Raw genomic sequence first — 52,893 nt, 5'->3', positions numbered from 1 at the left:
TGACCACTACGCGCCTCGCCGCCAGCCCGGGAACTCAAACCAGAGGGGTCAATTTTGGACGCCGATAGGGGGTCAACTTTCAACGCCGTTTGACAGCTCACTTCCCCGGGCCGCATCCCGGTGTGCATCAGCAAGACGAACAACCACCATTTTCCATCCCGCACTTTAAGGCTACCCGGTAGGTTCGGTCGGTTGATGGACTTCCGTCCTTGAAAAAGTGGCGTCTGGAGGTAGGCCTGAAACTCGGCGTCGGAGAAGGGCTCGGGGGTCCGTGCTTTTTCCCCCTTTGCCCGCTCGATGAGGAGTCCCGCGCAGGGGTTCGGGGTAAGGTCGAGTTCCGCCGTGCACCAGCTGAAAAAGCCCAACACGGAGTTCCAGTACTTGATGGCCGTCGCCGATTTGATGCGCCCTGCTGGGTCGTCCGTGAGCCTCTGTTGAAACGTCTGCGCCTGCCCCTGAAGTCCAGCGCGAAGGCGTTGGATGTCATCCCGGAACTGCCGCATCCTAGGCTTGCCCACGGCAGTAAGTGCGGTTTCTGCGCCGACGTCTTCCGATAGCCACGCAAGAACCCGACCCGCCTCTGCGATCGTATTGGGACTGACGCCCTTCGTCCTCTTAGCTGCAAGGTGCTCGGCCACCGCAGCGCCAAGTGTCTTTGAACGAGAGTCTGTGGCTGAGTTGCTGGGGATGCCCTTGATCGAGGCAGAGAAGCCAGGCGCCTCGAAGAAGGTATCTGGGTCAGACGCGGGGGCCCCCAACTGCCGCAGCAGGACTCGCGTCTCCTCCGCCAGGGCTCTTGCGGCGAGCTTGATCGCGGCGCGCTTATCGTCGTCGTCCAGTTGGTCGAGTTCGATCCCTTGGTGGAGCAACATGTCTCGTGCCGCACCGTTAATGGTGGGCGAGAACGCCGTCTCCGCTATGAATTTCCGCAGTACAGCCAGGTCCGCGCGGAGTTCGGCTCGCCGCTCCTCCCGCTCAACCGGATTGCTCAGGGGGATGACTGGTAGGCTAGGGTGCCCGCGTAGGAGTTGCTCGAAGTACCATTTGGCCGCTTGTTCGAGGTCCGATCGCGTCGCCGTTTCCATTCGTCCGATGCTTTCCATCTGCCGCCAGAACCAAGCCGCAGCTTGGAGACCCAGTCGTTCCGCCTCTTGCGGATCGCGAGTATGGAGCGAGCGATGGAACTCTGTCATCCCGAGGCGGCTGCGGAGCTCAGCGGGGATTCGGAACCGCACGACGAAGGTTCCGCCGCGCTTTTTGAGCCCGATGACGCGCATTTCGCGTCACCGACTGTGTGACACTCTGTGTAGCAGTTTTGGAATTAAGCGCTGATGCGCAAAATCCAGTCTTTGATTATACTTATCTTTTTGAAGAAACTGGCGCACCCGACACGATTCGAACGTGTGACCTTTGCCTTCGGAGGGCAACGCTCTATCCAGCTGAGCTACGGGTGCCTTCGACCTTCCCGGTTCAGGGGAGGCGGGAAGCGGGTCTTAGCTGAAAGGCGAGGCTGGCGCAAACGGTCTCGCAATCGCGCTTACGCCTTTCCCATGTAGATGAACCGCAGAACGAACAGTCCGGCCAGGACGAACAGCAGCCAGTCCTTGGGCTTGGCCTTACCGCGCAGCAGGGTGAGCCCCGCATAGGCGGTGATGCCGAACGCCAGGCCGTTGGCGATCGAGAAGGTCAGCGGGATGGCGATCACGGTCAGGAAGGCCGGGATGGCCACGCCCGGGTCGTCCCAGTCGACGTCGGCCAGGGCGCCGACCATCATCGAGCCGACGACGATCAAGGCCGGCGCGGTGGCGGCGGCGGGGATGGCCTGGACCCATGGGGCGAAGAACAGGGTCAACAGGAACAGTACGCCCACCACGACGGCGGTCAGGCCGGTGCGGCCGCCCTCGGCCACGCCCGAGGCGCTCTCGATATAGCTGACGACGGTCGAGGTGCCGGCCAGCGACCCGCCGATGGTGGCGATTGAGTCGGCGGTGAGGATGCGGTTGAGGCGCGGGATCGTGCCGTCGGGCTGGACGAGGCCGGCCTTCTTGGTCACCGCGACCAGCGTGCCGACATTGTCGAACAGGTCGACGAACAGGAAGACGAAGATCACCTCGGCCAGGGCCATACCCAGTGCGCCGTTCAGGTGCAGGGCTGCGGGAACGTCGAGCTTGAAGGCCGTGGCGGTCAGGGCCGCGAAGCCGTACTCGCCGGGGACGATCTTGGCTAGGCCCAGCGTCCAGGCGGCGCCGGCGGCGACGAGGATGCCGATCAGGATGGCGCCCTTGACCCTCCAGGCCATCAGCGCGCCCATGACGAGCAGGCCCAGGATCGCCAAAGCGGCGGTCGGCTTGGTCAGGTCGCCCAGGGCCACGGTGGTGGCGGGATCGGCGACGATGATGCCGGCCTCCTTCAGGCCGATGAAGGCGATGAACAGGCCTACCCCGGCCGCGACGGCGGAGAAGAGGGGGCGCGGGATGGCGCCGACGATCAACTGGCGGATGCCGGCGACGGTCAGCACCAGGAAGGCCACGCCCGACAGGAAAACGCAGCCCAGAGCGGTCTCCCACGGCAGGCCCATGCCCTTCACGACCGTGAAGGTGAAATAGGCGTTGAGGCCCATGCCGGGCGCCAGCGCGATCGGGTAGTTGGCGATCACGCCCATCAGGATGCTGCCAAGGCCCGCCGCCAGGCAGGTGGCGGCGGCGACGGCCGCGATCGGCATGCCGGCCTGGCCCAGGATCGCCGGATTGACGATCACGATATAGGCCATGGTCAGGAAGGTGGTGAAGCCGGCCAGCACCTCGGTGCGCACCGAGGTTCCCTGTTCCGACAGCTTGAAGATCCTGTCGATCATTTCGCCGTTCCCCCGATGGCGGTCATGTCCGGTGTGGTGGTCTCGTAGCGGTCCCAGCGGGCCGTCAACTCCCGTACGACGACCGAGCCGACACGATAGGCCGAGTCGAACGCTGAGACCGCGCCCTCGTCATGAAAGGCGCGCGGAAAGGCCGGCGCGCCCAGCGGCGGACGCGAATAGTTGCTGGCGGTGCGCAGGACCATCACCCGTTGGAAGTCGACCTTGCCCGCCTTGGCGTAAAGGTCGAGCACGTCGAGTATCCCCTGGTCCTCGCAGTCGGTCATGACGAACACCCCCGCGCCGTCGGTCCACAGCTTGACCCAGTCCTGCGCCCACTGAGTGCGCTTGGCGCCGTGCCAGAACCGGGTCGCGCCGAGGGCCTCGCCCTTGAGCACGAAAGGCGGGCGTTGGGCGTTGGGCTCTCCTACATAGGGAGCGCGCAAGGCGGCCAGCCCAGGATAGTCGGGGATCTCCACCGTCGACGTCAGGCTGTAGGCCCAGTCGACCAGCCGCCAGTTGAGCGCCCAGACCATGCCCGAAGACCCCTCGGCCGAGCCCTTCACGTTCGGGCGCTCGGTCTCCAGGGCGTAGAGGCCGTAGGGCCAGTCGGCGGGAATCTCGCGGTCGTCAACCTCGTAGATCGGGTCGGCGTCGACCACATAGCGGGCCCAGGCGGCGCTGCCGATCGAGGCGGCCTTGGGGTCGACGCCGGCGATGCCGGCCACCAGCCAGTAGGTCTTGGAGAAGTCGAAACGCTTGTCGAGCAGCAGGGCCGCGACGCTTTCGCGGGCCCGGGCGCGCATGTCGGTCATCACGCCCAGCACGCCGTCCCTGGGCGAATAGCGCGCTGGATGGCGCAGGCCGGGAACCGCAATCGTTTCTGTAAGCGGGAGCCCCTCGACCCAGGGCTGGAACTCGCCCGGGCGGTCGCCCGTGACCGCGCCGATCTCGAAGGTGGTCAGGACCGCCACCTTGACCGGGATCGGCTTGGCGGGCTGGGCGTGCGTGACGGCGCCCAGTCCCAGCCACAACCCCAGGATCAATCCAACCAGCCGCATCGTCTGACGCCCCCTCGCACCTCAGGGCTGGGAAGCTGACGCGCGCCGCCGGGGCTGGCAAGCGCGCTTCGGCAGGATAGGGCGGCGGCGCGCCGGGTGATCAGTCCTTGGTCGGATCGGCGGCGTTGGGGTCGCCGTAGGTCAGGGCGACGAAGACGTCCTCCAGATCGGGATCCTCGGTGGCGATGTCCTTGATGTGGACGCCGCTGGCGCGGACGGCGGCGAGCACCTGCTCGACGCTGGACTGGCCCGTGCGGTAGCTCACCGAGAAGGCGCCGCCGGCGCGCAGCTTGGTGTCGAAGCCTTCCAGGACCGGAGCGGCGGTCACGGGGCTTTCGGGGGTGACCACGACGTTGCGGCTGTCCATGCGGCCCAGCAGCTTGGCGGTCGGCTCGCAGGCCACCACCTCACCCCGATTGATGATGGCGATCTCGTCGCAAAGCTCCTGGGCCTCTTCCAGGTAGTGGGTCGTGAGCACGATGGTCACGCCCAGTTCGTTGAGGCTGGTGACATACTGCCAGAGCTGGCGGCGCAGCTCGACGTCGACCCCGGCTGTGGGCTCGTCCAGGATCAGGACCGGCGGCTGGTGAACCATGGCCTTGGCCACCATCAGGCGGCGCTTCATGCCGCCGGACAGCTGGCGGACATAGGCGTTGGCCTTGTCGCCAAGTCCCAGGGCGTTCAGCAGTTCGTCGGTGCGCCGCTCGCTCTTGGGCACGCCGTAGAAACCCGCCTGCACTTCCAGCGACTCCCGCGGGGTGAAGAAGACGTCCGCCGCCAGTTCTTGGGGAACAACGCCGATCGCGGCGCGGGCGTCGCGCGGGCGTTGATCGATGTCGCGCCCCCAGATGCGCACCGTGCCCGAGCTTTTGCGAACCAGACCCGCCAGGATGTTGATGAAGGTCGACTTGCCCGCGCCGTTCGGCCCCAGCAGGCCGAAGATCGAGCCTCGGGGGATCTTCAGGTCGATGCCGTTCAGGGCCCGCTTTTCCGGCGAGGTCTTGGTGCCGGCGTAGGTCTTGTACAGGCCTTCGGCTTCGATGGCGTAGGCGGGCAGGTCCATGAAACGTCCAAATCGGGGCGGCGGCGGGCCGGGAAACGGCATTAGGGGCGCGCGTCGATTGACGGCGCCTTTCAGCGTCGCATAGGTATGCCTCGTTCGCCGCCGCGCCAAGGCCGCGTTCCGAATTCAGGGATTGCCCATATGGCCAAGGCCAAGATCACGCCCGTTAACGCCACCGTCCCGACGGCCATGGATCCGGCCGCCATCCCGGGCCCCGCGCCGGAGACGATCATGGTCCGCTCGCATCGCATCGCCTGCGATGGCGTCGGCGGGGCCTTGGGCCATCCGCGCGTCTGGCTCGAGATGGGCGCGGCCGGCTTCGTCGACTGCTCCTATTGCGACCGCCGCTTCGTGGCCACGACCGGCGAGGGCGATGAGAGCGAGCAACTGGCGCCGGGCGTCTACGAAGGCGCCGGCGGCCACTAGGCATTGTTCGGGCCTTCATGAGCAGCGTTCCCGCCGGCCAACGCGCCGAAACCCTGGCCAAGGCCTGGGAGAAGGCCGAATGGCCGAATGAGGCGCCGGTTCTCCGCGCCATCGCCATGCCGTCTGACACCAATCCGGAAGGCGACATCTTCGGGGGCTGGCTGCTCTCCCAGATGGACCTTGCGGCCGCCTCCATCGCGTTCCATCGCGCGGCTGGCCGTTGCGCCACCATCGCTATAGACGGCATGACCTTCATCAGCCCCGTCTTCGTTGGGGACGAGGTCAGTCTCTTCGCGCGGGTGGTTCACACGGGCAGGACATCGCTGAAGGTCCAGGTCGAGGCCTGGCGCCGGCCGCGCGACAGCGAGCAGGCGCACAAGGTGACCGAAGGTGTCTTCACCTTCGTGGCCATCGACGAGAACCGGAAGTCGAGGCCACTGCCCTAACTGCCGATCGGACCGGGACATTGGATCCGACTTGCATGACCCCGCGGGACGGGCGTCTGATGCGATGATGAGCACGCCCGTCTTCGACCTGGATCTTCTGCCGTTCGCCGCCCTCATGGGGGTGAGCGTGACTCGCGCCGCCCCGGACCATGTCGAGGGGCGCCTCGTGGTCAGACCCGACCTCTGCACCGCAGGCGGCGTTCTGCACGGCGGGGCCGCCATGGCGTTGGCGGACACGCTCGGGGCGATCGGCGCCTTCCTGTCGACGCCTGAGGGCAAGCGGACGACGACGCTGGAGAGCAAGACCAACTTCATCGGCTCCGCCCCACTCGGCACGACCGTGACGGCGGTCGCGACTCCGCTGCATATCGGCAGGCGTTCCAGCGTCTGGACGACGCGGATCGAGGGCGAGGGCGGACGGCTCGTCGCGGTGGTCACCCAGACCCAGATGACGGTGGACTAGCCGTGGTCGCCTTGCGGGAAACGCGACCGGGCGATCTGGGCTGGATCATCCAGCGGCACGGCGAACTCTATGCCGCCGAGCAGGGCTGGGACCACCGGTTCGAGGGCGTCGTGGCCGGAGTCGTCGCGGACTATGTGAAGGCCCATGATCTGGCTCGCGAGGCCTGCTGGATCGCCGAACATCAAGGCGCGCCGGTCGGCTCGATCATGCTGGCCAAGGAGACCGAAATGGTCGGCCGGCTGCGCTTGCTGTTGGTCGAGCCCTCGGCGCGGGGCCTGGGCGTTGGCGAGACCCTGATCGCCGCCTGCATCGCCCGGGCCCGCGAGGCCGGCTACGCCGAGATGGTGCTGTGGACCCAGAGTATCCTGCTGCCGGCGCGCCGCCTTTACGCCCGCTTCGGCTTCGTGCTGGAAGAAAGCTGGGACTATGACGGTTTCGCCGCAGGACTCATTTCAGAAAGCTGGCGGCTGAAGCTGTGATCAGCCGATCAGGTGATCCTTCCACGCCTGACGCAGGACCTTCTTGTCGATCTTGCCGGTCGCGGTCAGCGGCACGGCGGCGAAGACCACGTCGTCGGGCGTCCACCATTTGACGATCCGGGGCGCCAGGTAGTCGAGCACGGCGGCCTTGCTGACCGCCGCGCCTTCATGAGGCTCGATGACCAGCAGCGGACGCTCTTCCCACTTAGGGTGAGGCACGCCGATCACGGCGGCGATCTTCACGCCCGGGCAGCCGACGGCGACGTTCTCCAGGTCGATCGAGCTGATCCACTCGCCGCCCGACTTGATGACGTCCTTTTGGCGGTCGGTGATGCGCATGAAGCCGTTGGCGTCCAGGGTGGCGATGTCGCCGGTGTCGAAGAAGCCGTCTTCGCGGGCGGCGTCGGCCTCCTTGCGGAAATAGCGCTTCACCACCCAGGGACCGCGCACCAGAAGCGCGCCGGAGGTCTCGCCGTTCCAGGGTGCGGCCTGGCCGTCCTCGGTCTCGACCTTCAGCTCGATGCCGAACTGCAGCCTGCCCTGGCGGGTCCAGATCGCCTCGTCCATGGCCTCTTCGCCCAGCGCGGCGAGAGCCGGCGTCGGGGTGGCGACGACGCCGATCGGGCAGGTCTCGGTCATGCCCCAGATCTGCAGGGTCTGGACGTCGTAGCGGCGCTTGAAGGTCTCGGCCATGGCGCGCGGCACGGCGCTGCCGCCGATGACGACCTTCTTCAGGCTGTCGGGCCGGCGATTGTTCTTGTCCAGCCAGTCCAGGTACATGGTCCAGATAGTCGGCACGCCGCCGGTGAAGGTGACGCCCTCGCCGTCGATCAGCTGGTGCAGGCTGGCGCCGTCCATCTTGTCGGCGGGCAAGACGAGCTTGGCGCCGCAGATGGGCGCGCTGAACGGCAGGCCCCAGGCGGTGGCGTGGTAGAGGCTGGAGCAGGGCATCACCACGTCGAACGGCGTGAAGCCGAAGGCGCTGTTGAGGCCCCCCGCCATGGCGTGCAACACCACGGCCCGATGCGAATAGAGCACGCCCTTGGGATCGCCCGTGGTGCCCGAGGTGTAGCAGAGGAAGGCGCCGGCGTTCTCGTCGAAGCTGGGCCAGGCGATCGCGTTCGGCTCACCTTCGATCAGGGTCTCGTAGCTGATCGCCCCGACCGCGCCAGGGAGGGTCCGCTCGGCGTCCGACAGCATGGCGAAGGTCTTCACCGTGGTCAGCTGCGGCGCGATGCGCTCGACCAGGGCCTGGAAGTTGCGCTCGAAGAACAGCACTGAACTTTCGGCGTGATTGATCGTGTAGACGATCTGCTCGTCGAACAGCCGGGGATTGGCCGTGTGCAGCACCGCGCCGATCCCCGGGACCGCGTAGAACAGCTCCAGGTGCCGATGGGTGTTCCAGGCCAGGGAGGTGACGCGGTCGCCGGGCGTGATCCCCAGTCGCCGGAGCGCATGGGCCGCCTGAGCCGAACGGCGCGCCAGGCCGGCATAGTCATAACGATGCAGGGGCTCGTCGATCAGCCGCGAGACGATCTCGCGCGCGCCATGGGCCTGCGCGGCGTAGGTCAGGATGCCGCTGATCATCAGCGGCGTCGTCTGCATCAGGCCCGGGATCATGGGCTCCTCCCAACTCTTGTCTTTGGGAGGAGGTTAGGGGGTGAAACGGGGGCTGGGGAAGAGCTAATGCCCCCTTCCCCCCCGATGGGGGAAGGGTTGGGGATGGGGGCGATTGCTGCGCTGGCGACGGCGCCCCGTCCGCCGCAGCATCACCCCACCCCTACCCCTCCCCATCAAGGGGAGGCGAGCGCTACTGCTAAAGCGCCGCCAGCACCGCGTCGCCCATCTGCGTCGTGGTCAACGAACCGCCCAGATCGCGGGTGCGGGCGCCGTTGTCGAGAGCAGCCTTCACCGCCGCCAGCAGGGCGTCGGCGGCCTCGGTTTGCTTGAGCGACCAGCGCAGGGCCATCTCGAACGACAGGATGGCGGCCAGGGGGTTGGCCAAACCCTTGCCGGCGATGTCCGGGGCCGAGCCGTGGATCGGCTCGTAAAGGCCCGGCTTGCCCGGCGCGCCCAGGGCGGCCGAGGGCAGCATGCCCAGCGAGCCCGTCAGCATGGCCGCCGCGTCCGACAGGATGTCGCCGAACAGGTTGTCGGTGACGATGACGTCGAACTGCTTGGGCGCGCGGACCAGCTGCATGGCGCAGTTGTCGGCCAGGATGTGCTCTAGCGTAACGTCCGGATATTCACGGGCGTGCAGGTCGGTCATCACCTGCTTCCAAAGCAGACCCGACTCCATGACGTTCGATTTTTCGGCCGAGTGAACCTTGTTGGTGCGGCCACGCGCCAGTTCGAAGGCGACGCGTCCGACGCGCTCGATCTCGCTGGTCGTATAGACCTGGGTGTCGAAGCCCTTCTTCTGACCGTCGGCCAGGTCTTCGATGCCGCGCGGCTGGCCGAAATAGACCCCGCCCACCAGTTCGCGCACGAACAGGATATCCAGGCCCGAGACCAGTTCCGGCTTCAGGCTGGAGGCGCCGGCCAGGGCTTCGAAGCAATAGGCCGGACGCAGGTTGGCGAACACGTCCATCGCCTTGCGCAGGTTCAGGAGGCCAGCCTCCGGCCGAAGGTGGCGCGGGGCGTTGGCCCATTTGGGGCCGCCGACCGCGCCCATCAGCACCGCGTCGCTGGCGATGGCCTGCTCGCGCACCTCGTCGGTCAGCGGCGTGCCGTGAACGTCATAGCTGGCGCCGCCGTAGAGGGCTTCTTCCACCGTCAGATCGGGGGTGAGGGCGGCCGCCACGCGGCGCACCTCCGCGCAGACTTCCGGGCCGATGCCGTCGCCGGGCAGGAGGAGAAGAGTCGCCATCTTAGATCTCGCGATAGTCTGAAACATCGAAGGAGGACATGCGGCGCTCATAGACGCCGAGGTCGGCGCAGGCCGCGCGCCACGCCGCCATATGAGGGCTGGCGCGATGGAATTCCAACGCCGCCGCGTCGGTGAAGTGCTCGAAGACCCGGATCAGGCCGGGGTCGAGCGGGTCTTCGGAAAGGGCGTAGGCCAGGCAGCCCGGCTCGCCGCGCGATCCCTCCACCTGAGCGGCCAGATGCGGACGCAGCTCGGCCAGGCGTTCGGGCGCGATGCGGATCGAACCGGCGAGGATGAGGGTCATCTCTGCGTACTCCCGAAGCTGCTTGTCATCCCGGCCGCAGCGAAGCGGAGAGCCGGGACCACTACAAACGCCGGCGCTTCCCGCGGTCCCGGTTCGGCGCGCTCCGCGCTTGACCGGGATGACAGATTTTAAAGACTACGCCTCCAGCCAGGGCTGGCTGATGGCGCGCTTGCTCTCGAACAGGTCGATATCGCCGCCGTGCATCATCGTTTCGCCGATGGCGTCGAGACCCTTCAGCATCTTCTCTTTGCGGACCGGATCGATGTCGAAGCCGATCGTCTTGCCCGAGGGCGATACGACCGTCTGGGCCTCGAGGTCGACACTGACCATGTGGTTGCCGCCCTTGGCCTCGTCCATCAGGACCGCCAGTTCTTCGGGCGTCACAACCACGGGCAGGAGGCCGTTGTTGAAGCAGTTGTTGAAGAAGATGTCGGCGAAGCTGGTCGAGATCACGCACATGATCCCGAAGTCCATCAGCGCCCAGGGCGCATGCTCCCGCGAGCTGCCGCAGCCGAAATTGTCGCCGGCGATCAACACGGACGCGCTCTTGTACTCGGGCTTGTTCAGCACGAAGTCGCTGATCTCGTTCCCGTCGGCGTCGAAGCGGAAGTCGTAGAACAGGCCCTTGGCCAGCCCCTCGCGCTCCACGGTCTTGAGGAACTGCTTGGGGATGATCTGGTCAGTGTCGATATTGGCCAGTTCCAGCGGAGCCGCACGGCCATCGAGGCGGGTGAAGGCTTTCATCAGGCGGTCTCCTCCAGGAAGGTCCGCACGTCGACCAGATGCCCCGCGATCGCCGCCGCCGCCGCCATGGCCGGCGAGACGAGGTGGGTGCGGCCGGCGCGGCCCTGGCGGCCTTCGAAGTTGCGGTTGCTGGTCGAGGCGCAGCGCTCGCCCGGCTGCAGCTTGTCAGGGTTCATGGCCAGGCACATCGAGCAGCCGGGCTCGCGCCAGTCAAAGCCGGCGGCCTTGAAGATGGCGTCCAGACCTTCCTCCTCAGCCTGTTCCTTCACCAGGCCAGAGCCCGGCACGACCATCGCCTTGACGTGCGGGGCCACGAGGCGCCCGTGCAGGAAGGCTTCCTGCACCACGGCGGCCGCGGCGCGCATGTCTTCGATACGGCTGTTGGTGCACGAGCCGATGAAGACGCGGTCGATGCGGGCTTCCGAGATCGGCTGGCCGGCCTTCAGGCCCATATAGTCTAGGGCCCGATGAGCGGCGGCGCGCTTGTCGGGCGTGGCGAAGCTCTCCGGGTCGGGCACGTGGCCGGTGACCGGGATGACGTCCTCCGGGGACGTGCCCCAGGTGACCATCGGCACGAGGGCCGAGCCGTCGATCACGACCGTGCGGTCAAAGACAGCGTCCTCGTCGGTGAACAAGGTCTTCCAGTGGCTCAGCGCCATGTCCCAGGCCGCGCCCTTGGGGGCGGCGGGCTTGCCCTGGATGTAGGCGAAGGTCTTCTCGTCCGGAGCCACCAGGCCGGCCTTGGCGCCGCCCTCGATGGTCAGGTTGCAGAGGGTCATGCGGCCCTCCATCGACAGGCCGCGAATGGCCTCGCCGGCGAACTCGATGACATAGCCGGTGCCGCCGGCGGTGCCGATCTCACCGATCACGGCGAGCGCCACGTCCTTGCCGGTGACGCCGGACGGCAGCTGGCCGTCGACGCGGACCAGCATGTTCTTGGCCTTCTTCTGGCGCAGGGTCTGGGTGGCCAGGACGTGCTCGACCTCGGACGTGCCGATACCGTGGGCCAGGGCCCCGAAGGCGCCATGGGTCGAGGTGTGGCTGTCGCCGCAAACGATGGTCATGCCCGGCTGGGTGCGGCCCTGCTCGGGACCGACCACGTGGACGATGCCGTTGCGGATGTCGCCCATCGGGAAGAACTCGATGCCGTTGTCAGCGACGTTGCGGGCCAGCGTCTTCAGCTGCAGGCGCGCTTCCTCGTCGGCCACGGCGTCGACGCCCAGGGACTGGCCTTCGGTCGGGATGTTGTGGTCGGCGACGGCCAGGGTGCGATCGGGCCGGCGCACCTTGCGGCCGGCCGCGCGAAGGCCCGCGAAAGCCTGCGGCGTGGTCACCTCGTGGATGAGGTGCAGGTCGATATAGAGGATCGCTTCGCCGTCGGTCTCGCTGACCACGTGAGCGTCCCAGATCTTGTCGTAAAGGGTTTTGCCGGACATGGCCGCGATATAGGGCGGATCGTGCGTCAAAATCCAGAGCTGGGCGGGCTGTGGGCCAAATTCTTGCGCTGTTGATGTCGGCGCGGCGACCCGCGGCAGGCCAAAGCGCAAAGGGCGCGCCCGTCTTTCGACCTGTCGGCGCGCCCTCGCATCGTTTTCAGCCTTCGGGGGCCGATGGCGCCTGCCCGAAGAGGGCCGTCCACTAGAAAGGAGACGGTCTGGAAGCCCGGGCGATAGTCGCCGGGGGTGAATAAAGCGTCTCACGGATCGACGTTTTGTCAAGTCGCGTGCGGTCGCACGTAAGCTTGACCGGCTACGGGTCGCCGCGGGTGAGTGGTGAGGCGGCGGGCGCGTTCAGCGGCGCCATGGCGGCGTATCGGGCGATCAGCGGATCCGCCGCCGCCTGCGCCAGCACCCAGTCGCGGAACGCGGCGATCTTGCGCACCCTGGCCCGCTCGCGCGGATAGGCCAGCCAGTACCCGCCCGTATAACGCGCCACCACGTCGAACGGCATGACCAGCCGGCCCTCCGCCAGCTCGCGTGCAAAAAAGATCGGCGACCCAAGGGCGGCGCCCTGTCCGGCGAGCGCGCTAGCCACCTCCAGCGTCTGGGCGTCTGCGGCGAGGCTGGGCGGCGGGCGATCCGAGGCGCCGCGTACGCCTGCGGCCTGGAACCATTCCTCCCATTCGCGGGCCACGCCGATACGCTGTGCGTTGAGCAGGTCTTCGGGACGGGCCAGGCCGCCGATCTGCTCCAGGAAGCCGGGGGCGACCAGCACGGTCTGGACGGCCGGGATCAGAAAGTGGGCCTCCAGCCCCGGCCACTCGCCGCGACCGCCCCGCAGGGCCAGATCGGCGCCGCCTCCGGCCAGATCGATGACCTGGCTTGTCGCCTCCAGGCGCACGGCGACACGGGGGTGAGCGATCTGGAAGCCGCCCAGGCGCGGGGCCAGCCACAGCCCGCCAAGGCTTTGGACAGTGGTGATCGACAGGACGCCCGCCTCGGTCTCGACCAGGTCAGCGACGGTGGCGCGCAAAAGCGACAGCGCCTCGGTGGCCGCCCGCGAGAGGCGTTCGCCGGCGGGCGTCAGGGCCACCTCGCGGGGCAGGCGATGGAAGAGCGGCTGATCCAGCCGTTGCTCGAGGGCGCGCACCTGCCAGCTGACCGCAGCCTGGGTCATGCCCAACTCGCCGGCGGCGCGGGTGAAGCTCTTCAGGCGAGCGGCCGTCTCGAACACACGAATGGCGCTGAGGGGCAGGCGGGCGAGGACGTCAGACATAAGTAACGCTTATGCATAGCCAAGGAGCGCGCGTTTGTCATTCCCGTCCGTGAGGCCGAAAAGCGCATGAGACCGACCAGGAGGACGACGATGATCGACACCGCCTTCAAGACACATAAGGAAACTTCGTTCGGCTGGGTCTGGGCGCTGCAGGCCCTGTGGCGACTCTTACGCCGGCGCTCAGAGCCCCGGCGATATCCCCGCCTGATCGCGCCGCGATAAGGCGCAAGAAGAAGGCCCCGGTGTTTCCACCGGGGCCTCGTCATTTCCGAATGTCGGACGCTTAGTCTTCCGACGAAGCCGAAGCCTTGGGGCCACCGGCGCGTTCGGCGATACGAGCCGACTTACCGCGACGGTCGCGCAGGTAGTACAGCTTGGCGCGACGGACGACGCCGCGACGCTTGACTTCGATGCTTTCGATGCTCGGCGACAGCAGCGGGAACAGACGCTCCACGCCTTCGCCGAACGAAATCTTACGGACCGTGAAGCTCTCGTGCACGCCGGCGCCGGCGCGGGCGATGCAGACGCCTTCGTAGGCCTGAACGCGTTCGCGCTCGCCTTCCTTGATCTTCACGTTGACGCGCAGGGTGTCGCCGGGACGGAAGTCGGGGATCGCGCGGGCGGCCAGCAGACGGGCCGATTCTTCTTGCTCGAGCTGAGCGATGATGTTCGCAGCCATGGTCATTACTCCTTGGGCTTACCCGGTTTCGGGTCGCCTTTTGCCTGTTGATTGGCGAGGTGGGCCTCCCAGAGATCCGGGCGCCGCTCGCGGGTCGTCTCTTCACGCATACGCTTGCGCCATTGGTCGATCTTCTTGTGATCGCCCGACAGCAGCACCTCGGGGATGTCGAGCCCTTCGAACGTCCGCGGCCTGGTGTACTGCGGATGCTCGAGGAGTCCGTCCTCGAAGCTTTCTTCCAGCGTGCTCTCGATGTTCCCCAGAACCCCCGGGGCAAGTCGAACGCACGCCTCGATCACGACCATCGCCGCCGCCTCGCCACCGGCAAGGACAGCGTCTCCGACCGAGACCTCCTCGAACCCCCGGGCGTCCAGCACCCGCTGATCCACCCCTTCGAAGCGGCCGCACAGCACCACGATACCGGGCGCCTTGGACCACTCCCTCACACGCGCCTGGGTCAGGGGCCGACCCCGGGCGCTCATGTACAAAAGCGGCCGCCCATCGGCCTCCAGGCTGTCCAGCGCAGAGGCGATAACGTCCGCTTTCAATACGGCTCCAGCGCCGCCACCCGCAGGGGTGTCGTCGAGGAAGCCGCGCTTATCCTTGGAAAAGGCGCGAATGTCCAGCGTTTCCAAACGCCACAGGTCCTGCTCCTTCCAGGCGGTCCCGATCATCGAGACGCCGAGCGGGCCTGGAAAGGCCTCAGGGAACATGGTCAGGACGGTGGCGGTGAACGGCATGGGGGCTCTTTAGCCGCTGGGCGCGCGAGAGTCGAAGCCCAGCGGGGCGGGCGGCGTTCACCAAGCGCATTTTCCAGTTGTTCACCGTCATCGGCGAAGGTCACGACGAGAGATAAGGTCCCGTTCAAGCCATGCCGACCCAGAGCCGTTTCTTCCGACGCCTGAGCGAGGGCGTCGCTGCCTTCGCCCGCCGTCTGCGGCGCGACGATCGCGGCGCGATCGCCATCCAGTTCGCGCTTCTGGCCCTGCCGCTTTCGGTTCTGCTGTTCGGTCTCATCGATGTGGGCCGGTTGAGCCTTCAGCGCCGCCAGATGCAGGATGCGCTGGACGCCGCGACCCTGATGGCGGCCCGGTCGACGGCGTCCACGAACGCCGAGCTCGACACGGTGGGCGACGCGGCCTTCCTGGCCGAGATCGCGGGCATGAATCTGGGCCTGACCGCTTCGAATGCGACCTTCTCGGCAGGAACCAACAACCGCGTCATCGGCTCGGTGACCGCGACGCTGAAGCCGATCATCGCCAACCTGTGGCAGAGCGGGGACTTCACTGTCACCGCGACATCGGAAGTGGTGCGCTCGTCCAAGAATCTGGAAGTGGCGCTGGTGCTCGACATCACCGGCTCGATGGACGGCACGCGCATCGCCGACCTGAAGGTCGCTGCCTCGGACCTGGTCGACATCATCGTGCGCGACACCCAGACGCCCTTCTATTCGAAGATCGCGCTGGTGCCGTACGCCGCCGGCGTGAATCTGGACACCTACGCCGATGCGGCGCGGGGCCCGATCCCGGTGCGGAATATCAGTGATGTGGACTGGCTGGCCAACGGAACCTCGATTTCTGGCGTCAGCAAAGCTTCGCCAGCGGTCGTGACCTCGAATGGTCATGGCCTGGCGACGGGGGATCGAGTCTATATTTCCGGGATCAACGGCAACACCTCGACCGGTATGGCGTCGCTCAACGGCGCGACCTACACCGTCACGCGCGTCAACTCCAATCAGGTGTCACTGAACGGCACGGACACGCGCTACAAGTCGAACTATTCGAGCGGCGGCACGATAAAAAAGTGCCTGACGAGCGGCTGCAATCTGGTGGTCACCACCAGCACCGCGCATGGCTTTTCCACGGGAGATCAGATCAGTTTCGCTAGCGTTGGCGGGCTTACGACCCTGAATGGCCAGACGCTCTCCATCACGAACCTGACGAGCACCACCTTCGACACGGGCGTCTCGGGCCTTGGCACGGCGGCTTACACAAGCGGCGGAGCAGCGACTTGCGAGCAGAGCACCGTTCCAGGTTGTCGTCGCCTTGCCTATGTCAGCAACTGGGGAACAGACGAAGTGCGTTCGATCAGCACTTGCGTCAGCGAACGCACCGGGACCCATGCCTATACGGACGCCGCGCCCAGTACGGCCTATGTGGGGACAAACTACCCCTCGACTTCCGCTGACTCCTATTCGCCAAACCCCTGTCCGACGGCGAAGATCATGCCGCTCTCGAGCGACAAGACGGCGCTGAAGGCTCAGATCAACAGCTACACGGTGGGCGGTTCGACGGCGGGCCAGATTGGTCTGGCCTGGGGCTGGTACATGGTCGCGCCCAACTTTGGGTACCTCTGGCCGAACGCCTCCCAGCGCCCCGCCGCCTACAAGAGCCAGGACCTGATGAAGGTCGTGATCATGATGACGGACGGCGCCTTCAACACCCCCTACTGCAAGGGCGTGATCGCCGCCGATGCGGGTGGCGGCAGCGGCAGCGACGACGATCACATCAATTGCAACGCCACCAACGGCGATCCCTACACCCAGGCGCGGGCGCTCTGCACCGCCATCAAGAACAGCGCCAACGACATCACGCTTTACACGGTCGGCTTCGCCGTGGGGGCGGACAACACCGCCAAGACCTTCCTGACCAACTGCGCCTCCGACTCCTCCAAGGCCTTCTTTCCCGCCAACGGCTCTGAGCTGAAGACGTCGTTCAAGGCGATCGCCCAGGAAATCTCGTCCTTACGGATCTCCAAATAGAAAAGCCCCGCCGGTCGCCGGCGGGGCTCATCGCCTTCCGTCGCGCGCGCTAGGCCAGCTTGATCTCGCGCAGGCGCTGCTGGAGGAACTCGTCAGCGGTGATCGACTCCGGATAGCGATCCGGGTTCTGCGCCGTGACGCAGTTGGGCAGGGTCTTGATCTCGTAGTCCGATGCGAAGTGCAGGAAGAACGGCGTCGAATAGCGCGGCACGCCGCGACGTTCCGGCGGCGGGTTCACCACGCGGTGCACCGTCGAGGGCAGGACGTTGTTGGTCAGACGCTCCAGCATGTCGCCGATATTGATCACCAGGCAGCCCGGGGGCGGGTTGATCGGCAGCCATTGGCCGTCGCGGTCCAGAACCTCAAGGCCGCCTTCCTCGGCGCCCAAGAGCAGGGTGATGGTGTTGATGTCGCCGTGGGCCCCGGCGCGCACGCCGGTGGCGTCCTTGGGGATCGGCGGATAGTGCAGCAGGCGCAGCACCGAATTGCCGTCTTGCACCGTCGGCTTGAAGAAGTCGCGCTCCAGTTTCAGGTAGGTTGCGATGGCTTCCAGCACCTTGCCGCCCATGCCGTCGAGGCTGTTGTACAGCCAGCTGACGTCGTGCTTGAACGCCGGGATCTCGGCCGGCCAGACATTGTCGGCCATGTGGGCGCGGAACCGGTGGCCGGGCGGCAGGTCGCGGCCCATGTGCCAGAATTCCTTCAGGTCGTAGTGGTCCGCGCCCTTGGCGGTCTCGACGCCGAAGGGGATATAGCCCCGCGCGCCGCCCTTGACGCCGGCGTACTGCTTCTTGGTCTCGACCGGCAGCGCGAAGAACGCCTTGGCGGAGTCGACGGCCGCGTCGATGCGCGCCTGATCCAGATCATAGTCGGACAGCACGGCGAAGCCGTAGCGTTCGAACGACGCGCCCAGTTCTTGTGCGAAGCGCGAGAAGTCCTTGGCGTAGAGAGAAAACGAAACCGGGTCGATGGCGGAGGTGGACACGTCTGCGAGCCTTGGAATGAGTAAGTTCCTCCTTACTACACCGGACGTCGGGCGAAACGAAGGCTGTTCGTCTCCGTGCGGCGTTGAGGTCGGGAACTTGACCATAAGACGGGCGTTTGCCCGGGTGACTTGATCTACAGCAAAGACGCGAGGGTTGCGAGAATGCCGAAATTTGCTCGAAACATGACGTTGGCGGTGGTGCTGATGAGCGCCGGCGCCCTGGCCGCCTGCACCACCACCGATCCCTATACCGGCATGCCGGTCCGCAACAACACCGGCACCGGCGCGCTGACCGGCGCGGGCGTCGGCGCGGTGCTGGGTTATCTGACCAACACCAACAAGGGCGAGCAGGGCCGCAAGAACGCGCTGATCGGCGCGGGCATCGGCGCGCTGGCCGGCGGCGCCATCGGCAACTACATGGACCGCCAGCAGGCCGACTTCCGCCGCAGCCTCGAGGGCTCGGGCGTGATGATCCGCCGCAACGGCGACCAGATCGTGCTGGTCATGCCCAGCGACGTCACCTTCGCGGTCGATCGCTCCGACGTGCAGCCTCAGTTCACCCGCGTGCTGGATGACGTGGCCCGCACGCTGAACGCCTATCCGCAGACCACGATCGATGTGGTCGGTCACGCCGACTCCAGCGGTCCTGACGACTATAACCAGACCCTGTCCGAGCGCCGCGCCAGCGCCGTCGCCGGCTATCTGACGGGGCCGGGCGGCGTTTTGGTCGACCGCGTCTTCGTCGCGGGCATGGGCGAGCGCCAGCCGATCGCCGACAACGCCACGCCGGCCGGCCGCGCTCAGAACCGCCGGGTCGAGATCATTCTGCGTCCTCTGACCCAGTGAAGCCACGGGGCGGCGTTCGCGCGCCGCCCCGCCCTTAGGGGGAGTAAGTGGTTGCTTTTCCCGCGCTTCGTCGCCAAGTCGTCATCCTTCGAGGGCGCGGCGCGAGGAAGACGTGGCGAAAACGGCGAGCGAAATCAGTCTGACGCGGCAGGCCATGAGCCTGACCCAGGATCTGATGACGCCGAACGCGGCCATCTACTGGACCGACCTGGCGATTTCGGCCGCCGTCATGTGGGGCGGGTTCCTGCTTGCTGCGACGACGCCCAGCCTTCCGCTGGGCCTGGCTGCGGGCCTGCTCAGCATGCTCGCGCTCTACCGTGCGCTCAGCTTCATCCATGAACTGACTCATATCCGCGACGACGAAGCCCCGGGCTTCCGTGTCGGCTGGAACGTGCTGGTCGGCGTGCCGCTGATGACGCCGTCGCTGATGTACGAGGGCGTGCACAACATTCACCACATCAAGGATCGGTTCGGGACCAAGCTCGACCCGGAGTACCTGCCGCTGTCGCGCTTCACGCCGCTTAAGCTAGCCGGCTTTCTGTTTGTCGCTCTGCTGGCCCCGCTGGGCGTGGTTCTTCGCTCGGCGTTGCTGATCCCACTGTCCTTCATGGTTCCCCCGCTGCGTCGTTATCTGAAGACCAAGCTCTCGGCCCTGATCATCAATCCCGACTTCGTCCGTGAAGATCTCAATCGCTGGCGCAAGGCCTGGGTCGTCCAGGACATCGCCTGCTGGCTTTGGTCATGGGCGGTGATCGCGGGGCTGGTCGCCGGGTTCATTCCGCTGCGTGCTGTGGCGACCGGTTTGGCCATCTTTTCGCTGGCCACCTTCCTGAACCAGGCTCGCACCCTGGTGGCTCACCACTGGGACAATGACGGGGGCAAGATGACGCTCGAGGAGCAGTTCCTCGACTCGGTCAATGTGCCACCGCCGAACCTGGCCTCCGAGCTTTGGGCCCCGGTGGGCCTGCGCTACCACGCGCTGCATCACCTGCTGCCGCGCCTGCCCTATCACAACATGGGCAAGGCCCATGCGCGGCTGGTCGAGGCGCTGGGCGCGGACTCGCTTTATCATCGCGCGTCGGAGCCGGGGCTGTTCGAGGCGTTGGGCGATCTCTTCCGCCGTGTTCGCCAGAAGAACGCCGAGGCTCGGAAGCAGCCCGCGCATTAAACGGCGGTTGAGGCGTCTTCGCTAAGACGGATCCGTTTCGTACGGAGACCTCAGGGTGTGAGCATCGCGCAGTCAGGGTTGGACTTCGCCGCCGCCGGCCATCGGTTGGCCGCGCCGCTGCTCGACACCCTGTTACCGCTGGGCTCGACCTTTTCCCTGGTTTCGCTGACCTGTGCGCTGCTAATCGCCGCCGGCCATGTGGTCTCAAGCCGCCGCGCGCGCGGTCGCCGGACCTCGGCGCGACTGCTGGTCCGGGCGCTGTTTCCCCGCAAGATCTGGCTGACGGCGTCGAGCCGCCTGGATCTCGTCTTCTTCGTGTTCAACGTCTGGTGCGCGGGTCTCTTGCTGGGCGCAGCGCTATTGTCGGGCCAGGAGATCACCAAGGCCCTGTCGGGCTGGCTGGCGGCGAGCTTCGGCGAAGGGCCCCTCTCAGCCACCCCGTGGCCGATCGTGGCGGTGGTGGGAACGCTCGCCGGTTTCCTCGCCTATGAGCTGGGCTACTGGGTCGACCATTGGCTGAGCCACAAGGTCAAATTCCTGTGGGCCTTTCACAAGGTCCACCACACCGCTGAAGTCCTCACGCCTTTGACGGTCTATCGCGTCCACCCCATCGAGAGCCTGAAGTTCGCCAATATCGTGGCCCTGGCCACCGGCGTAACCGGGGGCGTTCTGGCCTGGGTCTTCGGAACCGCATGGTATCAGCCGCTGATCTTCGGTCAGAACGCCATCTTCCTGGTGTTCGCGATGAGCGTGATCCACCTGCAGCATTCGCACGCCTGGATGACGTTCGAGCCCTTCGGCAAGTGGCTGCTCAGTCCCGCCCACCACCAGATCCACCACTCGGCCGACCCCGCCCATTTCGGCAAGAACCTGGGCAGCTGCCTGGCGGTCTGGGATAGGCTGTTCGGCACGTTGCATGTCCCCGACCAGCGCCCCGCGGCGCTGACGTTCGGTGCGGTGTCGACCGATCCCCATAGTCTCACGGGCGGATTCGCAACGCCGTTCGTGGAGGCCTTCAAGGGCGAGCCGACGCCGAGATCTGTTCCGCTGGCCGCGGAGTAGCGATCAGTCCGCCCCTTCCTGTTGCGCCCGCTCGCGCAGCTCTTCGTCCAGACTGGCGGTGTCCCAGGCGCCGCCCGCATCGCCCGGACGCATGCGGTGCAGGTCTGCGTTGAGCAGCCGGTCCATGGTCTGGGCGGCGTCGCGCGAGGCCAGGATATAGGCTTCCTCCTGGCCCCACATCGGTCGCAGCTCTTCGAACATCCGCCGGTCGTGGCGGCGGAAGAAGGCGGCCGCCCGGTGCGCGCGGTGCGCGCGGAAGCCCAGCTTCTGCAGCGCGGTCGAGCCCAGCGCCAGGGCCGCCTCGAAGGTCTCGCGCTCCACCGCGTCGGCGCCGTTCGAGAGCAGATCGTAGGCGTGACGGCGGTCCCAGGCGCGGGCCAGGATGGTCAGGTTGGGGAAGGCCTTGCGGGCGGTCTCGACTAGCTCGACGGTCTTTTCCCTGTCGTCGAGGGCGACGATCAGCATCCGTGCGCGATCGGCGCCCGCCTGACGCAGCAGGTCCAGTCGCGTGGCGTCGCCATAGTGCACGCGGCGGCCGAAGCGCTGCAGAAGCTCGATCTGCTCGATGTCGCTGTCCAGAACGGTTGACTTGAAGCCATTCGCTGACAGCAGACGACCGGTCACCTGACCGAACCGGCCAAACCCGGCGATGATGATATCCGGCTCGCCCTCGTCGAAGTCGCCGGTGTCGGGCGTGACATCGGGGATCGCGGCGTCCATCAGGGCCGCGACCCGCTCGTAGAGGATCATCGCCACTGGCGTCAGGGCCATCGAGACGGCGATGGCGGCGGTCAGCAGGGCCGCCAGCTGCGCGCCGATCACCCCGGCTCCGACGGTGAAGGTCAGCAGGACGAAGGCGAACTCGCCGCCCTGCGCTAGCGCTGTGGCGACCGCCAGGGCTCCGCGCTTGGGCGCGCCGAACAGCCGGGCGATGCCGAACATCACCAGGAACTTCAGCACCATCAGGCCCAGAACTAGGCCCGCCAGGGTCAAGGGCTGACGCGCCACCAGGGGCAGGTCGACGCCGGCGCCGACGGTCATGAAGAACAGGCCCAGCAACAGGCCTCGGAAGGGCTCGATATCGGTTTCCAGTTCGCGCCTGAACTCGCTCTCGGCCAGGACGACGCCGGCCAGGAACGCGCCCAGAGCGGGCGAGAGGCCGACCGTCTGCATCAGGCTGGCCACGGCCACCACGATCAGCAGGGCCGAGGCGGTGAAGATCTCCCGCAGGCGCGCCTTGGCGATGAAGCGGAACAGCGGGCGGACCAGATAGCGCCCGCCGCCCACCACAGCGCCCACGGCGGCGAACACCGACAGGGTTTGGGCCCAGACCGGCAGATGCGAAACGAGACTCGCGCCATGGCCGCCGGCTTCGGCCGCGTGCTGTGGGGCGCCGATCGCGAGCAGGGGCAGGAGGGCGAACAGCGGAATGACCGCCAGGTCCTGCAACAGCAACACCCCGAAGGCGGCCCGCCCGACCGGCCCCTGTCGCAGTCCCTTCTCGTCCAGGGTCTGCAGCACGATGGCGGTGGAGGACATGGCCAGCACCAGGCCCACTGCGAGCGCGGTCTGCCACGGCAGGCCAAGGACGAGCGCCGCAGCCGCGATAGCCAGGGCCGTGCCGACCACCTGGGCGCCGCCCAGGCCGAAGATCGTCTTGCGCATGTCCCAGAGCATCGAGGGCTGCACCTCGAGGCCGATCAGGAACAGCAGGATCACGACGCCGAACTCGGCGAACTTCATCACGTCGGCCTGGTCGCCGACCAGAGACAGGGCGAACGGGCCGATCAGCACGCCGGCGATCAGGTAGCCCAGCACCGAGCCGAGCCCGAGGCGCTTGGCGATCGGCACCGAGACGACAGCGGCGCCCAGATAGACGAGGGTCTGGGTCAGGATGTTTTCCATGGCTCAGGCCTCCGTTCGGGTCGGCAGCAGCGAGGCGACCCGGGCGCGGTAGCGTTCGGCCTCGGCCTTCAGCGCCGCATCGTCTTTGACCGCCGCGCCGTGCACGACGAAGGGCGTCTCCCAGTTCATGCCGCACAGGTGCGCGGTCTGCTCGAGCGGGCGCAGGAACTCGTCCATTGAGAAGCGGTTGTAGCCGTGGGCGTGATAGGCCTTGGCGCTGGCGCCCGTGGTGCAGGCCACGAACAGTTTCTTGCCCTTCAGCGCCTCGCCGCCCTCGCCATAGGCGAAGCCGTGCAGCCAGACCAGATCCAGCCACTCCTTCATCAGGGCGGGCGTCGAATACCAGTAGAGCGGAAACTGAAGCGCCACGACGTCGTGTGCGGTCAGCGCAGCCTGCTCGCTCTCGATGTCGATCACGAAGTCGGGATAGGTCTCGTACAGATCCTTGAAGGTGACGCCGGAAAGACCCTTTGCGGCCTTGGCGAGGGCGCGATTGGCGCGAGACCGTTCAAGCGCCGGGTGCGCCAGCACCAGCAGCACGCTGGAGGTGGCGGGCGTCATCGCGCCGGTGCTAGCGTCGGTCATCAAGCAGCCCTTCGGGAAAACAATTCATCAAGGGTTGAATTTCTTCGCGGCGCGGGCGAAACGCTTCGCCCAGCACGGGACGTATAAGTTCCGGAACAGGGAGACACCATGGTCGACAAGGTGAAGAAGGACGCCGTCGAGGCCCTTGCCGGGCTTTTGTTCGACGGCATGACCATCATGGCCGGCGGGTTCGGCCTCTGCGGCATTCCGGAGAACCTGATCGCGGCGATCCGCGAGGCGGGCACAAAGGACCTCACGGTCATCTCCAACAACTGCGGGGTCGACGGCTTTGGCCTGGGCATCCTGCTGGAGAACCGCCAGATCAAGAAGATGGTCTCGTCCTATGTGGGCGAGAACAAGCTGTTCGAACAGCTCTATCTCTCCGGCGAGCTGGAGCTGGAGTTCAATCCGCAGGGCACCCTGGCCGAGCGCATCCGCGCCGGCGGCGCAGGCATTCCCGCCTTCTTCACGCGCACCGGCTACGGCACCCTGGTGGCCGAGGGCAAGGAGACCCGCGCGTTCGACGGCGAGATGTATGTGATGGAGCGCGGCCTGACCGCCGATCTCTCGATCGTCAAGGCCTGGAAGGCCGACGCCGAGGGCAACCTGATCTATCGAAAGACCGCCCGGAACTTCAATCCGATGATGGCCACGGCGGGCAAGAAGACCGTCGTCGAGGTGGAAGAGCTGGTCGCGATCGGCGAGCTGGACAAGGACGCGATCCACACGCCCGGGATTTATGTCGACCATATCGTCAAGGGCGCGAAGTTCGAGAAGCGCATCGAGCGCGTGACCACTCGCCAGAAGGAAACCGCGTAATGGCTTGGACGCGCGACGAGATGGCGGCCCGCGCCGCCAAGGAACTGCAGGACGGCTTCTACGTGAACCTCGGTATCGGGATTCCGACCCTGGTGGCCAACTACATCCCCGAGGGCATGCACGTGACGCTGCAGAGCGAGAACGGCATGCTGGGCATGGGTCCCTTCCCCTATGAGGGCGAAGAGGACGCCGACCTGATCAACGCCGGCAAGCAGACGATCACCGAGCTGGACTCCAGCTCGTATTTCTCGTCGGCCGACAGCTTCGCGATGATCCGGGGCGGGCACATCGCATTGTCGATCCTGGGCGGCATGCAGGTGGCGGAGAACGGCGATCTCGCCAACTGGATGGTGCCCGGCAAGATGGTCAAGGGCATGGGCGGGGCCATGGACCTGGTGGCCGGCGTCAAGCGCGTGGTGGTGGTCATGGACCACTGTGAGAAGTCGGGCGCGCCCAAGCTTCTCAAGCAGTGCTCGCTGCCCCTGACCGGCGCCGCGGTCGTCGATCTGCTCATCACCGAGCTCGGCGTCTTCGAGATCAATCGCGGCAAGACGCCAGTGAAGCTGATCGAGCTGGCCCCGGGCGTCACCGTCGACGAGGTCAAGGCCAAGACCGAGGCGGCGTTCGAGGTCGCGATCTAGTCACCGCTGCAGCCAGTACGGGTGCTCCAGGGTGAGCGCCACATAGCGCGCCGTCGCCTTGCCATAGGCGGCGGCGATCGCGTTGAGGGCGTCCGTCGGATCGGCGTTCTTCGGCGTGATTGTCCGGTCCGCGCGCGGCGGCCTGGATGGTGCGATGATCGTCAGGCCGTGACGAGAGGTCGCCGTCTCGCTCGCGAAGGCCTCTGAACGGTTAGTGCGCGACCAGGCGTCGAGTGCTATGGCGAAGGCCAGATCGTCGAAGCCGTCGGCGATCCGCACCGCGACCTTCTCCCCGCGCCAGGCGTTGGTCCAGCCTGACAGCCCGGTCAGCACAGCGTCGCCGTTGGCCCTGAACGCTCCGCCGTTATGGGTCTGGTCCGGCATGGGTACGCCCAGCCTGGTGGCTGTGTCGCGCATCACCGCGTCCCCGGCCAGATCGCGCAGCAGCACCAGGCTGGCGGGAATGGAAGCGGTGACCCCGGCGGTGGTCGTGATCGGACCATCGACCACCCAGCGCCGATCGCGCCGCCAGCGGACCTTCGGAAACGCCTTGGCGAGGCGGTTCATTTCGTACCAGTGGGTGGTGGCCTCGCGGCCGTCCAGCAGTCCTGCCCTGGCCAAGGTCTCCGCCCCGGCGCAGATCGAGACGATCCGGGCGCCGGCTCGCGCCTGGGCGCGCAGCCAGGCGTCGCGGTCCGGATCGAAGGCCGGCATGAGGAAGGGCACGATGACGACGTCGGGGCGACGGGTCAGTTCCGCATAAGTGGCCTGGGGCCGAACCCAGGCCCGCCCAGGCATCAGGCGAACCGGCTCGAGACTGGGCGCGATAACCTTGACATCGACGACGCCCGACTCCGCCAGCACCGCATAAGGCGCGATCAGGTCGGTCGTCTCGACGCCGCGCGGATCGGCCAGGATCACGACCAGCGGCTTGGCGACGCTCGGCGCGGCGGCCAAAAGGGCGAAAAGGAACACCAGTAGCCGTACCATCGAGACCTCCCATCTGCGCGGGGAAGCATGGTCAGTCAGGCGCGCCGGAAAAGGACGGTGATCCCTCGAAACCCGCCAGACCTACCGGGCGGCGGTCTTTGGCTTGGGCGGTAGGCCGGTGACCGGATCGCGCGGCAGCGGCGCAAAGCCCTCGGCGATGAACAAGTCAACGCGACGCGACCGGGTCTTGTCCAGGCGAACCCGCGCGATCTGCAGGCCGGACACGGTCCTGAAGTCCTGCTCGATCTCGGGGCGGTACTCGCCTTCCAGACTGACGATCAGGGCGCGACGGCCATAGTCCGCGTCGAGCGGGGTCTCAGTCTCCGCCTGGTTCTGCGGATAGGCTTCGTGCACCCACATCCGCAGCGGCGGCGCGCCCGGTTGGCCGAAATAGTCACGGCCGTAGTAGGCGGCGGCGTTGTAGGTAAAGCGGTCGTCCATCGCCACGGCGCTCAGGGGGCCGCGCAGCGCCTGCTCCTCGCGGACCCGCTCGATGATCGCTGCGACCGTCTGGTCCCAACCCCGCACCCGCTTGAAGCCGTTTGACAGGCCCGTGGCGTCAGCGACCTTCGGGTTGATCATGCAGGCGATGAAGAAGACGGCGAACAGCCCCTGCAGGGCGAGTCCTCCGATCAGCCAGCGACGCGCGTTCCAACGCAGCAGCCAGCCGGCGGCCAGGACCGACCCAGAGACAAACGCCGCCCCCGCCCAGTTGGCGTTGGCGCGCGAGACGAACGCCTCGCCGGCGACCACGATCAGGGGCGGCAGGGCGAAGCAGAGCAGCAGCAGATCCGGCGATTGCAGTTTCTTCTTCATGCCCAGCCCGACCGCGCCGCCGATCAGCACCGCGAACGGAACCGGTCCGAACACGCCGAACTGCGAGCCGACGAACTCGATCAGCTCACGGAAGTTGAACAACTGGTGAGCGTTCCAGTTGGCGTTGGCGGCGGTGTGTTTGACCGTGGAAAACTGGTTGGTGGCGTTCCAGACGAAGTTCGGCGCCAACACCAGGGCGACCGCGATCAGAAACAGGCCGGCTACGGCGGGCGACCAGCGCCGCCGTCCTTCAGGTGCGATCACGAAATGTAGCGCCACGCTCCCCAGGGCGTAGACCGCCGCATATTTCGAGAGAAACGCCATGCCCAGAGCGGCGCCCATGCCCGCCGCGAGCGCATAGCGGCGACCCGCCTGGGCGTCCGGCAAGCTCACATAGGCCCAGATCGTCAGGGACAGGAAGAACAGGAGCGGCGCGTCGGTGGCGATCAGGCCTGAGGAAAGCACGACCCCGGGCATCAGGCTGTAGATCGCCGCCGCCGCGAGGCCCGACCAGCCGCCGTAGAGGCGGCGGGCGATCCTGTGGATCACCAAGGCCGTCGCACCGTGCAGGAAGGGCGCTGACAATCGCACCCAGGCCTCGGCGTCACCGCCGATCTGAGTGGTCAGCCAGATCAGCCAGGCGATCATGGGCGGCTTGGAGAAGTAGCCGAAGGCCAGCTCTCGCGACCAGAGCCAGTACTGCGCCTCGTCGGGATAGAGCTCGAGCGGCGTGATGAACAGCGCCGCAAGCCGCACGATCGTCAGCGTCCCCACCATGAGCAGGGTCAACCGCCAGGCGCGGTTCACGATGGGGGGTGACGGAGCGTCAGGAGCGGTCTGCATGACGCCTGATTAGCCAAGTAAAAAAAATCTGACTACTTCTTCCGCGTTTCCAGGGGTTTGTGACACTTTGTGGGCCGGCGTGGCCTTTCCGTCACCAAACCTTCTAAATCTTTCGATAAATGGCCGCCAAAGGCACGAAACAGTGCGACCCAACGCAAGCGTGTCGATGAATGAGGGGATCCTTCAGATGAACATGAAACATTTCGCCCTGGCGACCACCGCCCTTGTCGGCGGTCTGATGCTCGCCAACGGCGCTTCGGCCCAGTCGACCGCCTCGCAGGCGACGGAAGTCGACCAGGTTGTCGTCACCGCTTCGGGGCAGCGCGCCGTCAGCGGTCTGATCGCTGAAACCGCGCCGAAGTCGAAGTCGTCGATCAACCAGGAATACATCGACAAGCAGCAAGCGGGTCAGACCATCCTGGACACGCTGAACCAGACCCCGGGTCTGTCGTTCACCAACTCGGACGCCTTCGGCTCGTCGGGTGGCAACGTCCGTCTGCGCGGCTTCGACGGCAACCGCATCTCGCTGACCTTCGACGGCATCCCGCTGAACGACACCGGCAACTACGCGATCTACACCAACCAGCAGCTGGACGGTGAGCTGATCAGCCGCGCTTCGGTCAACATGGGCACGACCGACGTCGACAGCCCGACCGCGTCGGCCGTCGGCGGTACGATCAACTACGTGACCCTGATCCCGACCGCCGACTTCGGCGGCATGGCGCGCGCCTCGGTCGGTAGCGACAACTACCGCCGCGTTTTCGGCATGCTGAACTCGGGCGAGTTCGGCCCGTTCGGCACCAAGGCTTGGGTGGCCGGCTCGTACCAGAAGTACGACAAGTTCAAGGGCCCGGGCTCGCTGGAAAAGAAGCAGTTCAACGCCCGCATCTATCAGAACCTGGCCAATGGCGACTTCGCCAGCCTGGCGTTCCACTACAACGAGAACCGCAACAACAACTACCGCGCGGTGACGCTGGCGGAGTACCGCGCTTTTGGTGAAAAACTCGACTTCACCGAAACCTGCACGACCCGCACGCTGAACACGACGGCCGCGACGATCACCGAAGCCGCGCCCGCCATTCCGGGTAACTGCGCCGACTTCTACGGCCGTCAGGTCAACCCGTCGAACACGGGCAACATCCGTGGTCAGTTCCTGCACCACATCAACGACAGCCTGCGCATCACCTTTGACCCCTCGTTCCAGTACACCCTGGCGGACGGCGGCACCCAGCTGGGCACGATGTCGGAAACCGACGGTCGCGTTAAGGGCACGAGCACGGTTGGCAAGGACCTGAACGGCGACGGCGACACCGCTGACACCGTGGCCTTCTTCACGCCTTCGGTGACCAACACCCGTCGTTACGGCGTCACCTCGTCGCTGATCTGGGACATCAACGACAGCCAGCGCCTGCGCGTCGCCTACACGGGTGACTTCGGCTATCACCGCCAGACCGGCGAATACACCACGCTGAACGCCGATGGCACGACGACGAACGTGTTCGGCGGCAAGGACGGCCACGGCGAGAAGGTGTTTGGCTCTGACGGCAGCTTCCTGCGCGGTCGCGATCGTCTTTCGAAGGCCTTCCTGAACCAGGTCGCCTTCGAGTACCGCGGCGAATACTTCGACGACAAACTGACCGTGGTCGCGGGTCTGCGCATGCCGTACTTCAAGCGCGAACTGAACCAGTTCTGCTACTCGCAAGACGGTTCGAGCAACGTGCGTTGCACCACCGAAGCCCCTAACGCTACGCTGGCCAACGGCAACGTCACCTTCGCTGGTTCGTCGACCCAGTTCATCAAGCCGTACCAAGCAACGAAAAAGTACGACGACGTTCTGCCGAACATCGGCCTGAACTATCGTCTGGCTGACAACCAGTACCTCTACGGCAGCTACGCCGAGGGCCTGTCGGCGCCGCGTACGGACAGCCTCTACACGGTGAAGCGCCTCGCAGACGGCACCGTGTCGAACCCGGGCGTGCAGCCCGAGACGACCCAGGCGTTCGACATCGGCTATCGCTATCAGACGCCGGACGTGGTCGCCCAGGTGGCCCTGTGGACCAACAAGTTCCAGAACCGCATCGTCAGCGCCTATGACGACACACTGGGCATCTTCGTCGACCGCAACGTCGGCGACGCCAAGGGCTACGGCCTGGACGCCAACGCCTCGTGGCGCCTGGAAGAGTACCTGAGCGTCTTCGGTTCGTTCTCGTACAACCACAGCGAGCTGAAGTCGAACATCCCGCTGAACGGCCAGATCCTGCCCACCAAGGGCAAGTTCCTGGTTGAAACGCCGGAATACACCTTCGGCGGCGGCTTCGACTGGAACATCACCGAGGCCCTGCGCCTGTCGATGGACCTGAAGTACACGGGTGAGCGCTGGTCGACCGACGTCAACGACGAGAAGACGCCGGCCTACACGATCACCAACGTCAGCATCCGCTACGACATGCCCTTCGCGGAAAAGACCTACCTGCAGCTGAACGTGAAGAACCTCTTCGACGAGGACTACTTCGGCAACATCAGCAGCCGGAACAATGCGGTCACCATCACCGGCGTCCAGAACGGCTCCGCGCCGACCTACGCCATTGGTTTCCCGCGTACGATCCAGGCCAGCATCACGACCCGCTTCTAAGCGACGTCGGCTTCGCCGGACTCAAGAGAAGGGCGGCCCGTCTGGGCCGCCCTTTTTCTTTGTCGTATTCGTTTGCTAATGAGGCGCGGCTTGACCCCGGCGTCGTGAGGGGCCATCTGCGCCCCCTTCGTTTTCCCGCTCGTTTTCATTGGGCTTGTCGAATGACCGTGACCGTTCCCGCCGAATGGGCTCCGCACCGCGCCATGTGGGTGGGTTTCCCCAGCCATGCCGAGCTCTGGCAGGAGGATCTGGAGCAAGCTCAGCAGGAAGTCGCTGACCTCGCCCGCGCTCTTGCCGGGCCCGGCGCCGAGCGCGTGCGCCTGATGGTGGTCGGCGACGAGGCCGAGGCCGCCGCCCGCGCCCTGCTGTCCGACACCACGGTCGAGATCGTCCGAGGCCAGTTCGGCGACATCTGGCTGCGCGACACCGGGCCGATCTTTATCGACGACGCCGGCAAGGCCGTGGCGGCCGGCTTCAAGTTCAACGGCTGGGGCGGCAAGTACAGCCTGGAGGGCGACGACATCGTCGCCGAGCAGATCGCCGCCGCCTCGGGCGCGCCCCTGGTCCGCAACGACTTCATCCTGGAAGGCGGCGCGCTGGATCATGACGGCAACGGCACGGTGCTGACGACGCGCCAGTGCCTGCTGAACGACAACCGCAACGCCGGCTGGGACGAGGGCACGGCGAACGCGGCCCTGACCCAGGCGCTGGGCGCCAAGAAGGTGCTGTGGCTGGGCAAGGGCCTGAAGAACGACCACACCGATGGTCACGTCGACAACCTGGCCCGCTTCGTGGCGCCGGGCGTCGTGGCCTGTCCGATGGCCTATGGCCTGGATGATCCGAACGCGGACATCTATGGCGACACCGCTAAGATGCTGGCCGGCATGACCGACAGCCGCGGCTCGCCGCTGCAGGTCGTCCGCATCCCGTCGCCGGGCAAGCTGCTGGATGAGGACGGCGAACCGATCCCGGCCTCGCACATGAACTTCCTGATCGCCAACGAGGCGGTGATCGTGCCGATCTACGCGGAGGAGTCGGGCGCCTTCGCCGTCGAGGTGATCAAGGGTCTGTTTCCCGAGCGCCAGGTCATTGGCCTGCCCTCGACCGCGATCCTGACGGGCGGTGGTTCGTTCCACTGCATCAGCCAACAAGAGCCGGAGACCGCCTGATGGCCCGTACGCTGAGCGTCGCCGCGATCCAGACCTCGTATGGCATGGATCTGCAGGCCAACATCAAGAAGACCGAAGCCTTCATCCGCGAGGCCGCGTCCAAGGGCGCGCAGGTCATCCTGCCGTCGGAGCTGTTCCAGGGGCCGTACTTCTGCGTCGCCCAGGAAGAGCGCTGGTTCGCGGAAGCCCATCCCTGGCGCGAGCATCCGGTGGTCAAGGCCATCGCGCCTCTCGCCGGCGAGCTGGGCGTGGTGATCCCGATCTCGATCTTCGAGCGCGAGGGTCCGCACTATTTCAACAGCCTGGTGATGGCCGACGCGGATGGTTCGCTACTGGGCGTCTATCGCAAGAGCCATATCCCGGACGGTCCGGGCTATATGGAGAAGTACTACTTCCGGCCCGGCGACACCGGCTTCAAGGTCTGGGACACGCGCTTTGGTCGCATCGGCGTCGGCATCTGCTGGGACCAGTGGTACCCCGAATGCGCCCGCGCCATGGCCCTGATGGGCGCCGAGGCCCTGTTCTATCCCACCGCCATCGGCAGCGAGCCGCATGACCCGAGCCTCGACACGGCGCTGCCCTGGCGGCGCGCCATGCAGGGCCACGCGGTCAGCAATGTGATCCCGGTGATCGGCGCCAACCGCATCGGCTTCGAGCCCTGGGACGGCTATCCGAACGGCGGTCAGACCTTCTATGGCTCGTCGTTCGTCGCCGACCATCGCGGTGATCTGGTCAGCGAACTGGGGCGCGCCGACGAGGGCCTGGTCAGCGCGAGCTTCGACCTCGACTTCCTGACCACGCACCGCGCGGCCTGGGGCTTCTTCCGCGATCGCCGGCCGGAGTTCTACACGGCCTTGGCGAGCGGCCGCCCCGCGTGATCGAAACAGACCGCCTGGTGTTGCGCCCGGCGGTCGACGCCGACCGGGACGCCATCGCCGACCTCAATGCTCGGCCCGAAGTCGGCGCGTGGCTGGGCGGGGTGCGCTCGCGCGCCGAAAGTGACGCTTTCGTCGATCGCGTCATGGCTCACGAGGCCGAACATGGCTTCGGCTTCTGGGTCGTCGATCGCAAGGCGGACGGCCGCCTCATCGGCATGACCGGCGTCTGGTGGGTTCCTCCCGAGATGAACATGCCTGGCGCGGCCGAGATCGGCTGGCGATTTCTGCCCGATGTCTGGGGCCAGGGCTTTGCCACCGAAGCGGCGAGGGCCGCGCTCGCCCACGGCTTCGGGGTCCTCAAGCTGCCCGAGATCATCGCCTTCACCGCGCGCACCAATCTGGCGTCGCAGGCCGTGATGCGCCGGATCGGCATGTCGCCAGCGCCCGACCGGGACTTTCTGCATCCCAGGTTATCGCAGGCAGATCCGTTGCGGCCGCACGTCGTTTTCGTCGCGCGCCGCTGAAGTCGCACGCGGCGGCGCTGAGGAACGGCCGCGAAACAGAAGGGCCACACCCCGACGTGAAGTTCATCCGCCAGGCGAAAGCGGATTGACGCTAAGATATGTTATTTCATAACAGTTCCTCGAACAGCCGCTCCTCCGGCTAAGTCTCTCGTGGTTTCAGGACCCAACATGCTCCGTCGCGTCGCCCTTTCCGCCGCGAGCCTTATTGTGCTCGCCGCCGCCACCGCCGCTCAAGCCGAGGACGCCGCTGCGCCGACCGCTTCGACGCAGGACTCCGAAGTCTCGAAGGTCATCGTGACCGCCGCGCCGTACGGCGTCTCGGCGGACGCGCTGACCGCCAGCGTCGCGGTGCTGGATCGCACCGACCTTGATCTCGCCGCTCCGAAAGGGCTGGGCGACGCCCTGGCCGGTCTCCCGGGCGTACGCTCGACCACGTTCGGCGCCGGCGCCAGCCGCCCGGTCGTTCGCGGCCTGGCGGGCCCCCGGGTGCAGATCCTGACCAACGGCGTCGGCCAGATCGACGCCAGCGCCCTGTCGCCTGATCACCAGGTCGCCACCGATCCCGGGGAGGCCGAGCGGATCGAGGTCCTGCGCGGCCCGGCCGCGCTGGCTTATGGCGGCTCGGCGATCGGCGGCGTGGTCAACATCATCGATGACCGCATCGCCAGCCGGCAGCCTGACGAGGGCCTCAGCGGCCGTCTTCTGGCCTCGCGCGGAACCGGCGACGACAGCTACGCCCTCTCCGGCGCGATCCACGCCACAGTGGGGCCGATGGTTCTGACGCTCGACGCCCTCAAGCGCGACAGCAAGGACTACAAGATCCCCGTCCATCCTGAGTCCGACCGCCAGCTCGCCCTCGAAGGCGAGACGGCCGAGGGCGGCGGCGGACGGCTGGAGAACAGTGCGGTCGACCTCGAGACCTTCGGCGCGGGCCTCTCCTATGTGGGCGACAAGGGCTATGTCGGGATGTCGATCAAGCGCACCGACTCCACCTACGGCGTTCCGGGTCACGCCCACGAGGACGGCGGCGAGGAGGAAGCTCCGGTCACCATCGGCCTGAAGCAAACGCGCATCGATCTACGTGGCGAGTCCGACATCAGCTTCGGACCCTTCGCGAAGCTGCGATTCTCCGGCGGTCACGCCGACTACACCCACACCGAGTTCGAAGGTGACGCAGTCGGCACCAAGTTTACCTCGGATGGCTACGAGGGGCGCCTCGAGCTCGTCCAGGTCGAGCGCGGCGGCTGGAAGGGCGCCGTGGGCGTCCAGGCCCTGCGTCGCAACTTCGACGCCATCGGCGACGAGGCCTATGTGCCGAAGACTAAGATCACCGAGTTCGGCGCGTTCACCCAGCAGCGCATCGAGCTTGATGGCTACGGCTACGAAGGCGGTCTGCGGATCGATACGCGGGAGCTCGACAGCCTGAAGGGCAAGGCGGACTTCACCAACCTGTCGGGCTCGGTCGGCGCCTTCTGGCGGCCGACCACTGAAAGCTTCGTGGGCTTGGCCCTGACCCGTTCCAGCCGCGCGCCGACCGAGTCGGAGCTCTTCGCTGAAGGGCCGCACGCCGCCACGCGGGGGTTTGAGATCGGCGACGCCGATCTGAAGGAAGAGACCGCCACGTCACTGGAGGCGACGCTGCACTACGGCGGCGAGCGCGTGTCGGGTGACCTGCATCTGTTTGTCGCGCGCTATGACGGCTTTATCGACCTTCGTCCCACCGGCGCCGAAGAAGATGGTCTGGCGGTCTATCGCTACGTTCAGACCGACGCTGAATTCCGCGGGTTCGAAGCCGAGGTCGCCTACCGTGTGTGGACGGATGGTCAGCGGTCGGTGAACCTGCACGCCGGTGCGGACTTCGTCCGTGGCTCGTCCGACCTTGGCCCGCCTGCTCGCATTCCGCCCTACTCGGTCTCGTTGAAGGCGTCGTACGCGGCGCCAACGTGGTCGGGTGACGTGGAGGTGCGCCGCACGGGCGGTCAGGACCGCGTCGCTGAGATGGAGTTGCCCACCGACGGCTACACGGTGCTCAACGCCACGCTGGCGTGGAAGCCGGCCGGCAACGCGCGCGTGCGCCTGTTCATTGATGGTCGCAACCTGACGAACGAGGAGGTGCGCGAGCACGTCTCGTTCCTGAAGGATATCGCGCCGTCGCCGGGCCGTCAGGTGCGGGCCGGTATCGCGCTGCGCTTCTAAACGCCGCTCCGGTGGCCGCTAAACGGCCGCCGGGGGCAGTTCCAGCGTCTGGAAACAGGAGCCTCGTCCCCATTTCCGGATCATTGATCCGTCGGAGTCGGCTCCTTTGTCAGCCGTGGGCGAGCGCGCGAAGCCCCCCTGCGGGCTTGCCCAGCGCCGGGGCCCGGATCCTCCCTCCGGGCCCCGGATTCGCCTAAAGCGGAGGTCAGATTGCCGCATCCGGCGGGATCGGCTAGAACCGCGAGCCTTTGCGGTCGTCTTCGAAGCGTTCGAGCGTCCGTTTCCAATTTTTTTGTCGTAGAGCTCTTCATGACAACGACCCAGTCCGCCGGCGAGATCACCGGAAACGTCCTGTTCTACAACGCGCCGGAGCCGCTGAACCGCGAGCAGCACGCCAAGCTCGCGCTCGTCCACAAGGACAAGCCGTACGCGTTCGCCGCCGCCGGCACGGCCGTGCCGCTGACCGTCTCGGAATTCGCTCCCGCCGCCCTGACCTTCCCGGTGATCTTCGCCGGCGATGATCGCGTGCCGCTGGCGGTGATGGGTCTGAATCAGCAAGAAAACCTGTTCATCGGCGCCGACGGCTCGATCGAACCGAACGTCTACATCCCGGCCTATATCCGCCGCTATCCGTTCGTGCTGGCCAACGACGACACCCAGGACCGTCTGATCGTCTGCATCGATCGCGGCAGCGACCTGCTCAGCGAGCAAGGCCAGACCCCGCTGTTCGACGCCAAGGGCGAGCCCACCGAATACACCCAGAACTGCATCAAGTTCTGCGACGACTTCGAGGTCGAGCGTCGTCGCACCGACTCGTTCGTCCAGATCCTGAAGGACAACGATCTGTTCGAGCTGAAGAAGGCCACCTTCCAGCCGACCGACGAAATGGGCGCGCCGGTCGGTGAGCCCGTCACCGTCGCCGAGTACTTCGGCGTCTCGGAAGAGAAGCTGAACGGCCTGTCGGCCGAGAAGCTCAAGGAACTGCAAGAGAACGGCGCCCTGGCCCAGATCTACGCGCACCTCGTCTCGCTGCTCGGCTGGGATCGCCTGATCAACAAGACGATGCTCAAGCAAGCCGAAGCCGCGAACCTGAACTAAGGTACGGCGTCAGCTGAAATCGAAGAGGGCGGCGGGCCTGACCCGCCGCCCTTTTTCTTCGGCCCCCTCAGCGCGCGAAGATGCTGCGGGTCAGGCAGGAGAAGACCAGGCGACCGGCCTCGTCGAGGAGGTCGTGTTGGGCGATGACGATGCCCTTGCCTTCACCGACCGGGTCTTTGCCCATCACCGTCATCCGGCCGCGCAGCAGTTCGCCCACGGGCGGATTGCGCATCCAGCGCAGGGCGTCGACGCCCAGACGCTTGGTCTGAGGCCAGGCCGCGCTGGCTTCGGTGTCGAGCCTTGTCCAGATCGCGAAGATCATGCCGTCGGGCGCGCCATTCTCGACGGGCCAGCCCGGCGTAAAGGCGCTGATGAAGGCGTCCAGCGCCTTGGCGTCGACCGCACGCGTGCCCAGTGAAACGACCTGACCGATCTCGATGTCGTCGAAGGCGGCGGGCATGGGCGTCTCCAGGATGATTCCTCGCCCAACTGTCGGTTGGGGCTTGGCCATTGTCGAGAGCGAGCCGGCGGTCCATGTGTACGTCACGTTCTTTTCCGTGTCCGGGCCCGCGCATGTTCCTGAAGAAAGCCGTCCTCGCCCTGCAGGCCTTGTTGATGGCGACATTGCTCGGCGGTCACGCTCTGGCGGGTCCGGTCGTGAACTCGGGCCATATCGAATCTGAGTTGGTGGCCCAAGAGACCGGCATCGCGCCCGGGGGCACGATCTATGTCGCGCTCCGGCAGAAGATCACGCCCGGTTGGCATACCTACTGGCGCAATCCCGGCGACGCCGGTGAGCCGACCAAGATCACCTGGACCCTGCCGGAGGGGTGGCGCGCCGGGGACATGGTTTGGCCGACGCCTCAGAAGGCCAAGCTCGGGCCGCTGCTCGACTACGCCTACAAGGGCGAGGTGCTGATCCCGGTCCCGATCACGGCGTCGGCCGACGCCAAACCGGGCACGACGTTGAGCCTGACCGCCGACGTCTTCTACCTGGTCTGCGAGCAGATCTGCATTCCCGAGGAAGCCAAGTTGTCGCTTCTTCTGCCGGTGGTCGCCGGCGCGCCGGCGCCAGACCCCAAGTGGGGCGCCGTCATCGGCAAGGTGCTGGCTGAGGCCCCGAAGCCCGCCGGCCTGAAGGCGGTCTTCAAGCTCGAGGCGCAGGCTCTGAAGTTGGCTGTGACGGGCGGCCCGCTGAAGGGCTCCGACATGGCGGGCGCCTATTTCTATCCCTATTCCTCGAAGGTCATCGAGCATGCCGCCGAGCAGCTGATCGAGCGGGGGCCGGAAGGGCTGACCCTGACGCTGAAGCCCGGCTACGACTTCGTCGGCGGCGGAACGCCTCCGGCCGAGCTGGCCGGGGTGCTGGCGACCAAGGCCGGCGCGTGGGAGGTCACGGCCACGGCGGGCGATCCGCCGCCGCAGGCCTCAGGATTGGGCCCGCCGCCGGCGGAAGCCGCGCCCGCCGCAGGTCTGGCCGGCGGTCTCGCCGGAGCTCTGCTATTCGCCTTCCTGGGCGGGCTGATCCTCAACCTGATGCCTTGCGTCTTCCCTGTGCTGTCGATGAAGGCGGCGAGCCTGGCCGGTCACGCCCATGAGACGACCAAGGCGCGCATCCAGGGCCTGGCCTTCCTGGTCGGCGTCGTCGCCACCTTCCTCGCCCTGGCCGGCGCGCTGCTGGCGGTTCGCGCCGGGGGCGCGGCGGTGGGATGGGGTTTCCAGCTGCAGTCCCCGCTGGTCATCGCCGGCCTGGCGCTGCTGATGCTTCTGGTGGCCCTGAACATGTCGAGCGTTTTCGAGATCGGGACATCCGTGCAGGGCCTCGGCGCAGGCGCGTCTTCGCGGGGCGGCGTCACGGGCGCCTTCTTCACGGGCGCGCTTGCGGTCGTGGTGGCGGCGCCGTGCACGGCCCCGTTCATGGCCGGCGCCCTGGGTTACGCGCTCACCCAACCGACCGCCGTCGCCCTGGGCGTCTTCCTGGCCCTGGCCCTGGGCTTCGCCGCCCCGTTCGTGGCGGTCACCTTCATCCCCGGCGCCTTGAAGCTCTTGCCCCGCCCCGGCGGCTGGATGGACGTGCTGAAGAAGGGGCTGGCCTTCCCGATGTATGGCGCGGCCTTGTGGCTGGTCTGGGTGTTCGCCCAACAGGCGGGGCCGATCGCGCTGGGCCAGCTGCTGGTCGCGGGTGTTCTGGCGGCGTTCGGCGCGTGGCTCTACGGCCTGGCGCAGGCGCGCCGCGCCATGGGCAAGGGTTCGGTGGTGTCGATGATCCTGGGCCTGCTGGCGGTGATCGGCGCGCTCGGCCTTGCCGCCGCTGCGGCCTTGTCCGCCAAACCTCCGACGGCGGCGGCCGCTGCGGAAGTCTCGACGCCGAGCGGTCCTGGCCTGACGGCGGAAGTCTGGTCGCCCGAAAAGGTGAAGGCTCTACAGGCCGAAGGCCGTCCGATCCTCGTGGACTTCACCGCCGCTTGGTGCGTGACCTGTCAGGTCAACGAGAAGGTCGCTCTTTCCGGCCCCAAGGTCGCTGAGGCGTTCAAGGCCCAGAACGCGGTGCTGCTGAAAGCGGACTGGACCAATCGCGATCCCGTCATCGCCAAGGCGCTGGCGGAGTTCAACCGCGTCGGCGTGCCCCTGTACCTCGTCTATCCGAAGAACGGCGGCGCGCCGGTCATCCTGCCGCAGCTGTTGACTGAGGGCATGGTGATCGAGGCGATCGAGAAGGCGGGAGCTTAGACCTACTTCTTCTTGTCAACCCCGAACGGCAGCTTGGCCTTGACCTGATCCAGCGGCGTCTTGGTCACCACCACCGGCGGCGGCACGTTCACCGGCGCGGTCTTGATCGGGTAGGCCCGCCAACCGGTCTGGATCAAGGCGTTGAAGCCTTGGCATTTTGGCAGGTAGCGCACCATGCCCGCGCGCGGCTTGGCGAACGGCGCCGGCTGGACGAGATCCTGCCGTTTGGGGTCCACGAACCGCCAGTCGGTCGGCAGGCCATAGCCCTTCTCACCGCCGAGGCGGACCGCCTGATAGGCGATGTTCGCCTGGAAGGGCTGAACGCCGTACTTCAGCATGGCGCGCAGGAAAATCTGGTCGGCCTCCTCGCGCTTACCCGGTTCGCCGATCGTGTAGAGCCAGTCGTGGACGATGGCGGCGCGCGCCGTCGGGCCCTGCGGATCGATGAAGGCTTGGCCATACCAAGGCACGCTGGCGAAATCGGTCACGTACCAGCGCGGCACCACGATCACCTTGCCGGTCTCCACGTCGCAGTAGGGGAACTCGGCGTCCAGCGTGAAGAGCTTGCGACCATCCTTGGTCTGGTTGAACAGCATGATCGGCTGCGGCGTCAGAGAACTCGGCGGCGTCGGCGCCACAACGGGTACGAAGACGGTGGTGCTGGTCTGCGTCGCGCAGGCGCTCGCCAGCAGAGCGGCGCCGATCAGGGCAAAGGCGGTTCTCGAACGGGACATCGGCGCGGATCTTCAGAGCAGGATGGGCACTTCTGGGAGGCGGGAGCCCAAGGATCAAGCCACTATGGCGAAGTTTCGACCCCCACAGAATTGCGACTGCGAATCTTCCGCAGGTCATCGGTTTGTGAGAGGCTGAGCTGAGTAGCCGTTGCTGGAGACCTGACATGTCGATCACGCGCCGCCTTGTGGCCGCCGCCCTGCCGCTGACCGCTCTTGTTCCCACGCTCGCCCATGCCCGCCCCGCGCCCGACTTCACGGCGATCGACGCCGACGGCAAGGCCCGCTCGCTGTCGGAGTTTCGCGGCAAGACCGTGGTCCTCGAGTGGACCAACGAAGGTTGCCCCTATGTCCGCAAGCACTATTCCGGGAACATGCAGGGCCTGCAGCAGGCTGCGCGCGCCGACGGCGTGGTCTGGCTGACCATTGCGTCGTCCGCGCCGGGAAAGCAGGGCCACTTCGCCGATGGCGCCGCCGCCAAGGCCTGGATGAACGCCAAGGGCGCCAAGCCGACCGCCTTGCTGCTCGACGCCGACAACAAGGTCGCCACGCTCTACAAGGCCAAGACGACGCCGCACATGTTCGTCATCGATAAGACCGGCGCGGTGGTCTACGAGGGCGCCATCGACGACAAGCCGACCAACAAGGTCGAGGACGTCCAGGGCGCCAAGAACCTCGTGGCCGCGGCTCTCTCCGATGTGAAGGCCGGCCGCAAGGTCGCCACGCCGTTCGTCACGCCCTATGGCTGCGCGGTGAAGTACAAGGACGCCTAACCGCCGCCGCGCCGCCTACGCTGCAGGCTGAGGCGGCGCGGTGATGACCTCGACATTGTCGTTGAGCAGATAGACCATGTCGCGGAGCGCTAGGTCCTGGGCCTTGATGGTCGTGGCGGCGCGCACGGCGGCGAGCTTCTCGGGCAGGTCCTGGCTGATCCCGCGCAGGATGCACTTGAGGTCGTCGACCGCGCCGCGATCCCTCAGGGTGACGTGGCCCTTCATATCCAGCGCCGCGAGATCGCTGATCTTTCCCGAAAAGGCGTCAAAGGCCTTCAGCGGCGCGGCGGCGCTGCCCGGCTCGGCCTTGGCCAGTTGCGCGCGGTAGGCCTCGGTCTGCGCCTTGAGCTGGCGCGCCCGCTTGACGATGTCGATGAACAGAGGCTCGCCCGCGACCGAGGCGGGAACCGCCGGCGCCTGGGCGATGGCCGGCGCAGGGCCTGCGCCCTGCCCTGGATTGAACGACGCCATCCAGAGCATGGCGGAAAAGGCGACGGCGTCACAGGACATGGGGACTCCCGCAAAAAACGTCATTGGTCTGCCATGACGCGGCGGCGCCTGTTTGATAAGCCCGGGTCCGTAAACAGCGATTTACCAAACCTGTGAGGACGACATGGCCGATCTCGACGCCGCCTGGACCCGCCTGGAAGCCGCCGCCAAGGCTGCGGGCGACAAGCGTATCGTCGAGTTCTTCGACGCCGAGCCGGGACGGCTGGACGCTCTGACCCTGGACGTCGCGGGTCTTCACCTGGATCTCTCCAAGCAGGCCTGGGACGAGGCGGGCCTTGAGGCTGCGCTCGATCTCGCCCATGCGGCCGATGTCGAGGGCGCTCGCGGCCGCATGTTCGGGGGCGAGGCGATCAATTCGTCCGAAGGTCGCGCCGTGCTGCACACGGCCCTGCGCGCCCCCGCCGATGCCGATGTGAAGGCGCTGGGCCAGCCGGTCATGGCCGAGGTCGAGGCCGTCCGCCAGCGGATGAAGGCTTTCGCCCAGGCCGTTCGCTCGGGCGCGATCAAGGGCGCAACCGGCAAGCCGTTCAAGGCGATCCTGCATATCGGCATCGGCGGGTCGGACCTGGGTCCGCGCCTCCTGTGGGACGCTCTGCGACCCGTGAAGCCGTCGATCGACCTGCGCTTCGTGGCCAATGTCGACGGCGCCGAGTTCGCCCTGACGACCGCCGACATGGATCCGGAGGAGACCCTGGTCATGGTGGTCTCCAAGACCTTCACGACCCAGGAGACTATGGCCAACGCCGGCGCCGCGCGCAGTTGGCTGGTGGCGGCCCTGGGCGAGCAGGGCGCGAACCAGCACTTGGCGGCCATCTCGACCGCGCTCGATAAGACCGCCGCCTTCGGCGTGCCGGACGAGCGCGTGTTCGGCTTCTGGGACTGGGTCGGCGGCCGCTATTCTTTGTGGTCGTCGGTCAGCCTCTCGGTGGCCGTCGCGGCGGGCTGGGACGCGTTCCAGGGCTTCCTCGATGGCGGCGCGGCCATGGATGAGCACTTCCGCACCGCGCCGCTGGAGAAGAACGCGCCGGTGCTGGTGGCCCTGGCCCAGATCTTCAACCGCAACGGCCTGGACCGCCGCGCCCGCTCGATCGTGCCGTACTCGCATCGCCTGCGCCGCCTGGCCGCTTTCCTCCAGCAACTGGAGATGGAGAGCAACGGCAAGTCGGTCGGTCCTGGTGGCCAGCCCGCGAAGCGCGGTACGGCCACGGTGGTGTTCGGCGACGAGGGCACCAATGTCCAGCACGCCTATTTCCAGTGCATGCACCAGGGGACCGACATCACGCCGATGGAGCTGATCGGCGTGGCCCAGTCGGACGAAGGTCCGGCCGGCATGCACGAGAAGCTGCTCTCGAACCTCCTGGCTCAGGCCGAAGCCTTCATGGTCGGGCGGACCACGGCCGATGTCGTGGCCGAGCTGACGGCCAAGGGTGTCTCCGAGGTCGAGATCGCCACCCTGGCCCCGCAGCGGACCTTCGCCGGCAACCGGCCCTCGACCCTGGTGCTGCTGGACCGTCTGACGCCCCAGACGTTTGGCGCCCTGATCGCGCTCTACGAGCACAAGACCTTCGTCGAGGGCGTGATCTGGGGGATCAATTCCTTCGACCAGTGGGGCGTCGAGCTGGGCAAGGTGATGGCGAACCGCATCCTGCCCGAGCTGGAGAGCGGCGCGGCCGGAGACCATGATCCGTCGACCGCGGCGCTGATCGCCCGCCTCAGAAAATAGCTTGGCCAAGCCCCTTCCCCCAATCCGGGGGGAAGGGCGCCTAGAATGTCTTCCGCACCCGGAAGCTCATGAAGGTGCGGGGATTGATCGCGCGGTCCTCGACGAAGGCGATCGCGCGGTTCGGGCCGCGATTGGCGAAGACGGTGCGGCGGATGCTGAAGTCGTCCCACAGGTTCAACTGCGCGCGGATCGCCAGGGTCGGGGTCGGCTTATACTCGGCGAAAGCCTCGTAGTACTGCGCCCCGCGCCAGACGCTGGTCTGGTCCACGTCATAGGTGCCCTGACCCAGCAGTGGCAGCCAGTTGATCCCCCATTGGGTCTTGTACTTGGTGAGGTCCTGCTGGAAGCCGATATTGGCCTGGGTCGGGCGCACGCCCGAGATCGGACGGTCCTTACCGGTCGTGGGATCCTTCACGTGGGTCTCGTTCCAGTCGTTCCGGAACGTGAAGCGGCCCCCCTTGATCCCCAGCTTGTCGGTCGGCACCACGATGTTCAGCGACAGGCGGTCCAGGGTGGCGTCGCCGATATTGCCGACCGCCGACAGGCCGCCGGGCAGGGGCAGACGGTCGATCACCCCGATGATCTCGTCATGGCGATAGGTGACGGCGACGATCCCTTCGCCCCAGAAGCGGCGCTCATAGCCGATCTCGGTGATCCAGCGTTGCTCGGGCTTCAGCTCGACATTGCCGCCATAGACGTTGCCGTCCTCCAGGTCCGACGAGGCGGCGAAGTCTTCGAAGTCCAGCTGACCAAGTTCCCGCTCGAAGCGGAATCGAAGCTGGTTGTTGGCCACCGGGGTCCAGGTCGCGAGAAACCGGGGCTTGGCGTAGAAGAAGCTTTTCTCGTTATCCGCGTCGCCCGACTGCTTGATCGTCGAGGTCTCCAGGCGCAGGCCGCCCTCCAGGGTCAGGCGCGGATTGACCCGCCAGGTCGCCTTGGAGAAGGCCTCGCCGCGTAGTTCCTCGACCTTGACCGACGCGCTGGGCAGCGGCACCGCCGCACCGCCCACCGAATAGGCCTGTTTCACGTCGAGCATGTTGTAGGCCGCTTCCGCGCCGGTCTCGACGGTGATGGCCTTGCTCCAGTCGTGGCGGACCAGGGCCCGGAAGATCGACTCGCCGCTGTCACCCTCGGCGGTGAAGCGCTGCTGCGCCGCCTTGACTCCGTTCAGAGTCTCGTCGCTGACCGAGGCGCTCTCAAAGCTTTCAAAGCTGTGGATGGCCCGTGTCTCCAGAGCCCAGTTCGGCGCCAGTGGACGGGTGTAGGTCACGCCCAGCTCGCCCGAGTGATCCTCGTCGGCGTAACTGCTCCGGCGCTCGGCGATGGCCGAGGTCAGGGTCTGCCACTGGTTCCAGTCACCAACACCGAAGCGAGCCGTCGCCTCGATCTTGCCGCCGGCCAACGGGGCCGAATAGTTGCCCCGGATGCTGCGTCCGCCGCCCCAGCTGTCGTTCAGGAACTTCTCGTCGCGGATGATCTTTCCGGTTCCGTCACGACGAATATTGGTCCCCGGACCGTTGGAGTCGCTGCTGCCGATGCCGTCGTTCAGCGTCACGCCCCAGCTCTTGTCGCCGTTCGTGGCGGTGAACTGGTAGCTGCCGCCGTAGAGATCGCGGCCGCCGTCGAACTGGCTGGTGTTCCAGGTCAGGATCGACTGGCGCGTGGCCCCCTTCTTGAGGATGACGTTCACGACCACCGAATAGCCCTGCATGTCGACGCCCGGCGCGCCGCCACGGATCAGCTCGATGCGCTCGACCCGGTTGGCCTGGGTGCGGGACAGCACGTTGCTGCCGGTGTCGTTCTTAGACGCGGGGCGAGCCCCATTGATCAGGATGTTGCCGACCGCGCCCTCGAAGCCCCGGGCGCCGCTGCCGTCCTGCACCGAGAAGCCGGGCACCCGTTGCACCATTTCCAGCGCCGTGTTGGGGCGCTGAGCGGCGAAGAAGTCGGGCTGAAAGATCAACACGCCCCGCTGAGCGGCTTCGGCCTGGGCGGCGACTTGCTCGGGCGTCAGGTCAGCGGCCTGGGCGGCGCTGACCAGCAGAATGGCGGCCGCGCTGGCCAGAAGCATGGTCTTGGTCATCACTGGTTCCCCTCAGTGACGACAGGTCTGGACGTCGCGCTCGTTCACCTCAAGTTACAAGACCGAAATGTACATTACATATTGGACAGCATTACGGGAATGTCATCTTAACTCTTCAAACAAGATTTGGACATATTTATGTATCGGCGGCTATCTACTCCATCTAATCGTTAAAGTGGCGATGTCTCACAAGCATTGTCGGCTGGTCGCGCGCCGCCTGTCCTGAGCATTCTCCACTCTGACGAGTTTGGTCAGACCGGAAAGGGCTCGAGCAAGAGCTTATGGCCCAGAAGTCTCGATCATCTTGAGGTTCCGCGGGTCTTGCACCATGCTGTCGCCAGAAGCTGATCCAGTGTGGTTCATGTCCGAGATTGCGCGCGAGGCCCGGGCCTAACAGGCTCCGAACCTCGGTTCGAACGTCGTTAGGCCCGCTCCGCCCGCGCTTCCCGCCTGGTGGAAGCGCGATCATGCGCCTCGATCTCTCGGACAATCCCTTGAACATCTCAAAGTCGCAGCAACGCACGCTGCACGCGCTGGCCCAAGGCGGCCGCATCGAACTGGAACGCAACGACAAAGGCCGGGTAGTCTCTGCCGACTGCATGACGCGCGATGGCTGGACTCTGACCGACTGCACGGTCGCTGTCTTTCAGGCGTTGAGGCGAAAGCGGCTGATCGCCAGTCAGGGCAGTGGCCCTTATCGGATCACCCGGCTGGGTCTCGCCAACCTTCGCGCCCAACTCGACAATCGGGTCGGCGCCAAGGCCTGGTGATCAGTCCAGAAACTTGAAGAACAGGACGCGCGCGGCGCCATAGTCGCGCGCGTCGATCTGCTCGAAGCCGTCCAGCGCCGGATCGACCTCGCCCCGTCCGCGCTCGAACATCAGGATCGCGCCGGGAGCCAGCCAGCCGTGCGCGCGCAGTTCGGCAACGGCCTTCTCGCCAAGACCCTTGGCGTACGGCGGATCGAGGAAGACGATGTCGAACGGTTCGCCGGCGCTGGCGGGGCGCGGTCCAAGATCGGTCGCGTCGCGGCGATGGACGCGGGTCACGCCGAACAGGTGCATGGCGTCGATGTTCTCGCGGATTGCGCCGCGTGCGGCGTCGTCGGTTTCGACGAACAGACAGAAGGACGCCCCACGCGACAGGGCTTCCAGGCCCAGGGCGCCGGAGCCGGCGAACACGTCGATCACCCGCGCGCCATGCAGCTCGGGCGCCCAGGCGGCATGTTCCAGGATGTTGAACACCGCCTGACGGGCGCGGTCAGACGTGGGGCGCGTCGCGTCGCCGGGCGGGGCGGCGATGGCCTTGCCGCGAAACTGGCCAGAAACGATCCGCATCAGGCGACCCTGCTTTGAGCTGGGCTGGCGATCGCGTGGCGCTGGCGTCCCGCAGCCGAATCCAGATCGCTCATGTCCGCCCCCTTACAAGTCGTAACCGGATGTGTGCCGCCGTCCATGCCGTGCGGCAAGCAGGCGCTTTACAAGATCGCGGCCGCCCCGTCTTAGTCGATCGTGGGTGATGACGGGCGGACAAGATCGATGAGCGCGCTATTGGAGACCGTGAGGCGTTCGCGCTTCCTGGCCGACCTGTCGCCTCTGGACCGCGATCTGGGGCGGACTGCGCTCGTTGTCCCTGTCGGGATTTTGACCGGCGCCGTCACGGGTCTTCTTGGCGCGCTGGCGGCGATCCTGGCCTTCATGCTGGTTGTCGGTGGCCTGGATGGGGCCGCTGCGGCCGGAGCGCTGTTCGACGTCTTTTCCACCACCGAGGCGGGCGACCTGACAGGACGCCAGTCGCTTTTCATTCTCGCTGTGCTGGCGGGCCTCAATCTCGGCGCAGCCGTCGGCTTCGTGATGGCCAGCGGCGCGATCCACAAGCGGCAAGTCAGTGGCTACGTCAATGACGGGCAGCCCCTGCGCTGGCGGTTGGTGGTGGGAGGTCTCGTCTTGGTCGGCGTCGTGATGGCTGTGATCATCAGCGGCGTCGCCGTGGTTTCCGGTCGCCCGCTTGATCCCGTGATTCTTCGGGTTTCGCCCAATCTGGTGGGGCGATCGCTTTACGCCCTCATCGCCATTGGGCTGCTGATCCTCGCCTCCGCTGCGGAGGAGCTCCTGTTTCGCGGGTGGCTGTTGAAACAAAGCGCGGCCTATATTCGAAACCCGATCGCCTTGATGGTGCTGAATGGCGTTCTTTTCGCTGCGATCCACCTGGACCCCAACCTCGACGCTTTCCTGTTCCGCGCCGCCATGGGGGCTGGCCTGACCTGGATGGCGTTGCGCCTGGGCGGCGTCGAGCTCGGCGTCGGCGTCCACGCGGCCAACAACGTGGCGATCGTGTTACTGCTGCGCCCTATCACCTTGCAGCCCGACGCCCCGCGTGAGTTCCACATCGGAATCGTCGCCAGCGCTGTGGTGATGCTGGCCGGCTTTGTCGGCGTTGCGGAGCTCTGGATGCGCTGGCCCGCCCTGCGGCGCTGGACCGGCCTGTCCGCCCCAGCCGCCGCCTGATCAGCGTTTGGGGCTGCGCGACGGGCCCGGACGCGCCGTGGGCTTTCCAGGGCGTTCGGATAGGCGCCTCGCCGCCCCCTCGGTAGGCTTCGCACCGGGACGGGCTGCCGCCGGCTTGCCGCGTGCGGCGGGTTTGCCGATGTCGATGAACTTGCTTTCGATCGATTTGGCCGGGCGCTTGGTCTTGGCGGGGCCCTTCGCCGGGCCTTTTGCGGCGCTCTTGGGCGGACCATGCGGCGAGAGCTTTTTCTTGGGCTTGGCCCAGCCGGGCTTGTAGGCGGGCCTTTCGGGTTTCTCCGGCGTGTCCAGGACAACCGCCCGGTCGGCGCGCGGAGCGCCGCGTCGCTGCAACTCGCCGCCTCCCTCGGTGCCGGGCGCCTTAATGGGATTGGCGATCCCGACGAACTTGGGCCGATCGCCGGTCGGCATGTTCTCGGGCGAGACAACGCCCTCAAGGAGTTCGCGAATGACGCGGGGCCCGACCTCTTCGATCTGGCCGGCCGCCAGAGTTCCCAGCGCGAACGGGCCATACGACAGGCGGATCAGGCGATTGACCTTCAGGCCGATCGACTCCAGCACCTTGCGGACTTCGCGGTTCTTGCCTTCCGACAGGCTGACCGTGATCCAGACGTTCTTGCCGCCGCCGGCCTTTTCGTGGGCCTTGTCGAGCTTGGCCTCGATCGCGCCGTACTTGACGCCCTCGATGGTGACGCCGTCCTTCAGCTTGTCGAGCTTGGCCTGGGTCGTATCGCCGAAGGCCCGGGCGCGATAGCGGCGAACCCAGGCGTTGCTGGGCGTCTCGAGCGCGCGCGACAGCTCGCCGTCATTGGTCAGCAGCAACAGGCCTTCGGAGTTCAAGTCCAGGCGACCGACCGAGATCAGGCGAGGCAGATCCTTGGGCAGCGCGCCGAACACCGTCGGGCGGCCCTTGGGGTCATGGTGGGTGGTCATCAGGCCGGTGGGCTTGTGATAGCGGAAGATCCGCGTCGGCTCGCGCTCGGCCACCAGCTGACCGTCGACGGTGAGAAAGTCGCCCGGAGCGACCTTGACCGCGGGCGTCGTCAGGACCTTGCCGTTGATGGCGACACGGCCGGCCTCGATCAGCCGCTCGACCTCGCGCCGTGAGGCGACGCCGGCGCGCGCCAGGGCCTTGGCGACACGCTCGCCAGGTCCGCCGTCGAGATCTCCGTCTTGACCGTCGAGGTGAGGCTCGTACAGGGGATCGTGGGGTTTGGTCATGGCGCGTCCTTCTTGGGCTGGGCGCATCTCTCGATGGGCTTCGGTTTCTAATGCGCACTGATGCGAGCGAGGATCAAGACCACCGCATGATGCGGCTCGCGCTCGACGCCGCGCGCGCCGCTGCTGAGGCGGGCGAGACGCCGGTCGGCGCGGTGATCCTTGATCCCCGTACGGGCGAGGTGATCGCGACCGCCGGCAATGGCCCTATCGCGGCCCATGATCCGACCGCCCATGCCGAGATCGCCGCCATGCGGGCGGCGGCGGCCAAGCTGGGCAACTACCGCCTGACGGACCTGACGCTGGTGGTGACGCTGGAGCCCTGCGCCATGTGCGCGGGAGCCATCAGCCATGCCCGGATCGGGCGTGTGGTGTTCGGGGCGGACGACCCCAAGGGCGGGGCTGTGGTCCACGGGCCGAAGTTCTTCGGCCAGCCTACCTGCCACTGGCGGCCCGAGGTGACCGGCGGCGTGCTGGCCGAGGAAAGCGCCGACCTGCTGCGTGGCTTTTTCCGCGCCCGTCGCAAGGCCAGGGGCTAGTTGATCATCGCCGAGGTCAGCAGGACCTTCGACCCGGGCTTGCCGAGAACCTGGTCGGCGGACTTCTGCAGTTCGCGGCTCATATGGTCGATGTCCGGGGGCGAACCGCCGCGCAGTCCGGCGGCGTAGACCATCAGGGTCTGGGCGAAGGCGGCGCGCAGACGTGGTGTCGACGCTTGGGCGCGCTCCATCAGCTTGGCGTCCTTGATCTCCAAGCCTGTCTCGACCGTCATCACGCCCCGGCGGCCGTCACGACGCAGGACCACCGCGTTGATCGGCGCCAGTGCGAAATAGGTGACCTGCTCCTTCTTGTCCTCCTTCGCCATACTGGCGAAGGCGGGCGCAGGGGCGAGCAGCGGCGCCGTGGAAAGGGCGGCCAGCAGAGCGAGAGGCAGGAGACGATGTCGGCGCATGCCGCCTTCTAGCGCGGCGTGGTTGACGTCCTCTTTACGTCTGCAGGCGCATCAAGGGGCGTTAACCACGATTCGTCGCCACGCCCCCGCGCCGGGTTGGTCGTCGGCAGCGTCGCAGGAGGCTGAAATTGGGTCGTTTTTCCCCCAAATCCCTCGATCTGGACGGCAAGGTGATCCTGGTCACCGGCGGCACCGGCTCTTTCGGGCGGCGCTTCATCGAGACCGTGCTCCGCCGCTATGATCCCCGGAAGGTCATCGTCTACTCCCGCGACGAATTGAAGCAGAGCGACATGCAGATCGAGCTGCGCGAGCAGTTCGACGAGGCGAAGGTCGCCAAGATGCGCTTCTTCCTCGGTGACGTGCGCGATCGCGAGCGCCTGACCCTGGCCTTGCGCGGTGTCGATATCGTCATCCACGCCGCCGCTCTGAAGCAGGTGCCGGCGGCCGAGTACAACCCATCGGAATGCATCCACACCAATGTCCTGGGGGCCGAGAACGTGGTTTGGGCCAGCTTGGCCAACGCTGTGAAGCAGGTGGTCGCCTTGTCCACCGACAAAGCCTGCAATCCGACCAATCTCTACGGTGCGACGAAGCTGGCTTCGGACAAAACGTTCGTCGCGGCGAACAACCTGTCTGGCGACATCGGCACGCGGTTCTGCGTCGTGCGCTACGGCAATGTCGTGGGCTCGCGCGGCAGCGTGGTGCCGCTCTATCGCCGCCTGCTGAGCCAGGGTGCAACCGAGTTGCCCGTCACCGACCCTCGCATGACCCGCTTCTGGATCACCCTGAACGAGGGTGTCGAGTTCGTGCTGTCGTCACTGACCATGATGCGCGGCGGTGAGATCTTCGTGCCGAAGATCCCTTCCATGGCCATGCCCGACCTCGTGAAGGCGATGTCGCCGACGGCCGCGATGAAGGTGATCGGCATCCGCCCGGGCGAGAAGCTGCACGAGATCATGATCAGCGCCGACGACGCCCGCTCGACGGTGGAGTTCGACGACCGCTACGCGATCGAGCCGAACTTCGCGGAGTTCGGCCGCGAGCCCTACGCCGTTTCGGACGGCGCCAAGCCGGTCGCAGAGGACTTCTCGTACAGCAGCGACAACAACCACGACTGGCTCAGCCCCGAGGGCCTGCTGGCGATGCTGGAGGAGAAGGCCGCGCGATGAGCGGCTTTCTTCCCTATGGCCGGCAGACGATCGAGGAGGACGACATCGCGGCCGTGGCGGAGGCCCTGCGCGGGGACTTCCTGACGACCGGGCCGACGGTGGAAGCCTTCGAGGCCGCCTTCGCCGCCAAGGTCGGCGCCGATCACGCGATCGCCGTTTCCAACGGCACCGCGACTCTGCATCTGGCGATGCTGGCGCTGGGAGTCGGCGAGGGCGATGTCTGTGTCGTCCCATCCGTCACCTTCTTGGCCACTGCCAACTGCGCTCGCTATGTCGGGGCCGAGGTGGTGTTCGCCGACGTCGATCCCGACAGCGGCCTGATGACGCCAGACACACTGGGCAAGGCCTTGGCCGGCGCGCGCGACAAGCGGGTGAAGGCGGTGCTGCCTGTGCATCTTCGCGGCGACGTCTGCGATCTTCCGGCGCTAAAGGCCATGGCGAGCGCGTCTGGCGCGGTGCTGGTCGAGGACGCTCCCCATGCCCTGGGCTCGGTCGGAACTTTCGGCGGGGTGGCTCACCCTGTCGGCGACGGCGCCTATTCCAGCTTCGCCAGCTTTTCGTTCCATCCGGTCAAGACCCTCGCGACGGGCGAAGGCGGCATGCTGACGACCAATGATCCGGAGCTGGCGGCCAAGGCGCGCCTGCTTCGTTCGCACGGCATGGTCCGCCCCCCCGGAGGCGACCCGTGGTGGTACGAGATGCCGGAGCTCGGCTTCAACTACCGGATCCCGGACGTGCTCTGCGCGCTAGGCCTGTCGCAGCTGGCGAAGCTGGATCGGTTCGTCGCGCGGCGTCGCGAGCTGACGGCGCTCTACGCCCGCCTTCTGCCGGAGCGCGCGCCGCGCGTCCGTCTGGCGACGAGCCCTGACCAATCGGACCCCGCGCTTCACCTGTTGACCGTGCTGATTGACTTCGAGGCCGAAGGAATTTCGCGGCGGACCCTGGTCGAGAGCCTCAAGGCCCAAGGCGTGGGGACGCAGGTCCATTACATTCCAGTCCATCGGCAGCCGTACTACGCGCAACGCTATGGCGTCGCCGACCTGCCGGGCGCGGACGCTTGGTACGCGCGCTGCCTGACCCTGCCGCTCTATCCGGCGATGACGGACGGAGATGTCGAGCGCGTGGTCGACGCCCTGGCCAAGATCCTGGGCTAGGGCAGCCGAGCGCTGTCTCAACCGCGCTGTGTGATGGGCGCCGCCATTAAATAAAATTCAGGCGCCTCTGTTTGGGAGTCTTTAGGCCTCTACAGCTCGACACCGTTCGAGAGGTTCCGCCGTGCGCTTCCAACTCCGCCTCCTCATCGCCAGCGTGGGGGCGCTGGCCCTGGTCGCCGGCGCCGCTCAAGCGCAGGACTATCGTCCGAGCTTTCATCCTGACACGTTGAAGGTGCCTGCGGGGCGCAAGGCTAACGAGGTCATGGTCCTTGGCACAACCCACCTTTCAGGCTTGCCCAAAACCTTCGACATGGGGCTGCTGGCGCCGCTGCTCGACCGCCTGGCGACTTGGAAGCCGGAGGGTGTCGCGACCGAGGATCTTTCGGGGATGCAGTGCGATGCGCTTCGGCGCTACCCCAGCCGCTACGCCGAGACCGTGAAGACCTACTGCGCCGACCCGTCCGTGGCCGGCGCCGCGGTGGGTCTGGATGTACCTGCGGCCAATGCGGAGGCTGAACGTTTGCTGGCCGCCTGGCCTGCGACCCCTACCGCGGCGCAACGTCGCCGTCTGGCGGCGGTGTTTCTGGCGGCGGGCGAACGTGGCTCAGCCCTCGTGCAGTGGCTGCGGCTGCCCGAAGCCGAGCGCAAGGCGGCCGACGGCCTGACAGACGCCATGGTCGAGACGCTAGAAAAGCGCAGGGTCCGTCGTAATGAGACCGACCAGATCGCCGCCGTGCTGGCCGCGCGCCTTGGCCATGAGCGCCTTTGGAGCGTTGACGATCACACGGCGGATTGGCCGGAGCCGACGGACGCCGCCGCGCTGAAGGCCTTCGAGGCGGCGATCATGACGGCATGGGACAATCCCGTCTCCCACGCCCGTCGCGCGCAGGACCAAGCCCTGACGGCGGACCTGAGCAAGCCTGACGGCGTTCTAAACCTCTACCGAGCCTACAACAGCGCTGAGGCTCAGATGATGGCCTACAAGGGCGACTTCGGAGCGGCGCTCGCCGAGCCTTCGCCAGAAGGGTTTGGGCGTCGCTATGTCGGCTATTGGGAGACGCGCAACCTGCGGATGGTGTTTAGGTTTCTTGGACGCCCGCCAGGCGCGGCGATGGGTTTGCCCCCGCAGGCGGGTGTCTGAGAATGTTTAGGTTTCTTGGACGCCCGCCAGGCGCGGCGATGGGTTTGCCCCCGCAGGCGGGTGTCTGAGAAAGCTCAAAGTCTGACCCGCGGGATGGCGGTATCGGCCTATGGGGATTTGAGCGACGCGCTTGTCCCATGAGGTCGCTGACGATGCGCTGACCGGC

At 66.6% G+C, this 52,893-nt stretch carries 50 protein-coding genes and 1 tRNA gene; 25 read left to right on the top strand and 26 right to left on the bottom strand.

What is annotated here, in order from left to right; all coding sequences use genetic code 11:
- The 5 genes from J2X45_RS19640 to J2X45_RS19620 all read right to left on the bottom strand — a co-directional run.
- A partial coding sequence (locus tag J2X45_RS19640; protein ID WP_310218285.1) for a DUF6538 domain-containing protein occupies nt 1-1,277 on the bottom strand: 1,277 nt, incomplete at its 3' end.
- A gap of 100 nt (nt 1,278-1,377) precedes the next feature.
- Nucleotides 1,378-1,454 (bottom strand) — tRNA-Arg (locus J2X45_RS19635).
- Nucleotides 1,455-1,537: 83 nt separating this feature from the next.
- Complete coding sequence (locus J2X45_RS19630; protein ID WP_310218281.1) at nt 1,538-2,854, bottom strand: NCS2 family permease; 1,317 nt, start codon at nt 2,852-2,854, stop codon at nt 1,538-1,540.
- On the bottom strand, nt 2,851-3,912 hold the full coding sequence (locus J2X45_RS19625) for a purine nucleoside permease (protein ID WP_310218278.1): 1,062 nt from the start codon (nt 3,910-3,912) through the stop codon (nt 2,851-2,853). Before J2X45_RS19625 ends, J2X45_RS19630 begins: the two co-directional genes overlap by 4 nt.
- 100 nt (nt 3,913-4,012) lie before the next feature.
- Nucleotides 4,013-4,975, bottom strand: coding sequence for an ABC transporter ATP-binding protein (locus J2X45_RS19620; protein WP_310218276.1), 963 nt, complete (start codon nt 4,973-4,975; stop codon nt 4,013-4,015).
- A gap of 141 nt (nt 4,976-5,116) precedes the next feature.
- On the opposite strand from J2X45_RS19620, the gene J2X45_RS19615 reads away from it, so the two are divergent.
- The 4 genes from J2X45_RS19615 (at nt 5,117) to J2X45_RS19600 (ending at nt 6,789) form a co-directional block, all read left to right on the top strand.
- Entirely contained in the window at nt 5,117-5,401 is a 285-nt protein-coding gene (locus J2X45_RS19615; RefSeq protein ID WP_310218272.1) for a zinc-finger domain-containing protein, read from the top strand.
- Between the two features lie 17 nt (nt 5,402-5,418).
- Nucleotides 5,419-5,847 carry an acyl-CoA thioesterase gene (locus J2X45_RS19610; protein ID WP_310218269.1) on the top strand — a complete coding sequence of 143 codons (429 nt, stop codon included), beginning with the start codon at nt 5,419-5,421 and terminating at the stop codon, nt 5,845-5,847.
- Nucleotides 5,848-5,914: 67 nt separating this feature from the next.
- Nucleotides 5,915-6,310, top strand: coding sequence for a PaaI family thioesterase (locus tag J2X45_RS19605; RefSeq protein ID WP_310218266.1), 396 nt, complete (start codon nt 5,915-5,917; stop codon nt 6,308-6,310).
- A gap of 2 nt (nt 6,311-6,312) precedes the next feature.
- Nucleotides 6,313-6,789: a GNAT family N-acetyltransferase gene (locus J2X45_RS19600; RefSeq protein WP_310218263.1), complete on the top strand. Its 477-nt coding sequence runs from the start codon at nt 6,313-6,315 to the stop codon at nt 6,787-6,789.
- Here the strand turns inward: J2X45_RS19600 and J2X45_RS19595 are convergent, their stop codons facing one another.
- From J2X45_RS19595 to trmD, 8 genes are all read right to left on the bottom strand, one after another.
- Complete coding sequence (locus J2X45_RS19595) at nt 6,790-8,409, bottom strand: long-chain fatty acid--CoA ligase (protein WP_310218261.1); 1,620 nt, start codon at nt 8,407-8,409, stop codon at nt 6,790-6,792.
- Between the two features lie 196 nt (nt 8,410-8,605).
- A complete protein-coding gene (gene leuB, locus J2X45_RS19590; RefSeq protein WP_310218259.1) occupies nt 8,606-9,658 on the bottom strand; it encodes a 3-isopropylmalate dehydrogenase in 1,053 nt (350 codons plus the stop codon).
- Between the two features lies 1 nt (nt 9,659).
- On the bottom strand, nt 9,660-9,962 hold the full coding sequence (locus J2X45_RS19585; RefSeq protein ID WP_310218255.1) for a putative quinol monooxygenase: 303 nt from the start codon (nt 9,960-9,962) through the stop codon (nt 9,660-9,662).
- Nucleotides 9,963-10,097: 135 nt separating this feature from the next.
- Entirely contained in the window at nt 10,098-10,706 is a 609-nt protein-coding gene (gene leuD, locus J2X45_RS19580; RefSeq protein ID WP_310218253.1) for a 3-isopropylmalate dehydratase small subunit, read from the bottom strand.
- The gene (gene leuC / locus J2X45_RS19575) at nt 10,706-12,142 is read right to left on the bottom strand and encodes a 3-isopropylmalate dehydratase large subunit (protein ID WP_310218251.1); all 1,437 of its coding nucleotides are present in this window, start codon (nt 12,140-12,142) and stop codon (nt 10,706-10,708) included. Before leuC ends, leuD begins: the two co-directional genes overlap by 1 nt.
- 313 nt (nt 12,143-12,455) lie before the next feature.
- The gene (locus tag J2X45_RS19570; protein WP_310218248.1) at nt 12,456-13,421 is read right to left on the bottom strand and encodes a LysR substrate-binding domain-containing protein; all 966 of its coding nucleotides are present in this window, start codon (nt 13,419-13,421) and stop codon (nt 12,456-12,458) included.
- Between the two features lie 283 nt (nt 13,422-13,704).
- Nucleotides 13,705-14,100: a 50S ribosomal protein L19 gene (rplS, locus tag J2X45_RS19565; protein WP_310218245.1), complete on the bottom strand. Its 396-nt coding sequence runs from the start codon at nt 14,098-14,100 to the stop codon at nt 13,705-13,707.
- 5 nt (nt 14,101-14,105) lie between these two features.
- On the bottom strand, nt 14,106-14,840 hold the full coding sequence (gene trmD / locus J2X45_RS19560; RefSeq protein ID WP_310218243.1) for a tRNA (guanosine(37)-N1)-methyltransferase TrmD: 735 nt from the start codon (nt 14,838-14,840) through the stop codon (nt 14,106-14,108).
- Nucleotides 14,841-14,971: 131 nt separating this feature from the next.
- Between trmD and J2X45_RS19555 the strand changes: the two genes are divergently transcribed.
- Entirely contained in the window at nt 14,972-16,861 is a 1,890-nt protein-coding gene (locus J2X45_RS19555; RefSeq protein ID WP_310218241.1) for a ubiquitin-activating E1 FCCH domain-containing protein, read from the top strand.
- Between the two features lie 49 nt (nt 16,862-16,910).
- Here the strand turns inward: J2X45_RS19555 and J2X45_RS19550 are convergent, their stop codons facing one another.
- Nucleotides 16,911-17,846, bottom strand: a complete 936-nt coding sequence (locus J2X45_RS19550; protein WP_310218238.1) for an isopenicillin N synthase family oxygenase — start codon at nt 17,844-17,846, stop codon at nt 16,911-16,913.
- Nucleotides 17,847-18,008: 162 nt separating this feature from the next.
- On the opposite strand from J2X45_RS19550, the gene J2X45_RS19545 reads away from it, so the two are divergent.
- From J2X45_RS19545 to J2X45_RS19535, 3 genes are all read left to right on the top strand, one after another.
- Entirely contained in the window at nt 18,009-18,692 is a 684-nt protein-coding gene (locus J2X45_RS19545) for an OmpA family protein (protein ID WP_310218235.1), read from the top strand.
- Between the two features lie 112 nt (nt 18,693-18,804).
- The gene (locus J2X45_RS19540) at nt 18,805-19,860 is read left to right on the top strand and encodes a fatty acid desaturase (RefSeq protein ID WP_310218233.1); all 1,056 of its coding nucleotides are present in this window, start codon (nt 18,805-18,807) and stop codon (nt 19,858-19,860) included.
- A gap of 57 nt (nt 19,861-19,917) precedes the next feature.
- Entirely contained in the window at nt 19,918-20,922 is a 1,005-nt protein-coding gene (locus J2X45_RS19535; RefSeq protein ID WP_310218230.1) for a sterol desaturase family protein, read from the top strand.
- A 3-nt stretch (nt 20,923-20,925) separates the two neighbouring features.
- Here the strand turns inward: J2X45_RS19535 and J2X45_RS19530 are convergent, their stop codons facing one another.
- Genes J2X45_RS19530 through J2X45_RS19520 form a run of 3 tightly spaced genes read right to left on the bottom strand, consistent with a single transcriptional unit; the run spans nt 20,926 to nt 23,618 of the window.
- Nucleotides 20,926-22,827 carry a monovalent cation:proton antiporter-2 (CPA2) family protein gene (locus tag J2X45_RS19530; RefSeq protein ID WP_310218229.1) on the bottom strand — a complete coding sequence of 634 codons (1,902 nt, stop codon included), beginning with the start codon at nt 22,825-22,827 and terminating at the stop codon, nt 20,926-20,928.
- 3 nt (nt 22,828-22,830) lie between these two features.
- Nucleotides 22,831-23,412 carry an NAD(P)H-dependent oxidoreductase gene (locus J2X45_RS19525; protein WP_310218226.1) on the bottom strand — a complete coding sequence of 194 codons (582 nt, stop codon included), beginning with the start codon at nt 23,410-23,412 and terminating at the stop codon, nt 22,831-22,833.
- Nucleotides 23,412-23,618 carry a hypothetical protein gene (locus tag J2X45_RS19520; RefSeq protein WP_310218224.1) on the bottom strand — a complete coding sequence of 69 codons (207 nt, stop codon included), beginning with the start codon at nt 23,616-23,618 and terminating at the stop codon, nt 23,412-23,414. Before J2X45_RS19520 ends, J2X45_RS19525 begins: the two co-directional genes overlap by 1 nt.
- On the opposite strand from J2X45_RS19520, the gene J2X45_RS19515 reads away from it, so the two are divergent.
- Both J2X45_RS19515 and J2X45_RS19510 read left to right on the top strand, forming a co-directional pair.
- Entirely contained in the window at nt 23,521-24,231 is a 711-nt protein-coding gene (locus J2X45_RS19515; protein ID WP_310218222.1) for a CoA transferase subunit A, read from the top strand. The genes J2X45_RS19520 and J2X45_RS19515 overlap by 98 nt on opposite strands.
- Nucleotides 24,231-24,872: a 3-oxoacid CoA-transferase subunit B gene (locus J2X45_RS19510; RefSeq protein ID WP_310218220.1), complete on the top strand. Its 642-nt coding sequence runs from the start codon at nt 24,231-24,233 to the stop codon at nt 24,870-24,872. The genes J2X45_RS19515 and J2X45_RS19510 overlap by 1 nt, the downstream gene beginning before the upstream one ends.
- Here J2X45_RS19510 and J2X45_RS19505 read toward each other — a convergent pair whose 3' ends face one another.
- Complete coding sequence (locus tag J2X45_RS19505; RefSeq protein ID WP_310218218.1) at nt 24,873-25,862, bottom strand: DJ-1/PfpI family protein; 990 nt, start codon at nt 25,860-25,862, stop codon at nt 24,873-24,875. It lies immediately after the preceding gene.
- A gap of 81 nt (nt 25,863-25,943) precedes the next feature.
- Nucleotides 25,944-27,521, bottom strand: coding sequence for a glycosyltransferase family 39 protein (locus J2X45_RS19500; protein ID WP_310218215.1), 1,578 nt, complete (start codon nt 27,519-27,521; stop codon nt 25,944-25,946).
- Between the two features lie 187 nt (nt 27,522-27,708).
- Between J2X45_RS19500 and J2X45_RS19495 the strand changes: the two genes are divergently transcribed.
- From J2X45_RS19495 to J2X45_RS19470, 6 genes are all read left to right on the top strand, one after another.
- Nucleotides 27,709-30,153, top strand: a complete 2,445-nt coding sequence (locus tag J2X45_RS19495; protein ID WP_310218212.1) for a TonB-dependent receptor — start codon at nt 27,709-27,711, stop codon at nt 30,151-30,153.
- Between the two features lie 161 nt (nt 30,154-30,314).
- Nucleotides 30,315-31,322 (top strand): agmatine deiminase family protein, encoded by a 1,008-nt coding sequence (locus J2X45_RS19490; RefSeq protein WP_310218210.1) that lies wholly within the window; start codon nt 30,315-30,317, stop codon nt 31,320-31,322.
- Nucleotides 31,322-32,200, top strand: coding sequence for an N-carbamoylputrescine amidase (aguB, locus tag J2X45_RS19485; RefSeq protein ID WP_310218206.1), 879 nt, complete (start codon nt 31,322-31,324; stop codon nt 32,198-32,200). Before J2X45_RS19490 ends, aguB begins: the two co-directional genes overlap by 1 nt.
- Entirely contained in the window at nt 32,197-32,724 is a 528-nt protein-coding gene (locus J2X45_RS19480) for a GNAT family N-acetyltransferase (RefSeq protein ID WP_310218202.1), read from the top strand. Before aguB ends, J2X45_RS19480 begins: the two co-directional genes overlap by 4 nt.
- A 168-nt stretch (nt 32,725-32,892) precedes the next feature.
- Nucleotides 32,893-34,920, top strand: a complete 2,028-nt coding sequence (locus tag J2X45_RS19475; protein ID WP_310218199.1) for a TonB-dependent receptor — start codon at nt 32,893-32,895, stop codon at nt 34,918-34,920.
- A 309-nt stretch (nt 34,921-35,229) separates the two neighbouring features.
- A complete protein-coding gene (locus J2X45_RS19470) occupies nt 35,230-36,018 on the top strand; it encodes a SapC family protein (RefSeq protein ID WP_310218197.1) in 789 nt (262 codons plus the stop codon).
- Between the two features lie 67 nt (nt 36,019-36,085).
- Here J2X45_RS19470 and J2X45_RS19465 read toward each other — a convergent pair whose 3' ends face one another.
- A complete protein-coding gene (locus J2X45_RS19465; RefSeq protein WP_310218194.1) occupies nt 36,086-36,478 on the bottom strand; it encodes an acyl dehydratase in 393 nt (130 codons plus the stop codon).
- A gap of 113 nt (nt 36,479-36,591) precedes the next feature.
- Here J2X45_RS19465 and J2X45_RS19460 point away from each other — a divergent pair, with 113 nt between their 5' ends.
- Nucleotides 36,592-38,748: a thioredoxin family protein gene (locus tag J2X45_RS19460; protein WP_310218191.1), complete on the top strand. Its 2,157-nt coding sequence runs from the start codon at nt 36,592-36,594 to the stop codon at nt 38,746-38,748.
- A gap of 2 nt (nt 38,749-38,750) precedes the next feature.
- On the opposite strand, the gene J2X45_RS19455 is transcribed toward J2X45_RS19460, so the two are convergent.
- Entirely contained in the window at nt 38,751-39,482 is a 732-nt protein-coding gene (locus J2X45_RS19455; RefSeq protein WP_310218188.1) for a DUF1353 domain-containing protein, read from the bottom strand.
- Nucleotides 39,483-39,646: 164 nt separating this feature from the next.
- On the opposite strand from J2X45_RS19455, the gene J2X45_RS19450 reads away from it, so the two are divergent.
- Nucleotides 39,647-40,252 (top strand): thioredoxin family protein, encoded by a 606-nt coding sequence (locus tag J2X45_RS19450; protein WP_310218185.1) that lies wholly within the window; start codon nt 39,647-39,649, stop codon nt 40,250-40,252.
- 15 nt (nt 40,253-40,267) lie between these two features.
- Here the strand turns inward: J2X45_RS19450 and J2X45_RS19445 are convergent, their stop codons facing one another.
- Entirely contained in the window at nt 40,268-40,762 is a 495-nt protein-coding gene (locus J2X45_RS19445) for a hypothetical protein (RefSeq protein WP_310218182.1), read from the bottom strand.
- A 103-nt stretch (nt 40,763-40,865) separates the two neighbouring features.
- On the opposite strand from J2X45_RS19445, the gene pgi reads away from it, so the two are divergent.
- Nucleotides 40,866-42,485 (top strand): glucose-6-phosphate isomerase, encoded by a 1,620-nt coding sequence (gene pgi, locus J2X45_RS19440; protein ID WP_310218179.1) that lies wholly within the window; start codon nt 40,866-40,868, stop codon nt 42,483-42,485.
- 40 nt (nt 42,486-42,525) lie between these two features.
- Here pgi and J2X45_RS19435 read toward each other — a convergent pair whose 3' ends face one another.
- The gene (locus J2X45_RS19435) at nt 42,526-44,571 is read right to left on the bottom strand and encodes a TonB-dependent receptor (protein WP_310218178.1); all 2,046 of its coding nucleotides are present in this window, start codon (nt 44,569-44,571) and stop codon (nt 42,526-42,528) included.
- 491 nt (nt 44,572-45,062) lie between these two features.
- Between J2X45_RS19435 and J2X45_RS19430 the strand changes: the two genes are divergently transcribed.
- On the top strand, nt 45,063-45,338 hold the full coding sequence (locus J2X45_RS19430) for a YjhX family toxin (RefSeq protein ID WP_310218289.1): 276 nt from the start codon (nt 45,063-45,065) through the stop codon (nt 45,336-45,338).
- Here J2X45_RS19430 and rsmD read toward each other — a convergent pair whose 3' ends face one another.
- On the bottom strand, nt 45,339-45,908 hold the full coding sequence (gene rsmD, locus J2X45_RS19425) for a 16S rRNA (guanine(966)-N(2))-methyltransferase RsmD (protein WP_310218287.1): 570 nt from the start codon (nt 45,906-45,908) through the stop codon (nt 45,339-45,341).
- 198 nt (nt 45,909-46,106) lie between these two features.
- Between rsmD and J2X45_RS19420 the strand changes: the two genes are divergently transcribed.
- The gene (locus J2X45_RS19420; protein ID WP_310218177.1) at nt 46,107-47,075 is read left to right on the top strand and encodes a CPBP family intramembrane glutamic endopeptidase; all 969 of its coding nucleotides are present in this window, start codon (nt 46,107-46,109) and stop codon (nt 47,073-47,075) included.
- Here the strand turns inward: J2X45_RS19420 and J2X45_RS19415 are convergent, their stop codons facing one another.
- A complete protein-coding gene (locus tag J2X45_RS19415; RefSeq protein WP_310218175.1) occupies nt 47,076-48,314 on the bottom strand; it encodes a pseudouridine synthase in 1,239 nt (412 codons plus the stop codon).
- 50 nt (nt 48,315-48,364) lie between these two features.
- Here J2X45_RS19415 and tadA point away from each other — a divergent pair, with 50 nt between their 5' ends.
- Entirely contained in the window at nt 48,365-48,850 is a 486-nt protein-coding gene (gene tadA / locus J2X45_RS19410) for a tRNA adenosine(34) deaminase TadA (RefSeq protein ID WP_310218173.1), read from the top strand.
- Here the strand turns inward: tadA and J2X45_RS19405 are convergent.
- On the bottom strand, nt 48,847-49,263 hold the full coding sequence (locus J2X45_RS19405; RefSeq protein ID WP_310218169.1) for a hypothetical protein: 417 nt from the start codon (nt 49,261-49,263) through the stop codon (nt 48,847-48,849). The genes tadA and J2X45_RS19405 overlap by 4 nt on opposite strands.
- Nucleotides 49,264-49,391: 128 nt before the next feature.
- Here J2X45_RS19405 and pseB point away from each other — a divergent pair, with 128 nt between their 5' ends.
- The 3 genes from pseB (at nt 49,392) to J2X45_RS19390 (ending at nt 52,727) form a co-directional block, all read left to right on the top strand.
- The gene (gene pseB / locus J2X45_RS19400; RefSeq protein ID WP_310218166.1) at nt 49,392-50,432 is read left to right on the top strand and encodes a UDP-N-acetylglucosamine 4,6-dehydratase (inverting); all 1,041 of its coding nucleotides are present in this window, start codon (nt 49,392-49,394) and stop codon (nt 50,430-50,432) included.
- Entirely contained in the window at nt 50,429-51,586 is a 1,158-nt protein-coding gene (gene pseC, locus J2X45_RS19395; protein ID WP_310218163.1) for a UDP-4-amino-4,6-dideoxy-N-acetyl-beta-L-altrosamine transaminase, read from the top strand. The genes pseB and pseC overlap by 4 nt, the downstream gene beginning before the upstream one ends.
- Nucleotides 51,587-51,707: 121 nt before the next feature.
- The gene (locus J2X45_RS19390; protein ID WP_310218161.1) at nt 51,708-52,727 is read left to right on the top strand and encodes a DUF5694 domain-containing protein; all 1,020 of its coding nucleotides are present in this window, start codon (nt 51,708-51,710) and stop codon (nt 52,725-52,727) included.
- The last annotated feature ends 166 nt before the right edge of the window (nt 52,728-52,893 follow it).

The organism is Caulobacter sp. BE264 (assembly GCF_031457805.1).
Taxonomy (GTDB): domain Bacteria; phylum Pseudomonadota; class Alphaproteobacteria; order Caulobacterales; family Caulobacteraceae; genus Caulobacter.
This window is presented reverse-complemented; position numbering and strand designations above follow the sequence as displayed.

What these genes read in the sequence shown, in the direction of transcription:
- J2X45_RS19495 (WP_310218212.1), top strand. Translation starts at nt 27,709, where the DNA reads ATGAACATGAAACATTTCGCCCTGGCGACCACCGCCCTTGTCGGCGGT.
- J2X45_RS19510 (WP_310218220.1), top strand. Translation starts at nt 24,231, where the DNA reads ATGGCTTGGACGCGCGACGAGATGGCGGCCCGCGCCGCCAAGGAACTG.
- J2X45_RS19545 (WP_310218235.1), top strand. Translation starts at nt 18,009, where the DNA reads ATGCCGAAATTTGCTCGAAACATGACGTTGGCGGTGGTGCTGATGAGC.
- pgi (WP_310218179.1), top strand. Translation starts at nt 40,866, where the DNA reads ATGGCCGATCTCGACGCCGCCTGGACCCGCCTGGAAGCCGCCGCCAAG.
- rplS (WP_310218245.1), bottom strand. Translation starts at nt 14,100, where the DNA reads ATGGCTGCGAACATCATCGCTCAGCTCGAGCAAGAAGAATCGGCCCGT.
- J2X45_RS19460 (WP_310218191.1), top strand. Translation starts at nt 36,592, where the DNA reads ATGTTCCTGAAGAAAGCCGTCCTCGCCCTGCAGGCCTTGTTGATGGCG.
- J2X45_RS19520 (WP_310218224.1), bottom strand. Translation starts at nt 23,618, where the DNA reads ATGCCGCAGAGGCCGAACCCGCCGGCCATGATGGTCATGCCGTCGAAC.
- J2X45_RS19625 (WP_310218278.1), bottom strand. Translation starts at nt 3,912, where the DNA reads ATGCGGCTGGTTGGATTGATCCTGGGGTTGTGGCTGGGACTGGGCGCC.
- J2X45_RS19415 (WP_310218175.1), bottom strand. Translation starts at nt 48,314, where the DNA reads ATGACCAAACCCCACGATCCCCTGTACGAGCCTCACCTCGACGGTCAA.
- trmD (WP_310218243.1), bottom strand. Translation starts at nt 14,840, where the DNA reads ATGCCGTTCACCGCCACCGTCCTGACCATGTTCCCTGAGGCCTTTCCA.
- leuB (WP_310218259.1), bottom strand. Translation starts at nt 9,658, where the DNA reads ATGGCGACTCTTCTCCTCCTGCCCGGCGACGGCATCGGCCCGGAAGTC.
- J2X45_RS19490 (WP_310218210.1), top strand. Translation starts at nt 30,315, where the DNA reads ATGACCGTGACCGTTCCCGCCGAATGGGCTCCGCACCGCGCCATGTGG.
- leuD (WP_310218253.1), bottom strand. Translation starts at nt 10,706, where the DNA reads ATGAAAGCCTTCACCCGCCTCGATGGCCGTGCGGCTCCGCTGGAACTG.
- J2X45_RS19505 (WP_310218218.1), bottom strand. Translation starts at nt 25,862, where the DNA reads ATGGTACGGCTACTGGTGTTCCTTTTCGCCCTTTTGGCCGCCGCGCCG.
- J2X45_RS19455 (WP_310218188.1), bottom strand. Translation starts at nt 39,482, where the DNA reads ATGTCCCGTTCGAGAACCGCCTTTGCCCTGATCGGCGCCGCTCTGCTG.
- pseC (WP_310218163.1), top strand. Translation starts at nt 50,429, where the DNA reads ATGAGCGGCTTTCTTCCCTATGGCCGGCAGACGATCGAGGAGGACGAC.
- J2X45_RS19515 (WP_310218222.1), top strand. Translation starts at nt 23,521, where the DNA reads ATGGTCGACAAGGTGAAGAAGGACGCCGTCGAGGCCCTTGCCGGGCTT.
- J2X45_RS19615 (WP_310218272.1), top strand. Translation starts at nt 5,117, where the DNA reads ATGGCCAAGGCCAAGATCACGCCCGTTAACGCCACCGTCCCGACGGCC.
- J2X45_RS19525 (WP_310218226.1), bottom strand. Translation starts at nt 23,412, where the DNA reads ATGACCGACGCTAGCACCGGCGCGATGACGCCCGCCACCTCCAGCGTG.
- J2X45_RS19500 (WP_310218215.1), bottom strand. Translation starts at nt 27,521, where the DNA reads ATGCAGACCGCTCCTGACGCTCCGTCACCCCCCATCGTGAACCGCGCC.
- J2X45_RS19465 (WP_310218194.1), bottom strand. Translation starts at nt 36,478, where the DNA reads ATGCCCGCCGCCTTCGACGACATCGAGATCGGTCAGGTCGTTTCACTG.
- J2X45_RS19570 (WP_310218248.1), bottom strand. Translation starts at nt 13,421, where the DNA reads ATGTCTGACGTCCTCGCCCGCCTGCCCCTCAGCGCCATTCGTGTGTTC.
- aguB (WP_310218206.1), top strand. Translation starts at nt 31,322, where the DNA reads ATGGCCCGTACGCTGAGCGTCGCCGCGATCCAGACCTCGTATGGCATG.
- leuC (WP_310218251.1), bottom strand. Translation starts at nt 12,142, where the DNA reads ATGTCCGGCAAAACCCTTTACGACAAGATCTGGGACGCTCACGTGGTC.
- J2X45_RS19445 (WP_310218182.1), bottom strand. Translation starts at nt 40,762, where the DNA reads ATGTCCTGTGACGCCGTCGCCTTTTCCGCCATGCTCTGGATGGCGTCG.
- J2X45_RS19475 (WP_310218199.1), top strand. Translation starts at nt 32,893, where the DNA reads ATGCTCCGTCGCGTCGCCCTTTCCGCCGCGAGCCTTATTGTGCTCGCC.
- J2X45_RS19605 (WP_310218266.1), top strand. Translation starts at nt 5,915, where the DNA reads ATGAGCACGCCCGTCTTCGACCTGGATCTTCTGCCGTTCGCCGCCCTC.
- J2X45_RS19450 (WP_310218185.1), top strand. Translation starts at nt 39,647, where the DNA reads ATGTCGATCACGCGCCGCCTTGTGGCCGCCGCCCTGCCGCTGACCGCT.
- J2X45_RS19585 (WP_310218255.1), bottom strand. Translation starts at nt 9,962, where the DNA reads ATGACCCTCATCCTCGCCGGTTCGATCCGCATCGCGCCCGAACGCCTG.
- J2X45_RS19405 (WP_310218169.1), bottom strand. Translation starts at nt 49,263, where the DNA reads ATGCGCCGACATCGTCTCCTGCCTCTCGCTCTGCTGGCCGCCCTTTCC.
- J2X45_RS19595 (WP_310218261.1), bottom strand. Translation starts at nt 8,409, where the DNA reads ATGATCCCGGGCCTGATGCAGACGACGCCGCTGATGATCAGCGGCATC.
- J2X45_RS19530 (WP_310218229.1), bottom strand. Translation starts at nt 22,827, where the DNA reads ATGGAAAACATCCTGACCCAGACCCTCGTCTATCTGGGCGCCGCTGTC.
- J2X45_RS19630 (WP_310218281.1), bottom strand. Translation starts at nt 2,854, where the DNA reads ATGATCGACAGGATCTTCAAGCTGTCGGAACAGGGAACCTCGGTGCGC.
- tadA (WP_310218173.1), top strand. Translation starts at nt 48,365, where the DNA reads ATGCGCACTGATGCGAGCGAGGATCAAGACCACCGCATGATGCGGCTC.
- J2X45_RS19555 (WP_310218241.1), top strand. Translation starts at nt 14,972, where the DNA reads ATGCCGACCCAGAGCCGTTTCTTCCGACGCCTGAGCGAGGGCGTCGCT.
- J2X45_RS19610 (WP_310218269.1), top strand. Translation starts at nt 5,419, where the DNA reads ATGAGCAGCGTTCCCGCCGGCCAACGCGCCGAAACCCTGGCCAAGGCC.
- J2X45_RS19420 (WP_310218177.1), top strand. Translation starts at nt 46,107, where the DNA reads ATGAGCGCGCTATTGGAGACCGTGAGGCGTTCGCGCTTCCTGGCCGAC.
- J2X45_RS19470 (WP_310218197.1), top strand. Translation starts at nt 35,230, where the DNA reads ATGACAACGACCCAGTCCGCCGGCGAGATCACCGGAAACGTCCTGTTC.
- J2X45_RS19620 (WP_310218276.1), bottom strand. Translation starts at nt 4,975, where the DNA reads ATGGACCTGCCCGCCTACGCCATCGAAGCCGAAGGCCTGTACAAGACC.